The following is a 57,671-nucleotide window of genomic DNA, read 5'->3' as shown; positions in this document are numbered from 1 at the left end:
AGGAGGGCGAACGGGAGCGGATCGTCGCCGAATTCGACGCGGCCCCGCTGGGAAACCCCGACGGGTCGACCGGTGTGACCCTCCACCTGATCGACGGTGGAACAGTGCCGTGGGAATCGTCGACTACGACCGCCGATCTGAACGGATACAGATCGCGGTACTTCGATCGGAGAGGCATGGGATATCACTATCTGGTCATCGTCGAGGACGTCGGCGGGGACACGAGACGAACGAACGTCATCGGGAGAGCCAGACCTGGAACGATGATGGTCGAATCCCTGCCGGGTCGCGACCGAACGGGATCGGTCGCGATGCACGAACTGGGCCACTCGCTCGGGCTCTCGAGCGCCGATTTCGAGGGGATCGACACCGATCGATACTCCTTCGGCAGTTACCCGAGCGTGATGAATTACAACGCACCGGGAGAGTACTACGGATTCTCCGCTGGCGACGGCAGTGACGACTTCGATGACTGGAGCGCCCTCGACGAGCAGCTGTTTACGCCGTCGACGTCGTCCGTCAGCGTCGCCGACTAGATTGCGTAGGGGAGCTCACGGAACACTCTCGTCGGCCCTGATCGTCACGAGACCGCTGGTACTCCCGACTCACTCACGGATTCGTGGTCCCGAGCTCGCGATCCGGGGGAGGGGGTTAAAATCCACAACACGTTTATAGCCGTTTGTTTAAGTAATAACAGCCTGTGATCGGCCGTGGCATCGGACGGCGGTCGCACGGCTGCAGGCTGTCAGAGGCATTCCACCCACCTGTTGGACGGCAGTTCGCCGTCAACACGGAACACCGACGGCTCGAGCGCCCCCGGGCCTCTTTGGAATCCCCACGGACGGAGCCACGGTCCGAAACGATCGGGGATCGAACTAGCGATCGTTCGCGGTATCGTACTACCCTGTTGTAAATAGCACCCGATCGGTCTGCGAATAAATGTTCTATTACTATACACAATAATCAATACACAGGACACTACCGTAGTCACTGATGCGATCACATGTCAGTCCCAGCGCGGTCATATGATTCGGTGTACAGTGTACTCCAGTAACGACTACAGTGAGTCGACGTCGGTACGAACTCGAGTGAGTTGCGTCCCGAATGAGACTGGTGTGACGGAATACCCGAACTGGGGAATCGAAAACGGTCTCGCTCCATCCGGGATCATCGCCACTCGACCCCCAGCGATACACGTGTGAACGCCGTTGTATCCGGTGGCTGCGGCCGGTACCGATCCACCATCACGGCGGAACACTCCCTTCGCGAGCGACCGAATAACCGATAGGTATTACCTAACCTGTTCCCGGATTGATGGCTGTGTTCTCCTTTTATTTACCAGACCATCGATAGCGGTCTCGATGGCTGACGAACCGGATCCCGCCACAGTGGCCGACGCGACAGCGACCTTCTGTGAGGAGTACGAAAGCGGCGAGCGCGCTCTCGAAACCGTTCTCGAGGTGGACGCCGAGCGCGACACCTGGTGCTTCGACGATCTCCCGCTCGATTCGGGAACGTTCGGCGAACTCGTTTCACGAGGGATCGTGACGGCGGTCGGCGACGAATATCGCGTCGCGAGTCGTCGCGGCGTCCGAGCGGGGCTCGACGGCGAGCCCGTGTCCGAGGACCGATCGGCGTCCGGATTCGACCTGTCGGTTCCCATCGCGTTCGATCCGCGTGCCGCCGTCGGCCTCGTCGGAGCGTTGGTACTGGTATTCGTAATGCGATCCCTGAACTATCGGTCGGTTGTTCGCGGTGATCACGTCGTATCGCCGGCCAACGATCCCTATTACTACCGGTACTGGCTGGAGGAACTGCTCGCCGAATCGAGCGATCCGACGGACTGGAGCGTCGTGACGAATCTGCCGGAGGGTGCAGCCGAACTCCGGCCGTTTACCCACGCCGCGAACTGGTTCGCCGCCGCGTTGCTCGGCGGCGATCAGTGGGCGGCGAACACGGTAGCCGTGTGGCTGCCGGTCGTCATGGCGGTCGCCCTCGGCGCCGTCGTCTACTGGCTGACGGTCGTCGTTACGGACGACGTCCGAGTCGGGATCGCAGCAGTGGTGATGCTCGCACTCACCCCGGTTCACGCCGTTTACACGGGGCTCGGATTTCTCGAACACCGCCTCTACCAGTACGTCTTCATGGGAGTGACGCTGCTCGCGCTTGCGTGGCTCGCCGTGGACTTCCAGCGGCGGTTCGATCGGGATGCGACGCCGGAAACGGCCACTCGCGCTCACCGCCGCGAACCGGCGACGTGGGTCGCCGCCGGTGCGTTGGGGATCGCACTCGCCGTCTCGGTGCACGCGTGGGGCGGGTCGATACTATTGCTCGTTCCCGTCGCGGGATACATCGGACTGAAGGTCATCGCCGACATCCGGGCCGGCCTCTCACCCCTCCTGACGAACGGTCCGCTTCTGGCCGGGATCGGACTCGGCGGCGCGCTCATCGTCGCCATGCACGTCCACTGGGGGTGGCACGAACCCCTCACGTCGGCCGTCTCCCTGCTCGTCGTAGCGGGTGCCGTAAACGTCGTCGGTCTGGGGGAGTTGTGGCGACGCCTCGAGTGGCCCGCGATAGGCCTTCTCGGATCCGAAGCGCTCGTCGCCGGCGTTGCGCTCGTCGCCTTCCGCTCCCTCCGTCCGGACACCTGGGCACGACTCGCGCAACGCGCTGGTGAACTCTTCTACAGGGAGGGGATGGCGGAGACGAAATCGATACTCGCGCTGGAAAACGGGGTCGTCTTCGGACCGCTGTCGCAGTTCGGTCTCGGGTTTTATCTCGGGATCCTGGTTCTCGGATGGGCCTGCTGGGCCGCGTACCGGCGATACGAACCCAGATGGCTGTTACTCGCCGTCTACGGCGCGTTCTGGCTCGCGCTGGCGGCGATTCAGGGTCGGTTCGCGGCGCAACTGGCGATACCGCTGTCCGTACTCGGCGGGCTCGGGTTCGTGTGGCTCCTCGCGTGGGCCGACCTCGTCAGGGAACCGGCGCTCTTTCGGGACGGCGACGAGAGCGGGCTCGAGAACCGTGGGGAAGGACGTGGAACCGCCGCAGACGGTGGTGAACGGTCCGTTCCGAGTATCGTCGTCCCGACCGACACCCGGACGCTCGTCGCGTTGCTCTGGATCGGACTGTTAGTCTGTGGCCTGAACCTCTTTTTCGTGCCGTCGATGCTCGCCCAGACGACCCACAGCGACGCGCAGTTCGATGCCGCGATGGCCATCGACGACCACGCGGAAGACGTCGGCCGCGAGAGCCCGGAGACGTACGTCCTGAGTCACTGGGGCGACAACCGCATGTACAACTATTTCGTCAACGGTGGGGCGGAGCGGTACTCGTACGCCCGGCAGAACTTCGGCGAGTTCCGAGCGGGCGACGATCCGGACGGCTGGTACCACCAGTTCAACAACACCGACGTCGGCTACGTCGTCGTAACCGACTCGAACGAGTACGACGCGACGAGCACGTACGCACGGCTTCACGACGAGCTCGGTGCCGGCGGCGAGGACGGACCCCCACTCGAGCACTATCGGGCGGTGTTCGTCGACGACGAGGTGACGGCGTTTGCGGTCGTTCCGGGTGCGACGATTATCGAGAACCAGCCCGACGTGACGGACCCGAACGAGACGGTCGCGATCGAAACCGAGGTCGTCGTCTCGGGTGAGGCGATTCCGTACGAGCGAACCGTCACGCCGGATTCGGACGGTCGAGTAGTCGCGACGGTCCCGTACCCGGGTGAATACACGGTAGGCGAAACCGAGGTCGATGTTTCGAGGGCGGCCGTCGAAAACGGCGATGTCATCCGTCCGGACTGATATCGATGGAAATCGGTATCCGTTCGGACACCCGGTGGTGACGGTATTCCAACCGCCGTTGATAAGTTATCTGTACGATAGAAATAATATTTGGACTCGCTCCCTGACTAGGCGGCCATGAGGGAATCAGTGCGGAAGCTACTACGCGGGATCCGGAGCCCCTCGCTCGTCGCGAGAAAGCTGAATCAACTCTATTATTCGCGCGCGTGGTCCCGACCACACTGCCCCGACGGAATCGACGTCATCGAGGCAGATTGGGATCATCTCCTCATACTGGACGCCTGTCGCTACGATATGTTTCGAGAGGTCGTCGGACCCGACGCCCGCATCGAAAGGCGAACGTCTCGAGGATCCGCCACGTCCGAGTGGCTGAAAGCGAATTTCGACGGGCGAGAGCTCTACGACGTGGTGTACCTCGCTGGAAACCCGCAGTTCGTCAATCACTTCGACGATCTCGACGTCGAATTTCACGCGACGTACGACGTGTGGCGAACCCACTGGGACGACGACCTGGATACGGTGCCGCCCGAGGCGATGGCGTCCGTGACACGGACCGCAGCAGCGGAGTACCCCAACAAGCGAATCCTCGCCCACTTTCTGCAACCCCATCTTCCGTTTCTCGGTCCGAGCGCTCGCGAGCTCCCGGAACCACAGCAAGCGCTGTGGTATCACGTGATGCGGGGGACCGAACGGGTCGACGACGAGCTGCTCTGGCGGTGTTTCATCGAAAACCTCGAGCTCGTCCTGGACGAGGCGATACCGCTCGCCGACGAACTCGACGGGAAGGCGGTCATTTCGTCCGACCACGGCAATATGGCGGGCGAGCGCGTCTTTCCGGCCGCCGTGAAACATTACGGCCATCCGACGCGCGTCTACCATCCGAAACTGGTCGACGTTCCGTGGATGGTCTGTGAGAGCGAGCCGCGGCGGACGATCGTCTCGGAACCGCCGGAACGGACCGACGACGATTACGACTCGGTCGCCGTCGAGACGCGTCTGGAACAGTTAGGATACATGTGACGCCGCGTTCGTTCCGGCATCGACAGGTTGAGTCAGGAAAGACGGTGGTTACTCGGGTCCTCGACGACTCGTCCGGACATTTCTCGAGGACGGGGATGTCGTCCGGACGAGTTACGGGTGGCCTTCACGTCTCTCCCGTGCAACCGTGTGGAAAAGGTAAGTACTCGGCTGTGATGTGGATGGTTATGGCTACCGCCAACGCGATCGATACCATCCGCCGAGACGGAGTGACGGAAGCGCTTTCGAAGGGAGGGGTGCGGTTTCCGACCTCGGTGGCGATCCCGTACGAGATGGTCCTTCACCGACTGAGTCCCGCTCACGATTTCGTTCGTATCACGCCCGCGGGGGAGACGTGGGTGGCGGCGAACGGTTCGACCGGCGACGTGTACCACTTTCCGCGCTGTCCACACGCCGGCCAGTATCGGCAGGTGAGTCAGGGGTACGCGGACAACATGATTTCGAAGTACACGCTCGAGGGGGTCGTCGAAATCGAACCCGACGATACGGTGGTCGACGCGGGGGCGTTCGTCGGCGCGTTCACGCGGGGAGCGGCGAGCACGGCCGCGAGGGTCCTCGCTATCGAACCCAGTCCCGCGACGCTTCACGCGCTGAAGCTCAACACGAGCCGCCTCTCCAACGTCACTGCGATACACGGGGCGCTCTGGAGCGAGTCGAAACCCCTCCAGTTACGCCTCGGAGCCGACGCGAGCGATCACTCGCTGATCGACGTCGACGACGAGGCGACGGGCCGCCGCGTGCCGGTCCCCGCGGATCGTCTCGACGCCCTCGCGTCCGAACGTGGTCTCGACGAGATCGACTTCCTGAAGCTCGATGCCGAGGGCGCGGAACCGGAAGTGTTGGCGGGGACAAGCGGGATCGGGATCCGGAAGCTCGCCGTCGACAGTCGCCCCGAGCGACGCGGGACGTCGACCGTCGAGGACGTCAGAACGATCCTGGAGGATCGCGGATACGCGACCGCCACCGACGACGGTATCGTTTTCGCACGACAGCGGTCGTGAAGCGCGCCGGTCCGACCACAGACCGCTGCCAGGGCTGTACGCCCGTTCAGAGGTCCCTATCGATTGACTCGATCGTCACGTCACGCCCGTGAGGCTCACTCGTCGAAGACGTCAGTCCATGTATCCGAGCTTTTTGAGATGGTCTTCGACGGCCTCGCGTTCGTCGATACTCGCGGTGGACGCTTCCTCGAATCCCGGACAGTGGTCCCGGAGACGGGACTCGACGGCAGCGTCGGAAATCCGATCCCCGTCTCGTTCGAAGTCCGGACCGCCGTCGTACGCGTACAGCGCCGTCTCACCGTCGTCGGCAACGGTGAGCTTGTGCTCCGACGTGAGGACGGCCTGTAAGCGACGATCGTAGTCGCTTCCGGCGAAGTCGAACGCGTCGTCCTGTGCCTCCGGCGTGTACGTCGTCGACAGATATTCCGCGACGACGGGATCGTCGGACGGAATCCTCGTCGGATCCGCCGGCCCCGTCGGGACGGTCACCAGCCAGCGGTGGAGATCGGTGAAATCGACCAGCTCCTCGACGCGCTCCCCGCGTCCGTCGTCCGGGTGTCGAACGACGAGCGGGACGTGCAACAGCGTATCGTGGACGGAAAACCGGTGTGCCATGAGCCCGTGATCGCCGACGTTCTCCCCGTGATCGCCGACAACCACGACGATCGACTCCGACAACAACCCTCGAGCACGCAACGTTTCGAATAGCTGTCCGAGGCGCCGGTCGAGGTACGCGAGTTCGCCGTCGTACAGCGATTCGATGCGCTCGAACGCCGAATCCGAAATCTCCGTTCGCCCGGTGTGGTAGTCGAGGCTGTTCCCGCTGAGGGCGGTGTATCGCGAGGCGTCCTCGAGGTCGTTCGGGAGGAACCGCTCCGAACAGTCGTGCTCGACGAACGGCGCGTGCCCCTCCATGTAATTGACGAACAGGAAGAACGGCTCGGTGCGGTCCTCGAGCAACCTTGCGACGTGGTTCGTCGTCCGTGCCCCGCCGAAGTCGGTGCGCCGATACAGGTACTTTCCGTACAGCCCGTTGAGAACGTTGACGAGCGGGTTTCCTCGAGCGAGCGTTTCGAGTACGTCTCGCTTCGAGGTGTCCGCTCCCTTCAGCGTGTGTCCGATCTCCCGAGACTGTCTGAACAGCTGCCACTCCTTGTAGAACTCGTCGAATCCGGTATCGAACCGGAAGTGATCGCTGATCCAGACGTTGTTGCTGAGCCCGTACGTCCGATACCCGCGTTCCGAGAAGGTCTCCGCGAGCGCCTCGTGGTCGGTGGTGAATCCGAGCGACCCGCCGTGACAGCCGTGTTCCGACGGAATCTTCCCGGTGAACAGCGACGCGTGAGCCGGCATCGTCCACGGGGCGTTCGTGTAGGCCCGGTCGAATACCGTCGCGTCGTCACCGAACCGGGAGAGGGTCGGCATCGGATCGCGCTCGCGGCCGTACAGTCCGAGCTGGCACGCCCGAACCGTGTCCAGAACGACGAGGATCACGTTGTAGCCGTCGCTCGTGGTGCTCATGAGAGATACCCCAAGTCCTCGAGGTGAGTGCGCTGGTCCTCGGAGAGCTCGATCTGACGCCCGCTCGATTCTCCGCGACGCGTCTCCGCGACGAGCGTTCGGGCATCGTCGGCGTCTATCGACGGCCTACCGTAGGTTCGGTGGCCGGCAGCGTACGCGCCGATCGCCTTCGAGAGGTTCGCGCGCAGATAGGACCGCTTCGGGCTCTTCGAGAGCGTCCCCAGCACTGCCGCGAGCCGTTCGTGCGTCGGCGTGCGAGCGAAAACGTGGCCGCCGTCGAGTTCCCACACGCCGTCGTAGGCGAGCGCTCCGCTAAATCCCGCGATCGGTCCGGTCGGCAGTGACGAGCGATAAAAAGAGAGCCCGCGATCGCGTGCCGGTCCGGACGCGATACTCGTGCCGTCCGTCGGACCGCCGCTCTCGTCGAGGCAGTCGAGCACCGTCGGAAGCAGATCGACGTGCCTGACCACGCCGTTGGTCAGCCGACCTGTCGAGAGGTCCGGATGGACGAACACCGCGGGAACCTCGACGAGGGCCGGATGCATCGGGCCGTTGTGGCCGAGCAGCCCGAGTTCGCCGAGCAGCTCGCCGTGGTCGGCGGTGTAGACGACGAGCGTGTCCTCCCGGAGGCCGCGATCGGCCAGGTCCTCGAGGCGCTCGGCGAACAGGGCGGCGTCGCGGTCGACGGACCGGGCGTACTCCTCGCGATACGCACTGGCGGGCTGGGCACCGCGTCGTTCGAAGTAGTCCCAGGCGCTGCCGTCGAAGTCGCCGTAGGGCGCGTGCCCACCAGGGCCGCGTTCCATGAGTACGAACGGTTCCTCGATGTCCCGAAACGGCTCGTCGACGGCCGGCGGCCGGACGTCGAGAACCGAGAAGATCGGATCGGTGTCGGTCCCCGCCGGCGTGTCTCGGACGGAGTTGACGAATCGGGTCTCGTATCCCGGTACGTCGAACAGGCGGTAGGTCTCGTCGGCCAGCCGGTTCGTGAAGTCGTCGACGCCGTGTCGGGGCGGATGGAGACCGGTGACGAGCGACGCGAACGACGTCGGGCTGTGCGTCGACGCGGCGATCGATTTCGACGAGAGTCCGCGATCCAGTACCGATCGAGGAGTGTGATCCCAGCGGACTGCATCGCCGACGTAGACGAAGACGTTGGACACGTCCAGCGATGATAGTGGCTCTCCCATGGTTTCGCTATGGAACTGTCGTCCACGACCCCGCTGTTATACTTTTTTGTGGTTTGAAAATATCATATCCAAAACCGTACTGTTTTACGAGCCGATACGTTCGGTTACTGCCAATGGCTACCGTCCTGTACTACGGCACCTCCACGCAGATCCACAGCGGTGCGGCCCAGTGGATGTACCGGCTGGCCGACCGGATGCGCGAGTACGGTCACGACACTATCGCCGTGGTTCCGGGAACGGACGGGATCGCGGCGTGGTACGCGGAGGCGGGGATTCCGACGTACGTTCTCGAGGGCGACCCGATCAGCCGTCGTCCGGCTATCGATCAGTTACAGTATCCGTTTCGCGTCCTCGAGAACGTCCGTCGGTTGCGCCGACTGATTCGGACCGAGAGCGTCGATCTCGTCCACGTGAACGAGCTCAGGTATCCGTCCGCGTTGCTCGCCGGCACGACGAGCCAGAGCCGAACGATCGGCCACGTTCGGATGTGTTTGAATCCCTATCACTTGCGAAAAGCGTTCGGTGCGATGGGAGCCCATTTGAGCGATCGGGTCGTCTGCGTCTCACATCGAACGGCGGACGTGATGTTTCGAACCGTCGGCTACGAATCGAATATCGAGGTTCTCCACGACGGGCTGCCGTCACCGGACCGGTTCAGTGACCTCCCGGCTGGTACCGCGTTCAGATCCGAGTTCGGTATCGACGAGGACGCGCCCCTCGCGGTATGCGTCTCGAAGCTCATCCGCGACAAGGGGCAGGATCGGCTGCTGGACGCGGCAAGGAGGCTGCGCGATGAGGACCTCGAGTTCGCGGTGGTCGGCGGAACCGTGGAGGGACACGAGGCGTACGCGCGGGCGCTCGAGCGGCGGGTCCGAGAGCTGGAAAACGTGACCCTGACGGGGTTTTACGAGGACCTCCCCGAGGTACTCGGTGCCGCGGACGTGCTGGTTCACCTCCCGAGGCACGAGGACCCGTTCCCGGGCGTCGTACTGGAAGGGATGGCGGCCGGGTTGCCGGTGATCGGCTCGCAAAGCGGCGGAATTCCGGAACAGATCGACGACGGCGAGACCGGCTATCTCGTCGCGAAGACGGGCGATATCGGGACGGTCGTCGAACGACTCCGCGATCTCGCGGGCGATTCAACGCTCCGGGACCGACTCGGGCGCGAGGCGCGACGGCGCTCGGCTGCACGGTTCGATCCGGAGGCCTATTTCGACGAGATCGACGGGTTGTATACCGAACTCGCAGGGGGATGACTGGCTCTTGTCTGCGAACGATCTTCGGCTCTTCCCGGTCAGGCGACTATCCGTTCCGGAACCGTTCGTACCACCGGATCGTCTCCCGGAGGCCCTCCCGAAACGACGTCGAGGCCGTCCAGCCGAACCGCTCCGCCGCGCGGGACGTGTCGAGTCTCCGCCGCGGCTGGCCGTCGGGTTTCGAGGTGTCCCACTCAATATCGCCTTCGAAGCCCGTCTCCGCCGCGATGGTCTCGACCAGCGTCCGGATGCTGATCTCCTCGCCGCTCCCGAGGTTGACCGGGTCCGAAGAGTCGTATCGCTCGGTCGCGTCCAGAATCCCCTCGGCGGCGTCCGTGACGAAGAGGAATTCCCGGGTCGGCTCGCCGGTTCCCCACGCCGTGATCGCGTCGTCGCCGCGCTCGCGGGCCTCGATGCACTTGCGGACGATCGCCGGAATCACGTGGGCGGACTCGAGGTCGAAATCGTCCCGCGGGCCGTACAGGTTCACCGGCAGGAGGTAGATGCTGTCGAACCCCCACTGTTTCCGGTAGGCCCGCGACTGGGTCAGCAGCGCCTTCTTCGCGATGCCGTAGGGAGCGTTCGTCTCTTCGGGGTACCCCTCGAAGAGATCCTCCTCGCTGAACGGAACGGGTGCGTGCTTCGGGTACGCACAGATCGTGCCGAGGATCGTGGCCTTCTCGACGCCGTACTGGCGGGCGGCCTCGATCAGTTCGATCCCCATCACCGCGTTGTCGTAGAAGTAGCGACCGGGGTTGTCCCTGTTGGCACCGATCCCGCCGACGGACGCCGCGAGGTGGATGACGACGTCGGGATCGGCGTCCTCGAGCGCGCGGTCGATCGCGGGTCGCCGCCGGAGATCGTACTCGCTGCTCCGGGGGACGAAGATCGCCACGTCAGCCGATCGCGATCGCAGTTCCTCGACGAGGTGGCTGCCGAGGAACCCCGCGCCACCGGTCACCATAACGGTCGTGTCGTCCCAGTACGTCGTCATCGCCAATCGACCCGTCCGTACCAGCTGCGGCGGTTGTTCGCGTACCAGTCGATCGTCCGACGGATGCCCTCGCGCCAGGAGACGGTGGGTTTCCAGCCGGTCTCTTCGTGGAGCTTCTCGTACCCGACGAGCAGTTCCTCGACGTCGCTGTCCCCGGGTCGGAACCGCTCTTCCGACTGCACGATGTCGGTCGGTTCCCAGTACCCCTCCTCGACGCCGACCTCGAGGATCGTCTCCGTCCACTCCCGCATCGACACGTTCTCGCCGTATCCGTACACGTACTGTTCGCCGGGATTGCCCTCGAGCGCGACGTGCAGGTGACCGCGGACACCGTCGCTGACGTAGCACATGTCGCGTTTGGGAGTTAGATTGCCGAGTTCGACGACGTCCCGCTCGAGCGCCTGCGTGATGATCGTGCCGGTGATGTACCGGGGATTCTGCCTCGGGCCGTAGTTGTTGAACATCCGGGTCGTCACGGTCGGCAGTCCGTAGGCGTCGTGGTAGTTCATCGTCAGGAAGTCACTCGCCAGCTTCGACGTCGCGTAGATGCTCGTCGGATTGACCGGCGATCGTTCGCTGAGGAGAACGCGGTCGTCGCCGTCGAACTCGTATTTCTCGACCATTTCGTCGTTCATGTTCCCGTACTCCTCGCTGGTCCCGGCCATGTCGAACTTCGCGATGTCGAGATCGAGGTCGACGATCGACTGGAGGAGGTTGAGCGTCCCGTTGACGTTCGTATCGACCGTCTCGTACGGCCGTTCCCACGACTCGCCGACGTGAGCCTGCGCACCGAGATGGAATATCAGCGAGTCGCCGTGGTCGGAAAGCGGACGGAGCGCCCGTTCGACGGAGTGTTTGTCGCGGAGATCGCCGCGGTGGACCGTGATGTCGTCGCCGTGGCGGCGGATGTTCTTGAGTTCGCCGCTGGACGTGGCGCGGACGAGCGCGTGGACGTCCGCGTCGAGCTCGACGAGTCGCTCGACGAGGTGTGAACCGACGAATCCGTCCGCACCGGTTACGAACACGGGCCGTTGGGTCAACCGCTTGGAGGGCTCCATGGACGGGGAAACAACACCATAGGTTATAACCGTTGCATAGGTGGCGTCTCGTTACATTCCCGGTCCCGTACGCGTCCCAACGACTTACTCCCCACGTGTGATACCGCATCTGCATGCCGAAATCGGCCACGTCCGAGCCGTCCGTCGTCTTCGTCTCCCAGTACTACCGGCCCGATACGTCAGCCAATGCGACGGTCCTGACCGAGCTCGCAACCGGGCTGGCCGAACGGGGCGTCGACGTCTCCGTCGTGACGACCGATCCGTCGTACACGACGGAAGACCGGCAGGCGACGGTGCCGACGACCGAGACCGTCGACGGCGTCGACATCAGGCGGCTCCCCGCCACCCGATTCGATCGAACCGAGGGAACCGTGAAACGGATGCTCAACGAACTCACGTTCTTCCTGACGGCGCTCGCCTACCTCCTCGTCCGTCGGCGCGGAGACGTCGCCTTCCTCCTGACCACGCCGACGTTCCTCCCCATCGCCGGGTTGCCGCTCCGGTGGCGGGGCTACCGACCCGTTCCGGTCGTGATGGACCTCTATCCGCCCATGGCGGTCGCACTCGAGTACATCGACGCCGACAGCCCCGTTCGTCACGTCTGGGACTGGTTCAACCGCCGCGCCTATCGCCGCGCGTCCGTGACGATCGCGATCGGCGAGACCATGGCGGAACGCCTCCAGTCGGAGTACGGACCGATCCCGGTCCGGGTCATCCACAACTGGGAGGACGGCGAGTTCATCCGGCCGCGGGCGAAGTCGGACAACGAGTTCGCGCGGCGACACGGCTTCGACGAGCAACTCACCGTCCTGTACTCGGGGAACCTCGGTCACCATCACGAACTCGAGAGCGCCGTCGAGGCCGCAGCGGCGCTCGAAGACGCCGACACCGACCCGGTTCGGTTCTCGTTCATCGGCGACGGCGGGAAGAAAGAACGATTGCGAGACCTGGCTCGGGAGTACGACCTCGAGTCGGTCACGTTCCTCCCGTACCAGCCCGAGTCGGTGCTGCCGCGGTCGCTCACGAGCGGCGACGTCGCCCTCGTCACGATGGACCGCTCGGTCGAGGGGCTGTGCGTTCCCAGCAAGTTCTACACCGCACTCGCGAGCGGGCAGGCGATCCTCGCCGTCGCGACCGCGGACTCCGAAATCGGCCGGGTCGTCGAGCGAACCGACTGCGGCGTTCGCGTCGACCCGGGTGACGCGGACGGGATCGAGGACGCCGTTCGCTTCTGGCTCGCCAATCCCGACCGCGTCGACGAGATGGGCGAGGCGGCGCGAGCGGTCTTCGACTCGCGGTACACCAGGGAGATCGCGGTCGAGGCGTATCGCGACGTCGTCCGAGCGCTCGTCCCGGATCGCGGTGCGGAACCGGACCGCGGGCTCGAGACGGAAGCGGATGCGGAGCCGCGGCAGTCCAACCCGTAGCCGAGCGTCACAGCAAGCCGCCCCGTCTCGCGACGACGTACCCGACGCGTTCCCTGCCGTGGGCCGGATCGAACTCGACGCTTCGGTCCTCCACGACGCGGAGCTCGACGCCGTCGTCGGTCAGGTTCCGATATCGGAGTTCGATCGGATCGGCGTCGACGAACGTCTGCACAGTTCCGACGAAGACCGGATTCGAACTGTACCCGCGAGTGAACGAGGTCCGGTGCCAGCGATGCGTGATCTCCCGCTGCGTCCGGCGGACCTCGAACGGAATCCCGCTGTCGGTCTGTCCGACGTACGGCAGGAGCGCGATCCAGCCGACGGCCTCGTTCACGTGCGGCCCGAGGGCCTCCTCTTCTTGCAGGCGAACCTCGAACCCGCTCCGACTCGTCTGCCGCTGGCGCGTGACGATCGGATCCGAGCCGTTGACCGTCTGTGACTGCGTGAAGACGACCGGCGGTGCACTGAATTGCTGGGGGAAATCGACTTGCCGGAACCCGTCATTCACGGCCGTCCGCCCCGCCTGTAGCAGACGGCCGTTCCGGAACGTGTGCGTTCCCGACTCGACGACCAGATAGGAGACCCGTTCGGTGGGATGGCTGTCGTCGAGGTACCGCCATTTCTCGAGCTGGAACTCGAAGCTGTTGCCGGTCACGTTCCGAACGCGCGTGTGGACGGGTGCACCGAGATTCGTCGAGACCGGGCTCATGATTACGACGGGATCGTCGTACCGGCCCTCCAGGGAGACGGTGAACCACGTCTCCCCGTCCGGTTGGTTCGTGGTGACGGAGCCGAGTTCACCGACGCTCGCCGCGTGCACTGCTGCGTCGGCGTTTACCAGTCCGTTGCCCTGCTCCTCGCTCGAGAGACCGATGTCTTCGGCGGTGTTTCGCAGCCGGTTGCGAGCCCGGACGTTGGAGTCGCCGTGCCCCATCAGCAGTGCGCCGGTGCCGGCGACGTGCGGTGTCGCCATCGAGGTTCCCGAGAACGTGTCGTAGCCGCCGGGGATGGTCGATTCGATCTCCGATCCGGGCGCGGCGAGTTCGATCTCCGGGCCGACGTTGGAAAACGAGGAGAGTGAGTCCGACCGCGTCGTCGAACTGACCGCGATCACGGTCTCGTAGGCGGCGGGATAGTTGACGGGCCCGCGGGAATCGTTGCCGGCCGCGGCGACGAGGAGCACCCCTTCCTCGTACGCGTACGAACAGGCATCTGCGAGCACTTCCGCGGACGACGGTGTCCCGAGGCTCAGGTTGGCGACGTCGTATCCCTGATCGGCCGTCCAGGTGATGGCCTCGGCGATCCCAGATATCGTCCCGCCCCCTTGCTCGTCCAGTGCCTTGACGGCGTGGAGCGTCGCTCGCGGGGCGACGCCGACGACGCCGATGTCGTTGTTGAACGCACCCACGGTGCCCGCGACGTGGGTCCCGTGGCCGTTGTCGTCGTCCCAGGGTTCTGCACACGAGCCCGAACACTGGACGATCGCGTTTCCGACGCCGAGATTCTCCCGGAGGTCCGGGTGGTCGGCGTCGATCCCGGTGTCGATCACGGACACGTTCGCACCGTACCCGACTATACTACCGCTGTGAGCGTCTCTCGCGCCTATTCGGGAGATTCCCCAGGGGACGCGTTGTTGAAGCGCACGCACCGTGCCGTCCCGCTCGACGTAGCGAACGCCCGACATCCCCCGTATCTCGTCCAGGTCCTCGGCATCGAATCGGCCGACGACGCCGTCTCCCCGCCGTCCGAAATCGAGGATCCGCCGGACCGATTTCGCTCGTTTCTGAACACGTTTCGCGACCGACGCCGACTTCGTCCCGACGATGTGGCGGTCCGGGTTCAGGTGATCCGCCGATCCTTCGGGAATGGGTACCTTGCTCCGCCGATCCGTGTTCGATTCCGTCTCTCCGTCGTCAGATCTGAGAACGATACCGATCGGTCCGACAGCGGCACCGTTCGCGAGGACTTCTCGTCTCGTCCGGTCGGAATTTCTGAATGGCATCCTCGCGTTACACTCACGAGAGAGGTAATTACTACTGGCACTTTTCGGTTCGGTAGGTCGGTCATACCTCCGTGTTCTCCGGCGGGTTCGTGTCTCCGGCCGACACCGACTCGAGATTCCCGCCGGTATCGTCGCCATCGAAAACGGAGTCCACGCCGTTCCATCTACACCCACAGCGTAACGGCCGAAACTGCTGTTAGCGTTCGATATCGCTCGAATCGGTCTCGATCGCTTCGACGAGCAGCCGGTCGTCGTCCTCGAGTCCGAGCGTGTAGATCGTCACCGCAAACGCGAGGGCGCCGACGAGTCCCGATCCGACCATCGTGACGATCCCGTTCGAGAGCTCCGCGGCCAGTAGGAACCACATACCCGGACCGAGCAACGCGACGGCTCCCTTCCAGTATGCCCTGGAGTAGGGCACGACGCCGACGAAGTACCTGGTCTCGAGAAGCCGAGCGAGATTGAGTGCCGAAAGGGAAACTGCCGTCGCGACGGCGGCGCCGAGGATGCCGTACGACTGGATGAGAACGTAGTTCAGGGAGACGTTCGCGATGACCATGCCGACGGAGTTGTACAGCTCCAGTCGCTCGAAATCGGTCATTTTCAGAACGACACCCGACGGACCCGTGATGGCAATAACCGATTGCCCGAGGACGAGAACGGTGAGCGTTGTCGCGCCTCGGGTAAACTCCGGGCCGAACAGCGCCAGGAGATCCGTCGCGAACGCGATCACGAAGAGGGCGACGAGGAGCGTCAGGTACGCCGTCCACTTCGTGACGGCCGTGTACAACCCGTCGAGATACGTCCGGGCCCCGTCGCTGTACGCTTCCGCGACGAGGCTCGGCACGATCACGTTCGCCGCCTGCAGGAGGACGGTCAGTAACATCGACGTCTGAAACGCGATCTGGTAGACGCCGACGTCTGCGGGCGTCACGAATACGCCGAGGAATACGATGTCGATCCACGACGCGGCATACGTCGAGACGCCCGCGAACAGAAGCGGGAGCGAATACGCGAGGATCGTCCGGGACTGGAACTCGGGGGTTCGGAGCGCCTCGAATCCGCCCAATCGGTAAATGTAGTAGACGGCCAGTCCGGTCCCGAACGCCAGCGAGAGAACGTAACCGTAGATCACGAGCTCGAGGCTCTCGAAGACGACCACCGAGACGACGGCGAGGAGGAGTGCGATCCCCGATTGACCGAAATCGCGCGTATAGACCGAATATTTCGTTTCCTTGAACCCCCTGGTCGCGTGGATGCCGATCATCATGAGCGCGAACAGCGGAACGCCGATCGAGATGCGTCGGACGGTCGGTCGGTAGTCGCCGACCACTCCCTCGAACACCTCGAGCCCGAGGTTGAGCGCGATTACCGTCACCGTTCCGAACACGACCGAAAAGAGAAATGTGGACAGGATCGTCCCGGTCAACTTCGGGTCATCCCCTTCGGACTCGTAGATAGAGACGTACTTCTCCGCGGCCATGTTAAGCCCGGCGCGCGCGAACTGCGCGCCGATTTTGACCGCCACCAGCCCGACCGCGAAGAGCCCGACGGCGCTCGCACCGAGTCCGGTCGCGATGACGAACTGCAACAGATACCGCAGTCCCATTCCGATGACCCGCCCGATCAGCGCGATGCTAACGAGGACGAATACGGAATTGGGTAGCACCGACTGCCCGATAACCGAGTCCCGGGAGATCACAGTTCGTCACGTGGGGACTGTACCGCGTGGCAAAAGTGTCACCCTGTAGCAGGAACGTACCGACCGGACCGATCGCACGAGTCGCGTTCACGACGGCGCTACTGTCGGCATGCTACCGTTCGTTCGCGTCCCTCCTGACTGGGAGTCGAAACGCGCCGGCGAGTATCGACGATCCCCGTCCCGCCAGAAGCCGGATCGGAGTAAGCCCCTCGTACGCGAGAAATCGAAACTAACGCTTATTAGACTTCGCGAGAACCGTAGCTTTCAACGCGGAGAAACCGATGGATGCGCGGTTTCGCGTCCGAATCGGATTCACGTTGACCCATGAGTCTACCCTCGACTCGGTCGCTACCGGACGGACGGATCGATCAGTCCCATCACCGAGCAGTAATCGGCTGCAGCGTGCTGGTCGTTCTCTCCGTCATCGTCGCGCTCCTCCCGATACCGACGGGCCCCACGCTGATGATTCTCGTCGGCCTCGCCGGGATACCGCTCGTCGTCTTGTACCTCGGCTCCGGCGACGTGTTTTCGCCGGCGGCCTTCGTGGGGCTGGCGTATCTCATGGGGTGGTTCGGTCCGGTCGTCGATTTCGTCGCCACCGGGGACACTACCGACGTGTTGTTGGGGCAGGGGCTCGAGTACCTCGTCTCGCCGCTCGTCCTCGCAGTGGCTGGGATCGGATGTCTCGCCGTCGGAATGTGTTGGACACCGGCGGATCGGATCGTCGCACGGATCCCGACGTTTCGCCGCGAGTGGGACGATGATCGAGCGAACCGCGTCGTCGCCCTGTGTACGACGATCGGCGTCGGTTCGCTGTTCCTGTTGTTCTGGACGACGGGAGGCGTTCCGACCGCTCTCTCCGAACTGTCCGCGAAACGACGACCACCGACGGAGTACATCGCCTGGGGGACGAAACTCCTGTTCGTTGCAGCGCTCGTCGATTTGGGGACGGTGGTACGGCGGACGGACCGGTCGCGTAACAGGGTCGCCGTTACGGGCGCACTCGTGGCCATCGCGTGTATTCCGCCGTTTTACAGGAGCATCCGGAGCTCGTTGCTGCTCTTCCTGATCTCGCTGGTAGTGGTGTATCACTACACCGAACGGCGAGTGAAACTCGCCCACCTGCTCGCGCTCGTTCCGCTCGGAGTCGTGACGATAAACGTCATGGGCTCCCTTCGGAAAGCGTCGTGGATGGGGGCGTCCGCACTGGACCCATCGACGACCCTTCGTCCGGGTGCCATCGGTGACTTTTTCGGAGCGAGACGGACCGGCGTCACCGTCCACGCGCACCTGTTTCACGTGGTACCCGATCGAATCGGGTTTCAGTACGGCACAACGCTGCTTTCGTGGGTGACCCGTCCGATCCCTCGACAGCTGTGGCCCGGAAAACCCAGAGACATCGGTCAGGTACTCGGCGAACGAATATTCCATCAGGGCGTCGGAACCGTCGGCGGTGGAACGCCGCCACCGGTTCCCGCGGAACTCTACCTCAATTTCTGGATCCCCGGCGTCCTCGTCGGGATGTTCCTCTTCGGTGCCTGTATCAGAATCGGCTACAACTACTGTGAACCGGGATCCGGCGGTCTCCCCCGCACGCTCATCTATTCGATATTCGCGACCACCTTCGTGTTCGGTATCCTCTACGGGAACGTCTCACAGCTCGTCACGAACCTCCTGCAGCTCGCGCTCCCGCTCCTGCTAGCGCTGGGGTTCATCAGTGGAGACTGGACCGCGATCGGGGACGATCTGGGCCGCTGATCGGCACCCGAGATCTATGGGGCGAACTCGGATCGAACTGCCGAACCGGCCCCACAACTGAAACGATTCACACACCGATCGCACGGCCGCCGCGCGATCGGGTGGCAGTGACCGTCAGTGGCTACTACGGGTGGAGCGCCGACCGACTCACCGAACGGTATACTGATCGCTCCGCCCGCCCGCTGAGAGGTACTCGACCGTCGCCTCGATACCGTCTTCCAGCGAGACCGTCGGCTCGTACCCGAGCATCGACACCGCCTTGGTCACGTCCGCGAGACGGCGTTCGATCACGTACGGTCGCGGATGCGGGACGTGGACCGTCTCCGCCCCACCGACGGCGTCGGCGACCGCTTCCGCGAGGGTTCGGATCTTCGTTTCGGTCCCGGTTCCGATATTGAACGTCTCGTTCGCCCCGTCCGGACCGAGCGCGGCGATCGTACAGTCCACGGCGTCGGAGATGTACGTGAAATCTCGCGTCTGGTGTCCGTCGCCGTGGATCTCGATCGGGTCGCCGGACAGCGCCCGGTCGACGAACTTCGGAATGACGTAGCCGTACGCCGAGGAGTCCTGTCGCGGGCCGTAGACGTTGAAGTACCGGAGGATCGTGTGATCGAGGTCATGGGTCGCCGCATAGGCTCGAGCGAAGCGCTCGCCCGCTCGCTTCGCGACGGCGTAGTTGGTCTCCGGTGCCTGAACGTCGTCCTCGCCGTAGGGGGCCGCCGGCGCGTCGCCATACACTTCCGACGTGGACGCGACGCAGACGCGCTCGACGTCCGCCCGAGCCGCCTCCCGCATCACGTTCCGGACGCCGTCGATGTTGATTTGCAACACCTCGAGCGGCCGCTCCAGGGTTCGGCGCACGCCCATCAGTGCGGCCATGTGAACGACGACGTCCTGACCGGCGACGGCGGACGCGACGGCCTCGCGGTCCCGAACGTCGGCGTCGACGATCCGATCCGCCGGCAGGAACTGGACGTGCGCTTTGCTCCCGGTCGAAAAATCGTCGAGGACGGTTACCGTGTTGTCGGGTGCGAGCGCTTCGGCCACGTGGCTTCCGATGAAGCCACCGCCGCCGGTGACGAGGACTCGCGTCCCGCTACTCATCGTTCCACCCCTGGTTCGCGTCGGCAGCCGACGTCTCTCCGTTATGATCGTCTCGAGGGGAATTCGCGCGGTCGGTCGTCAGGTAGTCGCGCAGCCTCACCAGATCGCTGTCGTCGACGGCGTCGGTGTCCAGCAGCCGCGCCACGTCCACGAGCAGCGGATCGTCCGCCATCAGGTCCCCCAGAGTCGCCGGCTGAAGCCGTTGGAAGTCGTCGTGGCCAGTGCCAACGACGGTGACGTCCGCGTTCCGAACGGTCGAGACCGCGTCGGTCCCGTTTTCGATGCCGATCCCTTCGATCTCCGCGTTCGGTTGGAACTGCGGATCGAACGCGGCCACGTCGATATCGTTCGGACGGAGGTGACGGATCAAGGTCACCGAAGGGCTGTTTCGCGGATCTTCGACGTTCGGTTTGTACGAGAGGCCCAGCACGGCGACGGTCGCCTCCGAGACCGGTTTGTCGACCGACGCGAGATACTCGGCGATTCGATCGCCGTAGTATCCCGGCATCGAGCCGTTGACGTCTCGCGCCGTCATGACGAGCTCGAGGTCTTCGTCGAGGTGGTCGGTCGCCGTGCGAAAGTAATGGGGATCGACCGGCAGGCAGTGACCGCCGACGCCGAGTCTGGGTTCGTACCGGTGGAAGTTCCACTTCGTCTCCGCGCCCTCGATCACGTTCCAGATGTCGATACCGAGTGCGTCCGTTACCGTCGTCAGCTCGTTGAGGACGGCGATATTGACGTCACGCTGGATGTTCTCGACGAGCTTGATCGCCTCGGCGACCTCGAGCGATGACACCGGTACCGTCGACCGGGTGACGTCCCGATACATCGCAGCGGTCACCGCTCGCCAGTCCTCGTCGATCGATCCCACGACGCGAGGGGCTCGCCTGGATCGCTCGTCACTCGGACTGTATCGTTCGGGAACGTGAGAGAGTCCGAAGTCGGCTCCCGCCTCGAGCCCCGATCGCTCGAGGATCGGCCGGAGTTCGTCGCGCGTGCACCCCGGATAGACGGTACTCTGGAGGACCACTAGATCGCCGTCGTCGAGGACCGTCGAGACCTGCTGACAGGCGTCGCGGAGCGCGGAGAGGTCCGGGGAGTCGCGCTCGTCGAGCGGCGTCGGAACGCTGATGACGTAGCAGTCACAGTCAGCGGCGTCGGAGACCCGCGTACTGAGTGTGCAGGTTTCCCGGTCGAGGAACTCTCGAAGCCCGTTCGTTTCGAAGGGATGGGTGCCGTTTCGGACGGTTCTGATGTGGTCGTCGTCGATGTCGATCCCGACGACGGCCTTCCCGGACTCGCAGAACGCGATCGCCGAGTGGTATCCGACGAACCCGAGTCCGATACAGGCGACTTGTGAGAGGGACGGCTCGTTCGTTTCGGTAATTTCCAATTCTTCTCGGTTCTCCATACCCTCCACAGATCGCAATTGCCCAAGAGTGACAGCGACTGTTACGCAGTTTCAGTGCGTATTACGTCCCGTACACGGCTGATAACGTGCTGTTCAAACGGAAAACGATCAGTGCCGAGGAACGGCGACTCGTTGCGTCCCGGTGGAGCGGTGATTGTACCACCAGTATCGGAGATCGGGGGTCCCCTGGTGGCCAGTTCGACAGGAACCTCTCGTAGCGGGTGGTCGGAACGGTACGCACGAGACCGGGCGGTGAGTCGGAGCCGCCGAGAGACGGCGACCGTTCCGTCGCTTGCTCCGTGTAGAACGCGCATGTCGAGCCATTTGGGTCCGGGTACAGCAGCGAGGTCCTGCATCGCTAACCGGTCGAGGGTCACGGTAATGACCGATTCGGGTCGTTCCGGTCGGGTTAGCGGTTTCCGAGACCGATGCGGCCGTCGCGGATCTCGACGACGGAACTGCAACCGAGGACACCGGCGTCTGACCAGTCGTATGTCAGGGACCGAGAGTCGACACTCCGTCCCGATACTGCCGTCCTCGGCTGTCGTCCCGATCGATCACTCGCTCGAAAGGAGGTCGACGACGTCGACGACGACGGTGTGAAGTTGCCTGCCGACGATTCGCAGATCGAACCGGAGCGACCGGCGACGAATGTACTCGAGATCGCACTCGAGCTTCGCTTGCGGTTCCGAACTCGTCGCCCCGTGTATCTGTGCGAGTCCGGTCAGCCCGGGCTTGACGAACCATCGCCGTCGCCATCCGGGCGCTTCGCGTTCGAATTCCGGCTCGAGTTCCGTCTGTGCGGGTCGCGGACCGACGATGCTCATCTCTCCGACGAGGATCGACCAGAGCTGTGGAATTTCGTCGAGGTGAGTCGTTCGAAGGAACCGACCCAGCGTCGTGTAGCGGTCCTCGTCGATTTCGGTTCCGACTTCACCGCCTCGCTTCGGCTTGAGCGTGCGGAATTTCCGTATCGGAAACGTGTTTCCGAAGATCGAGGTCCGCGTCTGACTGAAGAAGACGGGTCCCGCTCCTTCGATCCTGATCGCGAGACCGAGGAGGACGACCGCCGGGAGACAGAGCAACAGCGAACCGCCGGCGACGACGACGTCGAACAGCCGCTTCCAGAGCCGATCGAACCCGCCCCACGGATCGACGTCGACGGTCACCAGATCGCCGGCCGCGTCGTCGGAGACGAGGAGACTCTCCCGATGTCGCTCGTGGGCCATCACGTCGACCCCGACATCGCGACAGATACGCATCGACTCGAAGAACACCTCTCTGTCGGGCTCTTCGACGGCGAGGACGACGGTATCGATATCGCGGTCACGGAGTACGCCGCGAAGTCGGGACGGGGGACCGAGCCGCTCGACGCCGTCGAACGGGACGGAGCGTCGTGTGACGACGGGAGCTCCGTCCCCAGTGACCGTCGATTCCCCGGCTTCCTCGCGGTTCCGTGACCGGTTCTCGGTTCCGGAGCCTCGATCTCTCCGCTCGACGGGCGTCGTATCCGCATCGAGCGGGTCGCGTCCGGCGGTGGAGCGGTCCGCCGATCGTGTCGACGACGGATCGATCGGCGGCGACAGCAGTCCAACCGGTGTCACGGGAAGTGACTCGATGGTCTCCCCGATGAGGGTCGGATCGTCGCCGACGATCAGCGTCCCCCGTGCAGTATCGTCTCGAGGGCGTGATCGCCTCCGTTCCGAGAACGCGGTTCCGAAGACGAGCGGACCGACGAGCGAAATCGCTCCTGTACCCGTTCCGTGGCGACTGCCGAGGAACCACAGGTCCGGTAGTCCGACGCAGCCGCCTGTCATAGGCCTCTGGGTCCTGATAGCCGATCGGAGGCGGTGGGCCTCGGTTTTCGTTCCACTGACGACCGAAAGCACCGCTCCGATGATGGTATAGACAAGTTCCGGGATGCCGCCGATCGTATAATTGCCGACCCGTATTACCATAGCGTGGCGTCTTTTTCCGATCGATCTGATAAACCTTTGTTAGCGGGTCCGTTTATTTCAGGTCTTCCGGACGGTCGTGGAGTGTTCGGATCGAGTTCCGAAGGCAGTCCCGTCTCGAAAATCGATTCGCACTCGAGCGGCCGCTACGGAGTTACCGTCTGAAGCGGGTTCGGAACGGGGGAGTGGCGCGTCTACTGCATCCGCGTTGGCGGTGCAGTCGTAACCGAGACGACAGCGATAGCACGGACGGTATCAGCGCCACCTGCGGACGGCGTCTCACTCCACGGTCACGCTCTTCGCGAGGTTTCTGGGTTTATCGATCGATCGTCCCAGTCGGTTCGCGATCCAGTAGGAGACCAATTGCAACTGCACGGTCGCGAGGATCGGAGTGAATCGGCTGTCGGTCTCCGGTACTTCCAGTACGTGATCGGCGTGGGGTTCGATCGTCTCCGGACAATCGGTCACTGCGATCACCGGTGCCCCGCGTGCGTCGACTTCGTTTAGCGTCCCGATCATCGTCTCGGCTTCCGAATCACCGTCGACTATCGCGAAGACGGGTGTTCGATCGGTGACCAACGCCAGCGGTCCGTGCTTCAACTCGCCGGCCGGAAACCCCTCGGCGTGTTTGTACGTGATCTCTTTGATCTTGAGCGCCCCCTCGAGCGCGGCCGCCGCGTTGGAGCCGCGACCGATCGGAAAGTACGCGTCTGCGTCCGCGTATTCCGCGGCGATCGCCTTCGCGCGCGACTGATCCAGGATCGACTGTATCCGATCGGGAAGCGCACGGATACCCGTGACGAACTCGCGAGTGCACTCCCCACTGAACGCGCTCGAGAGCATCGCCAGTGCGGCCTGCTGCGAGACGAACGTCTTCGTCGCCGCGACACTGATCTCGGGTCCGGCGCGGATGTACATCGCGTGATCCGCCTCGCGGGTGGCCGAGCTGCCGACGACGTTCGTCACGGTGAGCGTCGTCGCACCGACGTCGTTCGCGACCTGGAGCGCGCTCACCGTATCGGCCGTCTCGCCGCTCTGGGTAACGCCGACGACCAGGGTGTCCGTCCCGATCGGGATCGCATCGAGATCGTATTGACTCGCCAGAAACGGGGTCGCACGCATCCCCCGTTCACGAAACAGTCGTGCGGCGTAGAGGGAGGCGTGATACGACGTTCCGCACGCGACGAAGTGGACGTGGTTCGGTTCCGTGATCGCCTCGACCGCGTCGATCGAGACGGACCGGCCGGGCGCGTCCACTCGCCCGCGAAGGCACTTCCGCAGCGCGTGTGGTTGTTCGCGTATCTCCTTGAGCATGTAGTGGTCGTAGCCGTTTTTGGTCGCGTCTTCGGGATCCCAGTCGACCGTTTCGACGTCGGTCTCGACGAGACCGCCGTGTCGGTCGGTCACTTCGACATCGGGCGGGCGTATCGCCGCGAACTGTCCGTCTTCGAGGTATATCACGTCGTCAGTGTACTCGAGGAACGCCGGGACGTCGCTCGCGAGGAAATAACGGCCGCCGTCGACCCCGATCACGAGCGGGGACTGCTGTCGCGTCGCGTATATCGTCCTGTGTCCGGCACAGACCGCGGCGACCGCGTAGCTCCCCTCGAGGCGATCGACCGCCCGGCGAAATGCCGTCTCGACGTCGTCGCCCCGATCGAGCCCTTTCTCGATGAGATGCGGAATGACCTCCGTGTCGGTTTCGCTGGTGAACGTGTGCCCGTCCGCCTCGAGAGCGTCCCGCAACGTGTGGGCGTTCTCGATGATGCCGTTGTGAACGACTGCGATTCGGTCGTCACAGTCGGTATGGGGGTGCGCATTCCTGTCCGACGGCTGTCCGTGCGTGCTCCAGCGCGTGTGGCCGATCCCCGCGTAGCCGTCGGGAGCGCGATCCGGAAGCGCGTCCTCGAGGGTCGACACTTCCCCCTCTCGCTTGTGCACTGCGATCGACGAGTTCGCGACCGCGACACCCGCCGAATCGTATCCGCGATACTCGAGACACGAGAGGCCATCGAGGAGGACGTCGCGAACGTTTCGACCACTCCGCGGCGACGCGTATCCGATGATCCCACACATCACGATCGGACCTCCGTTCGAGTTACCGGCACGTCGAGCGATCCGCTCTCGGCGGAACGGTCGTCGACGTGACCGTCTCGAGACCCGGCGGAAATCGCCGCCTCCGATTCGACTATCGACCCGATTCGGGACGCGTGGGGATGCGCTCTCACGGCTGTTCGGGCGAAACTACCGATTTCCGCGCGTATAAGCCGGTCAAACCGGATCTCGGGGACCGATTTCGGCACGGCCGAGGGAACCGACTCCCGCGGGCGATGTATCAGTTGCCACGAGCCGGTTTCGCCCGCAGCGAATGGTACGACCGTAGTCGACTCCGTCATATCTATGCTCGTCGGAAGTGGGTATCTTATACGCCATTGGAAGTAGCGAATGGAAACGATCAGAATACCGTGTTCGTACTCGAGGTCGGAAACTCGTGGCTGGAAACCAGTCCTTTCAGTCTGGATAAATTACCCGTTCTCCCCGGGTGGCGAACCGCGTCGGTCCGGGGTATTCGGGAGCCGGTCGGTGGAACGCGCTCGCAGTGCCAGTTGACCCTGAGCAGCGGCGTCTCGGGATCGATTCGATGAGCGGCTGCGTGACCGGAGTGGTCATCGCGCGGGTGGGCACTCGCATTTGAGGCCCATTTCTCATTTCATTCGGTGATTACCGATGCAACCATTCTCCGGATATAAGTCGGTACCTGTGATTGGCTTCGACCGGGCAACGCATCACAGTACCAACAGACTGCGTCGGTACGATGCGTGCCTACGCACGGTGATCAACTATGAAACTGCAACGCGCCCTGACAATCACGCTGACGGTAGCGCTGTTCGGCGGCCTCACGTTCATGGGGTTTGCCGGAACAGCTGCGGCACAGGATGTCAATCTCAACGACATCGACTTCGGAGACCAAACGAGCGGCGACGCCAATGCGACGACGAATATCGACGTCGACCAGGACAATAACAACGCCCAGGTAGGAGTGTCTAACGCGGAGGCGACCTCGGAAGCTGCGTCGCTGGGTTCATATTACACCAAGCACGGCGGGGCTGGCGAAGCCTTTAGCGCTTCTGATGCGACCTCCGTGGTGGTTCAGGACCAAGACGTCACTCAGTCTAACTCCGCTGACATAGATGCGGAAACGAACGCCACGACGGGCGACAACGTCCAGGCCATCTTGGCCTCGCTCTGAGACTGACGACAGATCGCGGCCACTCCGATTTCGCTATTTTTACCGCGTATCGCGTGAAGACAGAGACATCCCCTCCGAGAGAGTCTCGGACGCACGGTGCGTCACGTGATCGATACCCGCCCTGCGATACCGCTGTCACAGACCGATAGAATTCGGTCGTCAGTCACTGTTGCCGGTCCCGTGTTTCGAGTAGCGATCGAGCGACCCGTTCGGCGCGTCGTATAACGTCGCGGATCGGGACCCCCGTTTCGGTGGCGATCGCCCGCGCATCATCGTACTCGGTACTGATATCGTACACGTCCCCATCGCTGTCGCTCGCGATTTTGACAGTCACCTCGTGGGACTTTCCCGCGATTTCGACGGTCACCGTCTCGAACTCCCGGTTCGCGATCCAGCGATGAGTCACGCCCGCGTCGCGAACGCCGAGCGTTCCGGTCTCTTCAGCCAGTGCTCGAGCCACCCGTTCCCGATCCGCCGGCTTGCAGATCACCTTCACGAGATGACCGGGGCGGGACTTCTTCATCGTCGCGGGGAGAATCGAGACGTCTCTCGCGCCCGCGTCCGCGAGAGTCTCCTGTAGCCCGCCGAGCACCTCGGGCGTCGCATCGTCGAGGTTCGTCTCGAGGACGGCGATATCGTCTTTCACCAGTTCACTGCCGTCCTCGGCGGTCCCGAAGAGCACCCGAAGCACGTTCGGATGGGGATCGAGGTCGTAGCCGCCCGCACCGTAGCCGGAGTCCTCGAGGTCGAGCGCGGGAAGCGAGTCGACGCCGTCGGCGACGTGGCCCAGGATCGCCGCACCGGTCGGCGTCAACAGTTCCGCGTCGACCGGTCCGCCGCGTAGCGACCAGTCTGCCCGCTGGGCGATCTCGATGACCGCCGGCGTCGGGACCGGATACTCGCCGTGGCTCATCGACACCGTTCCGCCGCCGGTCGCGAGCGGCGTCGTCACGATCCGCTCGGGCTCGAGGTCGTGAAGCAACGCGACCGCACCGACGACGTCCGCGATCGCGTCGTCGGCCCCGACCTCGTGGAAGTGTATCTCGTCGAGGGCCTCGCCGTGAACGCTCGCTTCCGCCTCGCCGAGCAGCTCGAAGATCGCGAGCGCGTCGCGTTCGACCCTCGGCTCGAGGCCCATGTCGGCGACGATCTCGCGGACCTCGAGATAGCTGCGATGGGGGCCGTGGCCTTCGGCGCGAACGCCGTCGTGGTCGTCGTGATCGTGATTCGCGTCGCCGTGCTCGTGGTCGTGGGTTCCGTCGGCGTGGTCGTGATTTCCGTGTTCGTGGTCGTGTCCGCCGTCGGGTTCGTCGCGGCCGTGTGAACGATCACTGTCCGGCTTCTCGTCCGTCAGGAGCACGTCGACCGTCGTCGCGGCGATACCGCTCTTTTCGGCCTCGTCGATCCGATATTCGACGTCGAGGGCGTCGGTAACGGGCTCGAGGGCGTCGGAGTCGGCACCGGCATCGAGGAGGGCCGCGAGGAGCATGTCGCCGCTGGCTCCCATGCGGCCGTCGAAGGCGAGGACTCGCATGGGATCACTCCGGGGCGGCAGACGCAAAAAGCCACCTCTCTGCAGCCCACGGCCACGGTGTCGATAGGGCCAAAACCAACCGAGGCCGGTACATCTTTGTAGCGTCCAGCCGTACCATTGTATGTTAGCCACTAGCACAGGAAATGACTCGACCTAGCAAAAAACCTATCCGGTCACGAATCGGAGTCATTGACATCGCCGTCCCTAAATCATGAACGAAGTCCAACTGGAGGTTGCGAAGGCATACCCGAACGACTCGGGTCGTGGTATCGCCCGGCTCGACCCGGACACGCTGTTGCATCTGAAGCTCAGCCCGGGCGACATCATCGAAATCGAGGGCGCAGATACGACTGCCGCGAAGGTCTGGCGGGCAGACCGGCAGGACTGGAACACGGATACCGTCCGCATCGACGGATTCACCCGGCAGAACGCCGACGTCGGTATCGGCGAACGGGTGACGATCCGCAAGGCGGAAGCGACGAAAGCGGACAAGTTGGTACTCGCCCCGCCGGAGGAGGCGTCGGTCCAGTTCGGCTCGGACGCCGCCGGGATGGTGAAACGGCAGATCCTCAAGCGTCCGGTCGTCGGCCGCGACATCGTTCCCGTGATGAGCTCGACGAACCACCCGTTCATGCGGTCGCCGGGGCAGGCGATCCCGCTGATCGCCGTCGAGACGGAACCCGACGGCGTCGTCCTCATCACCGAAGACACCGACGTCGAACTCCGCGAGGAACCCATCTCGGGCTTCGAGAAGACCGGGGGCGGGATCACCTACGAGGACATCGGCGGCCTGCAAAACGAGATCCAGCGGGTCCGGGAGATGGTCGAACTCCCGATGAAGCACCCGCAGATCTTCAAGAAGCTCGGCATCGAGCCGCCACAGGGCGTCCTCCTGCACGGCCCGCCGGGCACCGGGAAGACCCTGCTCGCCAAGGCAGTCGCCAACGAAACCTCCGCCAGCTTCTTCTCTATCGCTGGCCCGGAGATCATCTCGAAGTACTACGGCGAGTCCGAACAGCAACTCAGGGAGATCTTCGAGGACGCCACCGAGGAGTCGCCGTCGATCATCTTCATCGACGAACTCGACTCCATCGCCCCGAAACGCGAGGACGTCACCGGCGAGGTCGAACGCCGGGTCGTCGCCCAGCTGCTGACGATGATGGACGGCCTCGAGTCCCGGGGCCAGGTCATCGTCATCGCGGCGACCAACCGCGTCGACAGCGTCGATCCGGCGCTGCGCCGCCCGGGCCGCTTCGACCGCGAGATCGAGATCGGCGTCCCCGACGAGACGGGCCGCGAGGAGATCCTGCAGATCCACACCCGCGGCATGCCCCTCTCGGACGACGTCACCCTCGGTAACCTCGCCGACGAGACCCACGGCTTCGTCGGGGCCGACATCGAGAGCCTCACCAAGGAAGCGGCGATGAAGGCGCTCCGCCGATACCTCCCCGAGATCGACCTTGACGAGGAGGACATCCCGCCGAGCCTGATCGATCGGATGATCGTCAAGCGGGAGGACTTCCGCGGCGCGCTGAACGAGGTCGAGCCGTCGGCGATGCGGGAGGTCCTCGTCGAACTCCCGAAGATCTCCTGGGACGACGTTGGCGGCCTCCACGAGGCCAAAGAGCAGGTCCAGGAGTCCGTCGAGTGGCCGCTCTCGAACCCCGAGCGCTTCGACCGGCTCGGCGTCGACCCGCCGGCCGGCGTCCTGCTCTACGGCCCGCCCGGCACCGGGAAGACGCTGATGGCGAAGGCCGTCGCCAACGAGACCAACGCGAACTTCATCTCGGTGCGCGGCCCGCAGCTCCTCTCGAAGTGGGTCGGCGAATCGGAGAAGGCCATCCGCCAGACCTTCCGCAAGGCCCGCCAGGTCTCGCCGACGGTCATCTTCTTCGACGAGCTCGACGCGCTCGCGCCGGGCCGGGGCGGCGAAACCGGCTCGAACGTCTCCGAGCGGGTCGTCAACCAGCTCCTGACCGAACTCGACGGGTTAGAGGAGATGGGCAACGTCATGGTCATCGGCGCGACCAACCGGCCGGACATGATCGACCCCGCACTGCTGCGCTCGGGTCGGTTCGACCGGCTGGTCATGATCGGCGAACCCGACGTCGACGGCCGCGAGAAGATCCTCGAGATCCACACCGAGGACACGCCGCTGGCCGCGGACGTCACGCTGCGCGAGATCGCCGAGATCACGGACGGCTACGTCGGCAGCGACCTCGAGTCGATCGCCCGCGAAGCGGCTATCGAGGCACTCCGCGAGGACGAGGAGGCCGACATCGTCGAGATGCGCCACTTCCGACAGGCCATGGAGAACGTCCGGCCGACGATCACCGACGACATCCTCGACTACTACGAGCAGATCGAAGAGGAGTTCCAGGGCGGCACGAGCGGCCCCGACCCGACGGGTCGTCGCGGCAGCCGCATCGGATTCCAATAGTCGCGGTTTCTCCGTCGGTTCCGTTTCCGGATCGATTCGTCGAATCGCGGTTCCGTTTTCAGCGCTGGTAACTCCTCGAGCGATCGCGATGCCAGTGGCTCGAGCACTGCGACCGCGGGACTCGAGCGTCGGAGCACCGGTGTGAAAAATCGATTACGACGCGTCCGTCTCCTCGCGAGCCGCCTCGAGATGACGGCGCTCGATGCGCACCTCCGATGCCTTCTCGTTGGCCGTCTCGGGACCGTACTCGTCGGCGACCTCGCGGATCGCCCGCATCGAGGCGTCTCTGACCAGCGCCTCGAGGTCGGCACCGGTGTACCCCTCGAGTTCCGCCGCGAGCTCGGCGACGTCGGCGTCGTCGGCGAGGGGTTTCCCATCCGCGTGGACCGCGAGGATCTTTTCGCGAGCCTCGCGGTCGGGTTCGCCGACGAAGACGTGCGTGTCGAGCCGGCCGGGTCGCAACAGCGCGGGATCGATCTGGTCTTTGCGGTTGGTCGCAGCCAGGACGACGAGGTTGGGGTTCTCCCGCATCCCGTCGAGCTCGGTCAGGAGCTGTGAGACGACGCGTTCGGTCACCTCGTGACCCTCGCCGCGGGCGGCGGTGATGGCGTCGATCTCGTCGAAGAAGACGATCGACGGGGCCGACTGGCGGGCGCGCTCGAACACCTCGCGGATCGCCTTCTCGCTCTCGCCGACGTAGCGATCGACGATTTCGGGCCCGTCGACGCGGACGAAGTTGACGTCGGTCTCGCCGGCGAGCGCGCGCGCGAGCAACGTCTTGCCGGTCCCCGGCGGACCGTACAGCAAGACGCCCGACGGCGGATTCGTATTGGTCTCCTCGAAGAGGCGATCGTAGGTCAGCGGCCACTCGACCGACTCGCGAAGGGTCTGTTTCGCCGCCTCGAGGCCGCCGACGTCGGAAAAGTCGGTAGACGGCGATTCCGCGACGTACTCTCGCATCGCGGAGGGCTCGACGGACGCGAGCGCGGAATCGAAGTGCGTCTTTCGAACCGTCGGATTCCGGTTCCACTCGTCGAGGTCGTCCGTCTCTGTCGGCCGATCCCGAATGGCGGCCATCGCGGCCTCGCTCGCGACGGCGTCGAGATCCGCCCCGACGAAGCCGTGCGTTCGCCGCGCGATTGCGTCGACGTCCACGTCGTCGGCGAGCGGCATCCCGCGCGTGTGGACCTCGAGGATCTCCCGGCGGCCTTCCTCGTCGGGGACGCCGATCTGGATCTCGCGGTCGAAGCGGCCGCCCCTGCGGAGCGCGGGATCGATCGTGTCCACGCGGTTGGTCGCGCCGATGACGATCACTTCGCCGCGGGCGTCGAGGCCGTCCATCAGGGTCAACAGTTGGCCGACGATCCGGTTTTCGGCGTCACCCTCGTCGTCGCGCGTGCCGGCAATCGAGTCGATCTCGTCGAAGAAGATTATCGTCGGCGCGTTCGCCTCAGCCGTTTCGAACACCTCGCGGAGTCGCTCCTCGCTCTCGCCTTTGTATTTCGACATGATCTCCGGCCCCGAGATCGTCTCGAAGTTTGCGTCGACCTCGTTGGCCACGGCGCGGGCGATCAGGGTCTTCCCGGTCCCCGGCGGCCCGTAGAGGAGGACCCCCGACGGTGGCTCGACCCCGAGCCGGCGGAACAGCTCCGGTTCCGACAGCGGGAGTTCGATCATCTCCCGGACGAGCTCGAGTTCCTCGTCGAGCCCGCCGATGTCCTCGTAGGTGACGCCGGAGTTCGAGCTGACTCCGTCGATAGTCGCCTCCGTATCTGAGTCGACCGTGGCCGGTGTGTCCGACGAACTGCCGGACGTGCGGTCACGCTCGGTGGCTCCGGAAGCGGCCGGAGTCGCAGTGTTCCCCGATCCCCCGCCGCCGTCGGCGATCCGGATCGACGTCCCGTTCGTGATTCGAACGTCGCCCCTCGGGTCCGTGTCGGTAACGCGGAACGGCTGCTGATCGATCCCCTCGATACGAACCTGCTCGCCGGCTCGTACCGGCCGGTTTCGAAGTTTCTCCGTCGCCTCGCTCTCGGCGGCCCGGCGCTGGCGGTCGGGCAGTCCCGGCGGTGCGATCAGCGTGACTCTCTCGGCGTCGGCGATCGTCGATTTGTCCTTCGCCCGGACGGATACCGTATCGCCGACGTGAACGCCGGCGTTCGCACGCGTGTCGCCGTCGATCTGCACGGCGGTGTCCGGGACCGACTGATCGGCCGGCCACATCTTGGCGACCGTGGTCTCGTCCCCCTCGATCACGACGGTGTCGCCGCTGAGAACCCCGAGCTGTCGCCGCGCCGCTTCGGGGATCCGGGCGACGCCCCGACCCGCGTCTCCTTTCTCCGCGGCGCGAACGGACAGGGTCACGCCGTCCGGTTCCGACGAACTCATACCCGTTCCTTTCGGGCCGGTCGCCTTGAGAATTGTCCCATCGGGCGAGTGACTTCCGTCACAGTCCACCGGTTCGCGACCGGTCGGCTCGGATCACAGCGCGTTCTCGAGCAGCCGATCGATTCCGCGTCGCAGCCGCTCGGAGGCCGACGGTGCCGAAATCCCCAGTCGGTCGCCGATCTCTTCCGTCGAGGCCTCCCGTGGCACCGCGAAGTAGCCCGCCTCTCGAGCCGCGACCAGCGCCTCGTGCTGTTCGTCGGTGAGTCCGAACGGCGGATCGTCCGTCGATGACTCTCGAGTCAATCGCTCGAGTTTGAACGTCCCGCCGCGGTCCGTACAGAACGCGCGGTACTCCGCGAGCGCCTCTCGGTCGGGAAACCGCGCACGTCCCCACCAGCCGTCGACGGTTACGATCCCGCCGAGCGGGGTCGTCCCCAGTTCGACGTACTTCCGATAGATCGGAAGCGGGGGATCCCGCAATCTGAGTCGATACATCGCGCCGCCGTTCGTCCCGTCCAGCATCGTATACGCCTCGACCGTCGGATCGTGCGTAAGCGCCTCCGGAAAGCCGTCGATCGCCCCGACGGCGCGACAGAGGACGACCGGCCGATCGGGATCGACGACGAGGATCCGTTCGATGTAGAGCGTGATATCCGAGACGGCCGCAACTGCGTCCGTCAACGGCAGATCCGGCGAGTCGAGCTGAAATTCCGCGATGAGACCCATACGACCGGCTCAGCCCGGCCATACTTAAATACCCTAATATATGAGATACAGGCTGATCGGACGGCGACGCATATGTTCGGGTACGAATGGCTACCAGCGACCACCCTGAGATGCAACTGAATACGGGGACGCGATCGAACAATTACTACCGAAACGCAGTCGAGAAACACTGGGACCCACACGAGATCGATCTCTCGGCCGACCTCGAGGGAGCCGCCGAACTCCCCGAACCGGCCTTTACCGGTCTCAAGCAGTCGCTCGCGCTGTTCGGCGCGGGCGAGGAGTCGGTGACGGAGGACCTCGCGCCGCTCGCGGTCGTCCTCGAGGACATCGACGACCAGCTGTTCCTCACCACGCAGCTCTACGAGGAGTCCAAACACACCGACTTCTTCGATCGCTACTGGCGCGACGTGATCCACACTGAGGAGGAGCGACGCGGGCAAGAACTCTCGTCGCCGACGGACGAGAAGTGGTTCAACGAGCCCTACGACGAACTGTTCGAGCGCAACGAGCAGGCGATGGCGCGACTGCTCGAGGAGGACACGCCGGAAAATCGAGCCAAAGCCCACTGCCACTACCACCTGACGATCGAGGGCATTCTGGCCCAGACCGGTTACTACGGACTCACGCTCGCGTACGGTGAGAACGAGCCCGAACTGCCGGATCTGCCGGGACTCGTCGAGGGACTCAAACTGGTTCGAAGCGACGAGGGACGCCACGTCGGCTTCGGGATGGCGAAGCTCAAGTCGCTCGTGGCCGACGGCGAGGTCGAACCCGACCTCCTCCGAGAAACGGTCGACGAACTGGTTCCCCTGGTCCAGGATAGTCTGAGCGGCGACGAGGGAGCGAGTTCCGAAGACGGTCCCGGCCCGAGCCCCTCCGATCTGGCCGAGTACGCGTACACGAAACACCAACAGCGAATGCAACAGATCACCTCCGCGAGCGAGAAGATTCCGGACGTCGAAGAGCTGACCCAGCTCGAGGCGTAGCGACGGCGATCCGCGGAACCCCGGTCTTTCGTCGGGTTCGCGGACAGCAACCGGAGAAACGCCTTTTGCCGTTCGTGTTCGATGAGCTACTATGGTCGTCCAGACCGAGCGCGACGACGCCACCTGGTACGAGTGCGAAACCTGCGGCCTCCTCTTCGACGAGCGGTCGGATGCGGCGGAACACGAGAAGCGGTGTGACGGGTCCGGTCCGACCTACATCCAGTAGCGCTACTCGAGTCGCTCGCGGTGGTCGGCTGCGAGTTCGCGCGCCTGATCGAGGGTGTGGGCTTCCGTCCAGCGGACGCGGTCGCCGTCTCCGTACGCCAGTGCGGTCTTGAGTTCGTCCCTGAGAACGCCGTGATCGACCGCTATCACCGTTCCCGACCCGTCGCCGAGTTCGTAGACGCCGGGTCTGTCCGGTGCGCGGGCGACCGTCTCGCGCTCGAGGTCGCGCCAGGGTTTCTGCAGCGGCATCAGTCGGCGTCCTCGACGAGTTCGTAGGCGTGTTCGCTCATTTCGTCCTCCGCGAAGACGAACACCCGGCCGTCGACGAGCGAGAGATCGGCCTCGACGCGGATCGAGTACGCCTCCGTCGCGACGGTCACGCCGGGAAATAGTTCCTCTTCGTCGTCGCGATCGAGCATTACGCGGCCGACGCCGGTCGTCTCGAGGATATCGTCGTGGGTGTTGCGATCGTTGACGTAGGTCATGACGCCCTCGACGCCGTCGGGATCGGTGACGAGGACGTGTACCTCCTTGCCCGGCGGGGTCGTCAGCGGTCCCTCGACCGTCTCGGGGGGACCGTGGTAGAACACCTCTCGACCGTCGTGGTACTCGACGACCACGCCACCGTCGACGAGGTCGACACCGATCGTGCTGGGGGCGACGTCGTTGCGCGCGCTCATTGTCGCGTCTTGGATCGGACGGGGCAAAAGCGGTGTGCTCCGTCGCTCGCGGCGGGGCGATCGGTACCGCCCGGACCGCCGAGCCGCGATTTCCCCGGATCGTCAGCCGTAAGTACGCCCTCTGAGAGTGTCCGTGTATGGATGGCCGTGCTGTCGCACCCGCAGCGGGGACGGTGCTCAACGCGCTCGCGACCGGGACCGGCTCGGCGTTCGCGATCGACCTCGAGACGACGGCGACCGTCGAACTCACGGGCGACAGCGACGTCGTCGGAGAGATCGCCGGCCAACCCGAGGCCGACGCGACGCTCGTCGAACGCTGTGCTGTCCTGACGATCGACGAGTACGCCGAGCAGGCCGGGCTGGACGAGGCCGACGTCGGGGCTCGCGTCCGGACCGAAAGCGAGGTACCGATGGCGTCCGGGCTGAAGAGTTCCAGCGCGGCGGCCAACGCGACGGTGCTCGCGACGCTGGACGCCCTCGAGGTCGCCGGGTCGGTCGACCGGATCGACGCCTGTCGCCTCGGCGTTCGGGCCGCTCGTGACGCCGGCGTAACGGTCACCGGCGCGTTCGACGACGCCAGCGCGAGCATGCTCGGCGGCGTGACGGTCACCGACAACACGGCCGACGCGTTGCTCGCGCGCGAGGAACTCGACTGGCACGCACTGGTCTACACCCCGCCCGAGCAGTCCTACAGCGCCGACGCCGACGTTTCGGCCTGCGAACGAGTCGCCCCGATGGCCCGACTCGTCGAAGAACTCGCGCTCGACGGCCGCTACGGCGAGGCGATGACCGTCAACGGCTTCGCCTTCGCGGCCGCGCTCGAGTTCTCCACCGGACCGATGATCGACGCCTTGCCCAACGTCGCCGGCGTCTCCCTGTCCGGAACGGGCCCGAGTTACGTCGCCGTCGGGGATCGCGACTCGCTCGAGGCGGTCCGGGATCGGTGGGACGAGCGCGACGGAACGACACGATTACTGGGGACGAGAACGGACGGAACACGAACGACATGACTCGAGAGCCAACGGACACGGAGACGGACGGCGGAATTGACGACGAGGATCGCACGCCCGAGGAGATGGACCTCGACGAACTGCGCGAGGAGATTCGGACGATCGATCAGGAGATCGTCGAACTGATCGCACAGCGAACCTACGTCGCGGACACGATCGCGGCGGTCAAAGACGAACGGGGCCTGCCGACGACCGACGAGAAACAGGAACAGCAGGTCATGGAGCGAGCGGGGAACAACGCCGAGCAGTTCGACGTGGACGCGAACCTCGTGAAGGCGATCTTTCGGCTGCTGATCGAACTGAACAAAGTTGAGCAGCGTGAAAATAGGTGACATCTCACGCAATCAAACTCTTAGTAAGATCGTACTTCGAGGCCGTCGATACGCCCGAAGTGCGTGGTATTTCTTGTGATGACCGGTTCGTCGTTGAGAAGCGCAGTCGCGGCGATAATACAGTCTTCTCGCTCAATCCGTTCGCCGCCATTGATCAGCTCACTGGAGAGCTTTCCGGCTTTTCGCATTACGGTGTGGTCGGCACTCACGACGTGCTTCGTTTCTAGTATCCCGAGAATGCGCTCTCGCTTCGTATCCGGTGTTTGAGACCGAGCAACGCCCTCGTAGAGTTCCAAAACCGTCACGGAGGACACTTTTTGTGGTCGTGCTTCCTTCTCAACGATATCGAGAAGTCGCTCTGCATTTTCATCGCCACGTAATAAGTCGATAATGAATGATGTGTCCTGAATCATTCCGATGTCTCGTCGTCTACGGCTTCGTCTAACTCTGCCGTGAGTCGATCACTCCGCTCTCTGGACTTTGTTCGTCCCTCCTCGATAGTGCCCTCGAGGTCTGCCGCCTCGTCCTCAGAGAGGATTCCTATGATCTCGTTCCACGAGCGTTCTCCAGCAAGGCGCTTGATGGTTTCACTGAAGCTTTCTCCCTCTTTTTTTCGGGCTTTTAGCCGCTCATAGGCTTCTTCGTCGAGTGAAATCGTTTTCGTCGCCATCGTAGTACACAGTACTACATGCACGCGTAAAAACTCAATGCAGGTCGTTCGCCCCGTGGAACGACGGCTAATGTAGCAGAAAACCGCTAAAGTACACGAATCAGCGTAACGTGAGGTACAGACCTGAACAAGGTAGAACCACGGAAGAACGGGGAGGCGAACAATCGATTGGCCGAGACAGTCTACTCTCTCCCAGTCAAGGAGCGGGCCGCCGCCCGCCACCGAACGTCGCCGATCGGACCGAACCGCCGCTCGAGGCGATCCCAGACGACGATCGTCGACGGGAGTAGGAGGATCGACGTGAGGTAGGCGTAGAAGACACCGAGCGCGAGCAGGAGTCCGAACTCCATGATCAGCGGGATCAAGGCGAGGTACAACACGCCGAGTCCGCAGACGGTCGTGAGCATACTGCCGGTCAGCGCGCCGCCGGTCCCGCGAACCGTCACCGCCAGCGCCTGATGCACGTCGGCCCCTGCCTCGTACTCGTCGACGAACCGGTGCATGAAGTGCACCGTGTAGTCGACGCCCAGTCCGATCGAGACCGACAGGATGGGAGCGTTGAACGGCGAGAGCGGCACGTCGAAGAGGCGCATCGACGCGGCGAGCATCGCGACCGTGACGAGGACCGGAACGAGGTTGATCACGCCGTAGATCATCCGGCCCTCGAGCCACCAGTAGGAGAGCATCAGGAAGATCGCGGTGAGGACGAACGCGACGATCAGGCTCGTGATCGCGGATTCGCTGATGCGGTCGATGACGGCCTGATTGACGACCAGGCTACCGGTTGCCGTCGCATCCATCCGCATTCCGTCCGCGACCTCCTCGGCTGCGTTCGTCGCCTCGGTCTGATCCGCGTCGACGTCGACCTGATACACGATCCGGGTCGCGCTGCGATCGCTCGTGACGTACTGCCGCGCGTCGTCCTCCTCGAGCAGCTCGTCGTAGACCCGATCGGCGTCTCGATCGGGCAAGCCGTCGTTGTTGGAGTCTGTTCGCGTGACGGTCGCCGCGAACTCGGGATCGGTGTCCTCGCGCTGCTCCATGACGCTGATGATGCTGTCGGCGTCCGCGCGCCGGTCGCTCTGGACGAACGCGTCGGGGGGATTCGTGATCGCGCGGTCGACCTCGCGGAAGGCGGCGTCTGATCGCACGTCGGGATCGTCGACGTAGACTGTCACCGATCCCACGAATCCCTGATCGAAGTCCTCCTCGAGGTACTCGAGCACGGTCATGAACGTGTACTCGCTGGGTGCGAACGGTTCGGGGAGGCGTTCGTACTGAGCGATCCGATCTTCGTCCGGGAAGAACGCCTCCTGGGAGAACTCCGTGTCGACGCCGGTTCCGTAGCCGGCCGCTGCGCCGCCGAAGACGAGCGCGCTCACGAGGACGATCACCGGAGCGACCCGCGCGGCCTTCGTTCCGACGGGCAGGATCCGGCCGAGTATCGAATCCTCGCTTCCGAGCGGGCTCGTTCCGAAGTTCGGGATCCGAGTCCCCGCCCGTAATCGATCCAGTCCGACCTTGCCGGCCGGCAGGAAGACGCCGAAGATGAGGAACGTGAAGATGATGCCGACGGCGGCGACGATGCCGAAGTCCCGGAGTTGCGACAGCGAACTCGTCAGGTTCGCGGCGAACCCGATGACGGTCGTTATCGTGACGATCAGGAACGCCCCCGAGAGCTGTCTCGTCGTGATGCCCATCGCGTCGCCGATCGCCGCTCCCGCGGCTCGTTCTTCGCGATACCGATTGATGATGTGGATGCCGAAGTCGATTCCGACGGCGAGCAACAGCGGGAACACCGTAATCAGCGAATCCGAGAACGGGATCCCGGCATAGCCCATGAACCCGAACGTCCAGATCATCGTCATCACCAGTGCGATCAGGCCCAGCGTGAGATCGATCGGGTCCCGATAGGCGACCAGCAGGAAGAACATGATCAACACGAGCGCGGCCGGGAAGACGACGATCGCAGTGTCACCGAGTAACTGGAGCGTCTCCTGCTCGATGATCGCGTCGCCGAACACCTCGACGTTCTCGCCCGTCTCGTAGCCGTCGATCTCGTCGGCCAGCTCGGCCGTCCCGGTCTGCAATTCGGCTCTGTCGTCGGTATCAGCGTTCGGCGGCGTATCGTAGGTGACCGCGATCTGAGCGACGTCCGCCTGTGCCGATTCTCGGGTGAAATCCGTGCTCACCGGCAGTCCGGCAGTCTCGTCGGCATCCGCGATCGCCGCTTCTAACTGTCCCTGAGAGGTCCGTTCGATGACACGCCGCTGTGCCTCGGGCGTGTCCGCCTCCGGATCGAGTTGCCGGGCGACCAGTGACGCCGGGCTCGTCGACGACGTGACTCTGAGCCCGTCTTCGGTTTCGGCACGCTCCTGAAACTCGAGCATCCGGAGGAGGCTGTCCTTCGACAGGGTGTTTCGCTCGTCGGTGATGAACAGGTTCGCGGTCGAGCCGCCGCCGTCGCGACCCTGCCGCTGGAAGTCGTCCTGCATGTCCTCGAGGGCCTCCTGTTCCTCGAGCCCGTCGGTGAACTGATCGGTGCCGGCCTGCTGTCCACCGCCACCGCCCATGCCGCCGATCATCAACACGGTGATCACGGCGAACGCGAGGACGATCCGCCAGGGATGGTCGGTGATGACGGCATTGAGTCGGCTGTTGAGGGAGGGCTCGGTCTCCGCCGAGGCGTCGCGGTCCCAGATCTCGTCGAGGTCGGGCATCGGTTAGCGTTGTCGCACCCAGAGGCCGATGCCGATTCCGCTCACTGCGAGCGCACCGAGTATCCCGACGATGATCGACGAGAACCCGCCGCCGTCGTCCTCGCCGGCTTCGACCTCGATCGGGTGCTGGTAGACGTCCGAGAGGACCGTCTCTCCCCGTTCGGTGTCGTACTCGAAGTCGAGCTCGACCGGATGCGTCTCGACGCTCGCGTCCGATCCGGCCGTGATCTCGAACGGAATCTCGGCCGATTCACCCGGCTCGAGTTCCTTGACGAACGCCTCGTCGTCGGGAGCGTCGAGCGCCCCCTCGGTGTACAGTCTGGCATCGATGTTCGACAGCGTCTCCGGGCGTTCGTTCGTGATCTCGAGCACGAGGTCGCTGGTTTCGCCCTGGCGGACCGACGCGCCGTCGTCGCTGATCGAGAACTCGTCGGTCCGGTCGTCGACGACGACCCGCTCGGAGATCGGGCCGTCCTGGAGCGTCGCGTCGCCGCTTCCGGTGTATTCGACGGTAAAGCGGAGCTGGCGCGCCCCCGCGTCGGCCTGCCCGCTCACGTCGGTCGGGTACCGGAAGTCGGCGGCCTCGCCCTGCTTCAGTTCGGGGAGGGCGTACCGGGTGTCCTCGACGAACAGCGAATCGCTCATCGGCTCGACGACGAGCACCGCATCGTCGATGGGACCCGGCCCGTCGTTGACGAGTTCCCCCGTCACGTCTCCCTCGTATCCGACGGCGAGGGTTTCCTCGAGGTCTCGAATCGAGAACGACTGGGCCGCCGTCAGTGACATCGTCGTTCGAACGGGGTCGGTCGTCCGATCGATACCGGCTTCGTCCGCGTACGTGAACGATACCTCGAGGGGCTTGTCCGTCGCGCTGGTCGACTCGGCGATCGCCGCCTCGACGGTGGTCGTCGTCGATTCGTTGGGTGCGAGGTCGCCGAGGGCGATCCGACTCGTTCCGCCGTCGATCGTCACGCCGCCGAACCCGGTCGCGGACGCGCGCGTATGATTTGCCGGTTTACCACCCGTGTTCTCGATCTCCATCGTCACGTCGCCGCTCTCGCCGGGAGCGACGTCGGTCGTGACGTCCGAGACGTCGAACCGGGGCTCGTCGGGAACCGTTACACGGAGATCCAGGGTCTTGGTCCTCGTGAGTCGTTGCTGGGAGCTCGAGGCGTCCGAGACGCGATTCGTGTAGGCGTACTCGACGTCGACTTGTATCACGTGGGTTCCGGATTCGACGTCTTCCGGAACCTCGATCGCAAGCGGGGCCGTTCCGATTGCCCCGTCCTGGATCGGGCCGACTGCGACTTCACCAGACGCTGCTTCGAACGGATCGGCGTCAGAAATCTCGGCGGTCACACCGCGAGCCGTGAGCACCCGATCCGCCCGCGCGCCGGTTTGCAGGTCGCCGTCGTTTTTGATACTCACCTCGAGAGTCGTCTCCGTTCCCGGGGTGACATCCGGGTTCGAGTCGACAAGTTCGAGGTCGGGTTCGCCTTTCGTCAACTCGCCGCCTTGCTGTGCCAGCGTCGCCGTCACGGTGAGGGGAGCGAGGATTCCGACGATAGTCACGACGGCGAGTGTGAGGGCGACACCGCGGCGATGATTCACCAACACCACCCCGCGTTCGACTCGACCGTCGCTATCGCCCACGTTTCTCGAAAAATATGTTCGCGAAACTGACCGTCACTCATTGCAATACAAGCGGGACGCCACCGGTATAACTTCTTTGAATGAACGTTCAATCAAATCGATTATACCACCGTAGCGTGATGTATCGCTGAATGATCCCGTACGACTCAATAGTGGCGTTCCCGACCGACTCGCGCCTCCCGCGGTCCGACTCGGTAGCGAAGATGAGGCGGGAGGTGGACGACAGTGCCCAGTGACGTCTTCGACGATCCGACGGACACCCGCGAAAAGATTCTGGCGGCGACCTATCGGAGTCTCAACGAGCACGGCTACGCCGGTCTGACGATGCAGACGATCGGCGACGAACTCGAGCAGAGTCCATCACTCGTCTATCATCACTACGAGAACAAGGACGCGCTGGTACTCGCGTGTCTCGAATACCTCCTTGAGCAGTTCGAATCCGAGTTCGGAAACGACGCAGTCGACGACCCGAAAGGGCAACTCGAGGAGATTCTCGAGTGGTGGTTCGCGACCGACGTCGACGACGAGTGGCACGGATTTCTGACAACGATCCTCGAGCTTCGGGCCCGTGCGGTCCACGACTCGGAGTATCGGGAGCACTTCACCAGAAGCGACCGAATTTTCAAAGAGTCACTGGCAACGGTTCTCCGGGCGGGAATCGATAGCGGTGCGTTCCGCGAGTGCGATCCGGACGCCATCGCCGAGACGCTGCAGACGGTGTTTATCGGGACGGTCCTGCGGCGCTCGAGTACTGACGACGACGAGTGGCTCACGGACGTTCACGCTGAACTCGACTCATATCTCGATTCGCTCGTACACGCGCGAGAGCGCAGCCAGTAGCGCCATTTATATTAAATCTCTGTCCACTTTCTTATTTCCAAGCTTACTGGTTTTAGATATGTAATTTTGGTAATAATCTATTACCGAGAGGTCTGATACCGGACCATGAAAACAGCCCCGGCTAACGGTCACGCCATTAAATGATATAATAGCAACAAGACCAGCAGACCGCCGGCATAGATATTGAGTGATTGATATCTCCCACACCACACTATTAGTGCTGGAAATGGACTTTAGCACGTCGATTAGTAGGTTCTTACCGAGTAATATCAGCGGACTGTGTTTCCAGAAAGCTTATTACTCAAAGCTTAAAAAGAATGGAACACCCCTACCCGGTGTGAGTCCCGAAGTCGGAATCGATGCGGTGCCGACGATGACTCGCACTCCCGATGAATCGATCGCTAACTAACCGAAATACAACGATAATACAACAACATAATGACAGACGACATAACCTATCGCGAGAAGGGTCGTGCAATGATCCTTGCCGCGCTTATGGTACTATCCGTTGTCGCCATGTCCGCAGCGTTCGCGGGCGGAGCGGCGGCGGCCGAAAACGCGGAATTCGAAGACTCAGATGGTAACGTCGCGTCTGGCTTCTACGAAGGCCAGACCGTCACAATCACCGGTCTCAACGACGGAGATCAGTACGATATCCGATACGCTGAGGATTTCGACAATAACGGTGAAGCCGAAAATGACCGGTTCGAAGACGAGTTTACTGCCGATGGCAGTACGCACGAACTGGACACCACCGGCTACGAAACTGGTTACTACTACATCAGCGGCCCCAACGACGCTGGTGAATCTGACGAAAACCGTTCCTTCGAACTCCGCAGCATGGAGTTCCGCACAGCTGGATTCGCGGACGACACGGTTGACAACGACGAGAACGCAACGTTCGAACTCGACACCAACCGTGGGACCTACGATCTGAACGTCAGTGCTGACGGCCTCGACGAAGATAACCTCGACAGCATCTTCGGTGAGGACTTCAACACTGCAATGTATGACGAGGAAGAAGAAGTCCTCACCCTCCAGAACGTTGAAGACGGAGAGTTCAACGCGAACTTCACCGATATCGACACTGGTGAGTACAACTTCAGCATCGAATCGAACGATACGTCCGCCGAGACGAACGCTTCGATCGAAGTGACCGAAGGTCAGGCTGGTGGAATCGAATTCTCCAGCTCGGACGTCATCGAGACGCGCACGAACACGGCTGTGATCGGTGTCGATCTCACGGATACTGACACCGGCTACCTCAAGGTTGGTACGATAGATGAGGCCGGCTACGAGGCCACCCTCAAAGTCACCGACGACGACAGTAACGAAGACGAAACCGGTACTGTCCTCGTCCAGATGAACACCATCGCAGCCGCGATGGATGGTAACGCGGCTACTGTCGACAGCTCAGGTGCGTTCACGACGGCCGACACCGACGACTCTGTCGAGGTCGTAGCTATCGACGGTAACGACGATCTCAACAGCCTCGGTACGGGAGACTACCCGCTCTCCGTCTCGAGCGACTGGGAAGATGGCAGTCCGTCCGTCTACGATGACAACGAACAGGACACCTCATACCTGACGCTCGAACAGCGTGAGGCGCTCGGCTCTGATGCTGTGACGGCGCACACAGCGCCCGCAGACAGCCTCAGTGACATTCAGAACTTCGACCCCGACGATCAGACGATCGCGGGACTGATCGAAGACGAGAACATCTCGGAAACTGACACGGTCGCTCAGAACGACGGCCTCCTGGTCTCGGTTGACAGCGACAGTCTCCACGCCTTCTTCGCTGATGACGATGCAGAGACGTTCGAAGAGGCTGGACTCAATACCTCCGCTTTCAACCTGACCATCTCTGGCGAGGACAGCGGACCGAACGCGAACCCGCCGGAGTGGACTACCACCGGTAACGACACTGTTACTGATAACTACATCGGTGACAACGTCGAGATCGTCGAATCGAACCAGTCTACTGGAACGATGCTGTTCCACATCAACTACGTGGGAATCCAGAGCGACTACGATAACGCTGATCTCAACGTCACCGACAACATCTCGACTGACGAGACCTACGATGTCTCGCTCAACGTCGACCAGGACTGGGAATACGCAAGCGATGAGGCCCAGGACAACGAGGAAGACGAAGTGTCTACGGACACCGTCACCCTCGAGGACCGTGAGTTCGACCTCGACAGCAGCAACGAAGAACTGCCCGCGTCCGCCACGGCGACCGTGAGCGGCGAGACTAACGTTGCGCCCGGCACGGAAGTCACGGATCGACTCCGCTCGTCCGGTAACTTCACGCAGTCCGAAAGCGCGTACGTTGCCGACGACGGAACCTTCGAGATCGCTCACGATCTCAGCGAATACAGCGCTGACATCCCGTACTCCCTCAACGCCGAGGAAGACGGCGGTGCAAGTGACAGTCTCAACGGCAAAACGATCGGCGGCGAAGAACTGCAGTCGCTGACCTACGACGTCACCCCCGACCCAGCAGAACCGGTCGTTGGCGACGACGTCACGGGTACGATCGCTGTTGAGAACCCCAACGATGAGGGAGCCGTCTCCGAAGACGTCGAATTCGTCTTCGACGGTGAGACGCTCTACAACGACACCGTCGAACTCGAGGGCGGCGCAAGCACCTCGGTCGACGCAACCCTTCTCGAAGACGCCGAAGCAGGCGACTACGAGTGGGAACTGATCGTTGACGGCGAAACCGAAGAGTCCGGCACGCTGACCGTTGCTGAGGAGTCCGACGACTCCGGTAGCGACGATTCCGGCTCGGACGACTCCGGTAGCGACGATTCCGGCTCGGACGACTCCGGTAGCGACGATTCCGGCTCGGACGACTCCGGTAGCTCCGACGGAACGCCCGGCTTCGGTGTCGGCGTCGCACTCGTCGCGCTGCTCGGCGCAGCCATGCTGGCACTCCGCCGCCAGAACTAAGCTGTCGAACCACCGGCTCACGCCGGCCCTAACTTCCGCGGTTTCTTTTATTGGACGCTACACCACCCAGCGACAGCGTCGTGTCACTCAGCAACTGGTCGTAACCGATTTACTGACGGCGTATCGGCGACCGAGTTGATACGAACGAGTGACGCGGAATCACTGCCGTACTCGGCGGTCGAAACAGAGAGTACGAGATTCAGCGTCCGATGAGTGCAGAAAAGTACCGTGATTTGAGACTACCCTGATACCGTATCGCGGCCGAATGCGCTCGAGTAACTCACCAAGACCGAACTGCAGTCGTGAGTTGCAGCCACCTATCGAGACCCAGTCGCCGTCTCGACTGGATCTCCACATCTCTCGTCGAGCACGCGTACCTATCCCGGCTGTAGATCCGGTTTGCTCCCCGATCAACTAGTTGCTCTCGATACTGTCGCCAGCACACTCGTGTACTTCGAGCTGCTGAGTCGCCGTTCGACGACGTGATGAACTCACTGGTGACGCGTACTGTGCTGAGTGGTCGTTGAATCACGATCGACTTCTCGAAAACGAGGTCGCACGATGAGACGCAACTACCGGATGCGTTCGGAATGACGGCTCTCGTCTGTTGTCGAGGTCGTCGCCAGTCGTTCGCCGCCGGGTCCGCTTCTTCCGCAAAAGCACGCCGTGGGAGGAGAAAAACTACGGTCCCTACCCCGGAAGCTCGCTCTCGGGCGACGCGCTTTGTCTGGTACCATTTCGGCGTTCTGTGGGTTACCCCAAACTGAAATGAATTCATCGAACTCCCATTCCGCTTCCGACTGTGATTATGTGAGTATCGTGAACAGATCACGAAGGCTTCGCACGCGCGTACAGTGAAAAATAGATTGATGCAATACTATAGTAATAGAACACAAAACTTATTACTTGAGTGGAAAGACCGTTCTATTACCCCTACCCGGAGGCCCGTCGGTGGACGATGAACCGTCGATACCACGCGGACGGTCGCCTTCAGACGAATCGTGTGCTAACCAACCGAAATACAATACTAAAAACATAAATGACAAACGAGATAACCTATCGCGAGAAGGGTCGAGCAGCGATCCTGGCCGCGCTTATGGTACTTTCCGTTGTCGCCATGTCCACTGCATTCGTGGGCGGAGCGGCGGCGGCCGAAAACGCACAGTTCGAAGACTCAGATGGTGACTCCTCGAGCGGCTTCTATGAGGGGCAGACAGTCACTATTACCGGACTCGACGACGGTAGTGACTACGATATCCGTTTCGCCGACGATTTCGACAGCGACGGTGAAGCCGAAGGTGACCGGTTCGAGGACGAATTCACTGCCGATGGCAGTACACACGAGCTGGACACCACCGGCTACGAAACCGGATATTATTACATCAACGGACCTAACAACGGAGATACATCGGACGAAGACCGATCCTTCGAACTCCGAAATATGGATTTCCGTACCGCTGAGTTCGAGGACGACACGGTCGACGATAACGAGAATGCGACTCTCGAGATCGACACCAACCGCGCAGAATACGACCTGAACATCAGTGCTGACGGTCTCGACGACGATGACCTTCACAACATCTTTAACGAGTCCTTCACGACCGCGCAGGAGGACGATGATGGAGAGGTCCTCACTCTCGAGGACGTCAACGACGGGAAGTACGATGCGGACTTCTCCGGCATCGATACCGGTGAGTACAATTTCAGCCTCGAGTCGACCGATACGTCCGCCGAAGCGAACCTTTCGATCGAAGTGGTCGAAGGACAGGCTGGGGGCATCGAGTTCTCCGATTCGGACGTTCTGGAAACGCGCACGAACACGGCTGTGATCGGTGTCGACCTCTCGGAGACTGACACCGGCTATCTCAAGGTCGGTACCATGGATGAGGCCGGCTACGAGGCCACTCTCAAAGTCACCGACGACGACAGTAACGAAGACGAAACCGGGACTGTCCTCGTCCAGATGAACACCGTTGCGGCCGCCAGCGGAGACGCAGCTACTCTCAACGGCGCAGACGCATACACAGCAGCTGGCGACGACTCGGTCGAGGTTGTGGCTGCCGACGCAATTGATGACCTCGACGCTCTCGGTACCGGAGACTATCCGCTTTCGGTCTCGACCGATTTCGACGCGGACAATGAAGAGGTGTACGATGACAACGAAGAGGATACCTCGTACCTGACGCTCGAGAACCGTCAGACGCTCAACTCTGACGCTGTGCAAGCACAGGTCGCGCCCGCAGACAGCATCAGTGACATTCGGGACTTCGACTCCGACGAGCAGACGATCGCGGGACTGATCGAAGACGAGAACATCTCGGACACTGATACGGTCGCTCAAGACGACGGCCTCCTGGTCTCTGTCAGCAGCGACAGTCTCCACGCCTTCTTCGCCGACGATGATGCGGAGACGTTCGAAGACGCTGGACTCACTGGTGAAAACTTCAACCTGACCATCTCTGGCGAGGACAGCGGACCGAACGCGAACCCGCCGGAGTGGACCACTACCGACGGCGATGACAACTACATCGGTGATCACGTCGAGATCATCGAGTCGAACCAGTCCACGGAAACGATGCTGTTCCACGTCGACTACAGCTCGATTCAGGACGACGCTGACGTCGAAGACGACCTCCCGACCGAGGAGACCTACGACGTCTCGCTCAACATCGACCACGAATGGGAATACGCGAGCGAAGAGGCCCAGGAAGACGAAGAAAATGAGGAGTCCACCGACTCCTTCGACCTCGAGGATCGCGAGTTCGATCTCGACGACAGTAACGAAGAACTGCCCGCGTCCGCTACGGCAGCCGTGACCGGCGACACCAACGTTGCGCCCGGCACGGAAGTCAGCGACCGACTCCGTTCGTCCGGTAACTTCACGCAGTCCGAAAGCGCGTACGTTGCCGACGACGGGTCCTTCGAGATCGCTCACGATCTCAGCGAATACAGCGAAGGCATCCCGTACTCCCTCGACGCTGAGGAAGACGGCGGTGCAAGCGACAGTCTCAACGGCAAAACGATTGCCGGCGACGCACTCCAGTCGTTCAACTACGATGTCTCGACCGACCCTGAAGAGCCGATGGTCGGGGACAACGTGACTGGAACGGTCGAAGTCGAGAACCCCAACGACGTCAGCAAATCCGAAGACGTCGAATTCGTCTTCGACGGTGAGACGCTCTACAACGACACCGTCGAACTCGACGGCAACGGTTCCGAGACGATTGTCAACGAAACGCTCCTCGAGACCGCTGAGAAAGGCGATTACGAGTGGGAACTGATCGTTGACGGCGAAAGCGAAGAGTCCGGCACGCTGACAGTCAGCGAAGAATCCGATGACGAATCCGGTAGCGAATCCGGTAGCGGATCCGGTGACGAATCCGGTGGCTCCGACGAAAGCGGGTCCGACGACGGTAGCTCGGACGACGGCGGCTCCGACGGAACGCCCGGCTTCGGTGTCGGCGTCGCACTCGTCGCGCTGCTCGGCGCAGCAATGCTGGCACTCCGCCGCCAGAACTAAGCTGTAGCACTACCGGCTCACGCCGGCCCTAAATTCCGCGATTTCTTTTATTGGACGCTACACCACCCAGCGACGGCGTCGTATCGGCGACCGAGTTAGGATGAACGGGATGAAGTGGATATCTGCCGTACTTGACGGGCGAAACGAAGAATGTGAGACTTAGCGTTCGATAGAATCGAAAAAGTACCTTGTTTTGAAATACGCTGTACACCATAACATGGCCCTGCAAGATCAAGCAGCCTGCCAATGCTGAACTCCAGTCGTGGGTCGCAACCAACCGACGATACCCACCGACCTCTCGTCTGGATCGTCATATCGCTCCTCGAGCGCGCGCCTATTCTCGGCTGTACTAGGTAGTGCTCTCGACCAGCTGGTTACTCACGATATAGACACCGGTGCAATCGTCTACTCCGGAGTACCGAATCACCGCTCGATTCCACAGCGAAATCGCTGGTGACACGCGCTGTACTGGAGAGACGTTGAATCACGATCGACGTCCGGAAAACGAGGTCTCACGACGAGACGCAACTATCGGATACGCTCGCGAAGCCGGCTCTCGTCTGCTGTCGCGATCGTCGTCAGTCGTCCGCCGCCGCCGGCTCCGCTTCCTCCGCACTCGAGTCGGCTCGCTCGAGGTCCTCGAGGTACTCGTCGGCGTCCAGTGCGGCCTTCGAGCCCATTCCGGCGGCGGTCACGGCCTGCTGGTAGTGGTAGTCGACGACGTCGCCGGCGCCGAAGATGCCGGGCACGTCGGTTTCGGTCTGGTCGCCGCCGTCGCCGCCTTTGGTCCGGAGGTAGCCCTCGTCGTCCGTTTCGACGCCGGTGTCCTCGAGGTAATCGGTGTTCGGGGTGTGGCCGATCGCGAAGAAGACGGCCCCGACGTCGAAGTCGAACTCCTCGGTTTCGGGGTCGTCGAGGCGGTCGGTGGGGTGGCCCTGCTCGTTTTCGACGAGGGTGACGTGGTCGACGCCTTCCTCCTGGGAGCCGTGGATCTCGATCAGTTCGGTGTTCTTCATGATCTCGATCTCGCCGTCGTCGACCTTCTCCTGGACGCGGTCGACCCAGTAGTCCTCCGCGCGGAACTCCTCGCGGCGGTGGGCGATGTAGACGGTGTCGGCGAACTTCGTGAGGAAGGTGGCTTCTTCCATGGCGGCGTCACCGCCGCCGACGACCAGCATGTCCTCGCCGCGGAAGAACGCGCCGTCACAGGTCGCACAGGTCGAGAGCCCGTAGCCCATGAGCTCGTCCTCGCCGGGGATGCCGAGGGTTCGGGCGCTGGCACCCGAGGCGGCGATGACGGCGTCGGCGGTGTAGACGTCGCCGTTCGTGAGTTCGACGCGGAACGGACGGCTCGAGTCGTCGACGGACTCGATGATCCCGTTTCTGAGTTCGGCCCCGAACTGTGTGGCCTGCTCTTTCATGTTGTTGACTAGCTCCGGGCCACCGATCCCTTCGGGGAAACCGGGGTAGTTGGCGACGTCGGTGGTCAGGGTGAGCTGGCCGCCGGGCTCGTCGCCCTCGATGACCAGCGGCTCGTTGTTCGAGCGGCCGGCGTAGATCGCGGCCGTCAGGCCGGCGATCCCGGTGCCGGCGATGATGAGTTTCCGGTGTTCGAGGATTTCGTCGGTATCCTCGGTTGCGATCCCGAGCTTCTCGTCGAGTTCGCCCGTTTCGTTCAGTGCGCTGGTATCGTCCCAGCCGCCGATCAGTTCGTCGTCGATGAACACTTCGGGGGCGGTCTGACGGCCGTCCGCGCGCTCGACCATCTCCTCGAAGAGGTCGTCGTCGCCGGTGACGTTGTACGTTTCGTACTCGATTCCCTTGCTGTCGAAGAGGTCCTTGGCCTTCTCACAATAGGGGCAGTCCGTTTTGGTATATATCTCGACGCGTGGCTGATCGGTCATGTATCGGGGTAGGGTAGAGTACCCTAAACCCCTTGCGCTCTCAGCAAGCCCTCCCTGTTGCGACGACGGCCCTGCTCTCCGTTCTGTCCGATAGAGAGGGCTCACTCGAGCGGACAGCAGTGGCGATCCACTCGAACGGGATATCTCCGACTCGAGTACGTGGCAGTTCTCAATGACACGTCGGGACCCGCGGTCAGTGGCACCGATCCAGCTGGCTCTGGACCAGATGAAAAGCGTTCCGTCCGTCGATTGCGGTTATGATTCCTCATACGTGATCATTTAAGACAGTCGAGTGAGTTGCCCCGGGTAATGGAGGCGGCACTGTGGTACGTGCTGACCGGCACTCGCGGCGGCACGAACCGCGTCCGCATCCTCAACGCGCTCGACGAGCAACCGCGAAACGCCAACCAACTCGCGGAGGCGCTCGAGCTCGATTACAAGACGATCCGTCACCATCTCGACGTGCTCCTCGAGAACGACATCGTGACGAAAAGCGGCGACGATTACGGTGCGATTTACCTGCCGACGGATCGCACGCGCCGTCATTGGGACACAGTCGAGCAGATAATCGAGCAGGTGGAGTAAGTATGGACGAATTTGGGAAAGAGTATATCGCATATGGTTGCCAACGGAGGAACAGATGAGCCTCTGGATCGCCGCCGCGAAGATCGCCACTGCCCTCAACGTCGCGCTACTGGTGGGGTTGGGCTACATTTGGGGCCGCAACTACCTGACGTTCAAATCGAAGCACACGCTCGGCCTCCTCGTCTTCGCGGCGTTTCTGTTGCTCGAGAACGCGCTCGTTCTCTACTACTACCTGATCGATCCGGACCTCTCGGCGTGGTGGCACAACGAGTCGCTGGTGCCGATGATCGTCTGGCAGACTCAGATGGCGATCAACGTCGCGCAGACGGTCGGCCTGAGCTTTCTGCTGTGGATCACCCTCGACTGAGGGCGCTCGCGTCTTCCTGCTGGGTCCCTTCTCCGCGATAGTTCGGAATCCGATACCGACGGTTCGGTGCCGGTTCGTGCTCTCACCGACGGCTACGACAATAGTGACCGCACAGGGTTATCCTGCGCCGATGTCTCGCGCTGATGTGTTTTGCGGGAGATAGTCGACTCCGAACGGACGTTTCGGGTCGAATTTGGGTCCGAGTCCGGTCGGAGTCCCACGGGAGTGCGGTCCGAGTTCGGAAAATCCTTTTTTAAGTACTCCGGGCAGTGTGGGTCATGCGCCAATACAGCGCAGTACTGATGGGAGCCGTCGTTTTGGTCAGCGCGATGCTGGCCGGGACGGCGGGTGCAGCCGGCGCGACGGATGCGTCGGCTGCGATAGCACAGGACGACCAGGCGGCAGTGACCTTCGACGCACAGACGTCGGGCGGATCGACCATCGTCGTCGACGAAGTGACGCTCCCCGAGGGCGGCTTCGTGACGATTCACGACAGCTCGCTGGGTGACGGTGAGACGCTCGGCAGCGTCGTCGGCTCGAGCGCGTATCTCGAGGCCGGCACGCACGAGAACATCACCGTCGACCTCGAGAAACCGATCTCGGAGGACGACACGCTGTTCGCAATGGCACACACCGACTCCGACGACGACCGAGTGTACTCGTTCGTCTCGAGCAACGGCGAGGCGGACGGCCCCTACACCGTCGACGGTGACATCGTGATGGCGGACGCCGAGGTGACCGTCTCGGCCGACCTCGAGATGACCGAACAGCCGACGACCGGCGACAGCGTCGTCGTCGATCGCGTCGAACTCGCGGGGGGCGGCTTCGTGACGGTCCACGACAGTTCGATCGCGGACGGCGCGGTCTTCGAGAGCATCCGCGGCACCAGCGAGTACCTCGAGGCCGGCGTGCACGAGAACGTCCGCGTGAGCCTCGACGAGCCCCTCGAGGGCGACGAGACGGTGTACCCGATGGCACACCGCGATTCGAACGGCAACGAGGCGTACGACTTTGCGACGAGCGAGGGAGCCGACGACGGGCCGTACGCGAACGCCAACGGCGACCCGGTGATGGCCCCGACTGACGTGACGGTGAGCGACGACGCGACCGTCTCCTTCGAGAACCAATCCTCCGGCGGCAGCTCCGTGGTCGTGGACGAGGTCTTCGTCCCCGAGGGCGGCTTCGTGACGATGCACGACAGTAGCATCGCGGACGGCGCGGTCTTCGAGAGCATCCGCGGCACGAGCGAGTACCTCGAGGCTGGACTGCACCGCGACGTCGTGATCCGCCTCGACGACGAACTCGAGGAGGACGACGCGCTGTTCGGAATGGCACATCGGGACACGAACGACAACAACAAGTACGACTTCCCCGCCAGCGAGGGCGAGGAGGACGGCCCGTACACGACTGACGGCGACATCGTGATGGACGACGGCGACGTGACGGTTTCGGCCGCCGTGTCCGCCTCGGCGCAGTCGTCGGACGGCACGACGATGACGATCGATCGAGTCGACCTCTCCGAGGGCGGCTTTGTGACGGTTCACGACGCCAGCCTCTTCGAGGGAGACGTCTTCGGGAGCGTCGTCGGCACGAGCGAGTACCTCGAGGCCGGCACGCACGAGGACGTCGAGATCACGTTCGACGAGCGCCTGACGGGCAGCCAGACGGTCGTGCCGATGGCGCATCAGGATACGAACGACAACGAGGCGTACGACTTCGCCGCCAGCGAGGGCGAAGACGACGGACCGTACACCGCGAACGGTGACGCCGTCGTGGACACGGCCAAACTGACCGTTCCGGCGACGGTCGATGCGATGGATCAGGAGGGCGGCGAGACGATCACCGTCGAATCGGTGACGCTCCACGACGGCGGGTTCGTGACGGTTCACGACAGCACGCTCGCCGACGGCGCAGTCTTCGACAGCGTTCGCGGCACGAGCGCCTACCTCGGACCCGGCACGCACGAGGACGTCGAGATCACGCTTGACGACCCGCTGACGTCCGACGACGACGTCTTCGCGATGGCGCACCAGGATACCGACGCCGATGAGACGTACGACTTCCTCGAGAGCGAGGGTTCGTCCGACGGTCCCTACGCGGCTGCTGGGGGACCGATCATGGCGTCCGCAAGCGTCACGGTCGAGGGTGATGAGACGGACAGCACGGACGACGGCGACTCGATGGACGGTGAAGACGGCAGTAACGAGATGAACGAACAGGACGACGATAGCGAGACGGACGAGGAATCGGGCGATAGCGTCCCCGGCTTCGGTATCACCGCAGCGCTCGTCGCCCTGCTCGCGGCGGCAGCGATCGCCCGACGCGTCGACTGAGGCGCGATCGGCCGATCGACATGCCACCGGTGCACGCTCTGAATGACGAATCAGCTGAGACGACGCACTTACGGACTCGAGGGACGAGGAACGACCATGGCCGCCGAGCTCGAGGAGAAGACGAACCGCTACGGCGAACTGCTCACCGAAGCGCTCGAGGCGGCGACCGTCGCACCGCCGGAGGGAACCCCGATGGCCGACGCGGCGGCCGACTGCTACGAGATGGCGGCGTCCTATCTGGCGGACGGCAATCACTTCCGGGAGCAAGACGACCTCGTCAACGCACTCGCGTCGTTTTCATACGGGCACGCGTGGCTCGACGCCGGTGCTCGAGTGGGACTGTTCGACGTCCCGCGGGACGGTCACCTCTTCACCGTCGAGTGATCGCGTCGGCTCGTCGAACCGGCGTCGGTCCGGCCGGTCCAGTCGTAAACGATTAATGAATATATAACCGGAACCTATATAATAGCAATTCCAGTTAGTTTATAAAGTAGGCGAAACCTTTATATGGCTTTCGGCCTTACCCTATGTTAGCTGAGGCGACCGGGTTTCTTCTGGATTACCCCACCCGGGAGCCCCGAGTAACCCACCCGATACACCATGACAGATACGAGCATCCGAACATATACGAACGAGAACGAGACCGAGACGGAAGACGAGAGCACGGCGGTATCCTCCGAGCAGGAGCACTGTCCGGAGTGTGGCGGTCGACTGATCTCGGACGACGAGCACGCCGAAACGGTCTGTACGGACTGTGGACTGGTCGTCGAGGAAGACGAGATCGACCGCGGTCCCGAGTGGCGCGCCTTCGACTCCGCCGAGAAGGACGAGAAGTCCCGCGTCGGTGCACCGACGACGAACATGATGCACGACCAGGGGCTCTCGACCAACATCGGTTGGCAGGACAAGGACGCCTACGGCCGCTCGCTCTCGAGCCGCCAGCGCCAGAAGATGCAGCGCCTGCGAACCTGGAACGAGCGCTTCCGCACCCGCGACTCCAAGGAGCGTAATCTCAAGCAGGCGCTCGGCGAGATCGACCGGATGGCCTCCGCGCTCGGCCTCCCCGAGAACGTCCGCGAGACCGCGTCGGTCATCTACCGCCGCGCGCTCGAGGAGGACCTGCTGCCGGGCCGCTCCATCGAGGGCGTCGCGACGTCCTCGCTGTACGCCGCCGCTCGACAGGCGGGCACGCCGCGAAGCCTCGACGAGATTTCGGCCGTCTCCCGCGTCGAGAAGATGGAACTGACCCGCACGTACCGCTACATCATCCGGGAACTCGGCCTCGAGGTCAAGCCGGCCGACCCCGAACACTACGTCCCCCGGTTCGTCAGCGACCTCGACCTCTCCGACGAGACCGAGCGCATGGCCCGCGAACTGCTCGAGTCGGCCCGTCAGGAGGGCGTCCACAGCGGGAAGTCGCCGGTCGGGCTCGCCGCGGCAGCGGTGTACGCCGCCGCGCTCCTGACCAACGAGAAGGTCACCCAGAACGAAGTCAGCGAAGTCGCCAGCATCTCCGAAGTGACCATCCGAAACCGGTACAAGGAGCTGCTCGAGGCCTCGGATACGGCCGCACCGGCCTGAGCGGGCGGCGTCGACGGCTGTCATCTGTCGCGTCGCGTTGACGCGGGTGGTCTTTTTGCGTCCGTGGAACTGCGACAACGCTTATCAATACTCATGTGAAAGAGTATGGCATGGACAGAACGACCGTCCAACTGCTGTGTCCAGAATGCACGAAAGACTGGCAGAATTCCCCGGACGATCTTCCCGCGTCCGCCGAGATGTTCCACTGTCCGAACTGCCACGCATCCCGTCGGACGGCCGAGTTCATGCGGACGGATCGCGATCTGCAGACGTTGAAACAGCTCGGATAGGGGGCGGCGGCCATAATGTTGCTCAAGTGCCATAACACCGGCCGTACAACTATCCTTCCGGCAGTAGTCACGGTTTAACTCTCCGAACACAACGTATCTGAAACTTGATTGAAACAGGGTATTACCCCAACTAATTCGATACTACCCCGACAGTGGCCTTCGATTTCGATCGCGTAGGGGCCGCATTCGAACCCCCTCATTCCGTGACAATCCGAACGGTCAACACGGGCTGTGTGTTAACGCGACTCAAGATAATAATATAACCCTGCAGTGGGTAGGACCGGATGGTTATGAAGAAGCAGGAGCTCATTCACCTTCACGGTCTTCTCGCGGAGGTATCGAATCAGTGCGCCGAGTGGGACAATTGTCAGATCGACCTCGATGAATACGAATCGCTCGGGATCCGGCCGACATCAATTCACAAGTCGAAAACCGACCACAAGGCCGCTGTTTTTGCGATCGCTGGAGGAATCACGACGAACATGCGGGAAGGGGAGCAGGAAGCAGTCGCCGCAACTGCAGACTGAGAATCTCGTCGCATCCTCAGATCACCCAATCACCGACTGGCGAGACCGTTCGCCGGTAGCTCGAATCGAACGCCGCCGACCCGATTAGTCACACGATCGCAGGCTCGCCGATCGTTGTCTCGCAATAATCGCTCGTTGAGACGGAACCGTACCGTCGCGGTCTGATCTCGCACGGCTACTCGACGTTTCGGACGGAACGATTGCAATCGAACGACCGGTCCGATCACGAGATTTCTCGACTGGTAGCAGTGTCTTATTCGACGAGGTCTTCGAACTCGGGAAGAATCTCTTCGTCCTCTGCGTCGTCAGTTTCGTCGGCCGCCGAAGCGCTGGTCGTCCCGCCCTGATCCGACTGCTCGCTGTCGGACGACTCGCCGTCGGTTTCGGTCGACTCCTCCTCATCCTCATCTTCGAGGACGTCGACCTGGATGACCTCGAGCGGGATGTTCTCGAGGAGCTGTCCGATCTCCTTCCGTGCGATCCGCGAGGCGTGTTCCTCGCGCTCGACGTTGAAGACGGTCATCTCCAGTTCGAGCGCGACGAGCGCTTCGTCGGCCGCGATGAACGCGGGGGGGAGCTCCTCTCCCGATGGGGAGGTGCGCTCGCCCATGTTGATCTCGACGTAATTGAGGTCAGGGTTCAACATCTCGCCCGTCTTCGAGATGGCGATACGGATCGCCTCGTCTTCCGTTTCAACGTCGAATACCGGCACGGCAGCTTCGACGACGACCCTGCAATTCATACGTAGATATTGTATCGCATCCAGTAAGAAGGTTCGCCTCACTGCGGGGGTCGTGTTTAGTTTGTAGCATTGTGCCAGACGGCGAAGGCTTGGAGCCACGATTCGGCTGTTGACGGTTTTGCGTGACTAAAACAGTTTGAGAACGAAGAGGTACGACGTTTAATCTCTCTAAAGA

At 63.0% G+C, this 57,671-nt stretch carries 44 protein-coding genes and 1 pseudogene (1 of these 45 running past the window's edge); 23 read left to right on the top strand and 22 right to left on the bottom strand.

All coding sequences use genetic code 11. The annotated features are described in order from the left end of the window. The 4 genes from NDI89_RS00225 to NDI89_RS00210 form a co-directional block, all read left to right on the top strand. A protein-coding gene (locus tag NDI89_RS00225) for a zinc metalloprotease (protein ID WP_277519447.1) crosses the window boundary here: on the top strand, positions 1–536 show its 3' portion. Its footprint begins 622 nt before the window's first position; only the last 536 of its 1,158 coding nucleotides appear in the window; its start codon lies beyond the left edge, outside the window; it ends in the stop codon at positions 534–536. Between the two features lie 825 nt (positions 537–1,361). After that, positions 1,362–3,818 (top strand): MFS transporter, encoded by a 2,457-nt coding sequence (locus NDI89_RS00220; protein ID WP_277519446.1) that lies wholly within the window; start codon positions 1,362–1,364, stop codon positions 3,816–3,818. A 117-nt stretch (positions 3,819–3,935) separates the two neighbouring features. Beyond that, positions 3,936–4,838, top strand: a complete 903-nt coding sequence (locus NDI89_RS00215) for a hypothetical protein (protein ID WP_277519445.1) — start codon at positions 3,936–3,938, stop codon at positions 4,836–4,838. Between the two features lie 185 nt (positions 4,839–5,023). After that, positions 5,024–5,857, top strand: coding sequence for an FkbM family methyltransferase (locus NDI89_RS00210; RefSeq protein WP_277519444.1), 834 nt, complete (start codon positions 5,024–5,026; stop codon positions 5,855–5,857). Positions 5,858–5,968: 111 nt separating this feature from the next. Here NDI89_RS00210 and NDI89_RS00205 read toward each other — a convergent pair whose 3' ends face one another. Beyond that, entirely contained in the window at positions 5,969–7,378 is a 1,410-nt protein-coding gene (locus NDI89_RS00205) for a sulfatase (protein ID WP_277519442.1), read from the bottom strand. Next, complete coding sequence (locus NDI89_RS00200; protein ID WP_277519441.1) at positions 7,375–8,568, bottom strand: sulfatase-like hydrolase/transferase; 1,194 nt, start codon at positions 8,566–8,568, stop codon at positions 7,375–7,377. The genes NDI89_RS00205 and NDI89_RS00200 overlap by 4 nt, the downstream gene beginning before the upstream one ends. A gap of 113 nt (positions 8,569–8,681) precedes the next feature. Here NDI89_RS00200 and NDI89_RS00195 point away from each other — a divergent pair, with 113 nt between their 5' ends. Beyond that, positions 8,682–9,824: a glycosyltransferase family 4 protein gene (locus NDI89_RS00195; RefSeq protein WP_277519440.1), complete on the top strand. Its 1,143-nt coding sequence runs from the start codon at positions 8,682–8,684 to the stop codon at positions 9,822–9,824. A 46-nt stretch (positions 9,825–9,870) separates the two neighbouring features. Here NDI89_RS00195 and NDI89_RS00190 read toward each other — a convergent pair whose 3' ends face one another. Then, positions 9,871–10,818: a GDP-L-fucose synthase family protein gene (locus NDI89_RS00190; RefSeq protein WP_277519439.1), complete on the bottom strand. Its 948-nt coding sequence runs from the start codon at positions 10,816–10,818 to the stop codon at positions 9,871–9,873. After that, entirely contained in the window at positions 10,815–11,876 is a 1,062-nt protein-coding gene (locus tag NDI89_RS00185; RefSeq protein WP_277519438.1) for a GDP-mannose 4,6-dehydratase, read from the bottom strand. The genes NDI89_RS00190 and NDI89_RS00185 overlap by 4 nt, the downstream gene beginning before the upstream one ends. A gap of 113 nt (positions 11,877–11,989) precedes the next feature. On the opposite strand from NDI89_RS00185, the gene NDI89_RS00180 reads away from it, so the two are divergent. Continuing rightward, positions 11,990–13,303, top strand: a complete 1,314-nt coding sequence (locus NDI89_RS00180; RefSeq protein ID WP_277519437.1) for a glycosyltransferase family 4 protein — start codon at positions 11,990–11,992, stop codon at positions 13,301–13,303. Between the two features lie 7 nt (positions 13,304–13,310). On the opposite strand, the gene NDI89_RS00175 is transcribed toward NDI89_RS00180, so the two are convergent. Together NDI89_RS00175 and NDI89_RS00170 are read right to left on the bottom strand one after the other, a co-directional pair. Then, complete coding sequence (locus tag NDI89_RS00175; protein ID WP_277519435.1) at positions 13,311–15,305, bottom strand: S8 family peptidase; 1,995 nt, start codon at positions 15,303–15,305, stop codon at positions 13,311–13,313. Positions 15,306–15,501: 196 nt separating this feature from the next. Continuing rightward, a complete protein-coding gene (locus NDI89_RS00170; RefSeq protein WP_277519434.1) occupies positions 15,502–16,974 on the bottom strand; it encodes a flippase in 1,473 nt (490 codons plus the stop codon). 357 nt (positions 16,975–17,331) lie between these two features. Here NDI89_RS00170 and NDI89_RS00165 point away from each other — a divergent pair, with 357 nt between their 5' ends. Then, complete coding sequence (locus NDI89_RS00165; protein WP_277519433.1) at positions 17,332–18,765, top strand: oligosaccharide repeat unit polymerase; 1,434 nt, start codon at positions 17,332–17,334, stop codon at positions 18,763–18,765. Positions 18,766–18,912: 147 nt separating this feature from the next. Here the strand turns inward: NDI89_RS00165 and NDI89_RS00160 are convergent, their stop codons facing one another. From NDI89_RS00160 to glmS, 4 genes are all read right to left on the bottom strand, one after another. Beyond that, complete coding sequence (locus NDI89_RS00160; protein ID WP_277519432.1) at positions 18,913–19,869, bottom strand: NAD-dependent epimerase/dehydratase family protein; 957 nt, start codon at positions 19,867–19,869, stop codon at positions 18,913–18,915. Then, entirely contained in the window at positions 19,862–21,280 is a 1,419-nt protein-coding gene (locus NDI89_RS00155; RefSeq protein ID WP_277519431.1) for a nucleotide sugar dehydrogenase, read from the bottom strand. The genes NDI89_RS00160 and NDI89_RS00155 overlap by 8 nt, the downstream gene beginning before the upstream one ends. 557 nt (positions 21,281–21,837) lie before the next feature. Beyond that, positions 21,838–23,097, bottom strand: coding sequence for a sugar transferase (locus NDI89_RS00150; protein WP_277519430.1), 1,260 nt, complete (start codon positions 23,095–23,097; stop codon positions 21,838–21,840). Between the two features lie 417 nt (positions 23,098–23,514). Continuing rightward, positions 23,515–25,311 (bottom strand): glutamine--fructose-6-phosphate transaminase (isomerizing), encoded by a 1,797-nt coding sequence (glmS, locus tag NDI89_RS00145; RefSeq protein ID WP_277519429.1) that lies wholly within the window; start codon positions 25,309–25,311, stop codon positions 23,515–23,517. 766 nt (positions 25,312–26,077) lie between these two features. Between glmS and NDI89_RS00140 the strand changes: the two genes are divergently transcribed. Beyond that, entirely contained in the window at positions 26,078–26,485 is a 408-nt protein-coding gene (locus NDI89_RS00140) for a hypothetical protein (protein ID WP_277519428.1), read from the top strand. A gap of 163 nt (positions 26,486–26,648) precedes the next feature. On the opposite strand, the gene larC is transcribed toward NDI89_RS00140, so the two are convergent. Then, the gene (gene larC / locus NDI89_RS00135; protein WP_277519427.1) at positions 26,649–28,019 is read right to left on the bottom strand and encodes a nickel pincer cofactor biosynthesis protein LarC; all 1,371 of its coding nucleotides are present in this window, start codon (positions 28,017–28,019) and stop codon (positions 26,649–26,651) included. Between the two features lie 211 nt (positions 28,020–28,230). Between larC and NDI89_RS00130 the strand changes: the two genes are divergently transcribed. After that, positions 28,231–30,459: a CDC48 family AAA ATPase gene (locus NDI89_RS00130; protein ID WP_277519426.1), complete on the top strand. Its 2,229-nt coding sequence runs from the start codon at positions 28,231–28,233 to the stop codon at positions 30,457–30,459. A 153-nt stretch (positions 30,460–30,612) separates the two neighbouring features. Here the strand turns inward: NDI89_RS00130 and NDI89_RS00125 are convergent, their stop codons facing one another. Beyond that, positions 30,613–32,847 carry an AAA family ATPase gene (locus tag NDI89_RS00125; protein WP_277519425.1) on the bottom strand — a complete coding sequence of 745 codons (2,235 nt, stop codon included), beginning with the start codon at positions 32,845–32,847 and terminating at the stop codon, positions 30,613–30,615. Between the two features lie 93 nt (positions 32,848–32,940). Continuing rightward, positions 32,941–33,573: a helix-turn-helix domain-containing protein gene (locus tag NDI89_RS00120; RefSeq protein WP_277519424.1), complete on the bottom strand. Its 633-nt coding sequence runs from the start codon at positions 33,571–33,573 to the stop codon at positions 32,941–32,943. 86 nt (positions 33,574–33,659) lie between these two features. On the opposite strand from NDI89_RS00120, the gene NDI89_RS00115 reads away from it, so the two are divergent. Next, positions 33,660–34,562: a ribonucleotide-diphosphate reductase subunit beta gene (locus tag NDI89_RS00115; protein ID WP_277519423.1), complete on the top strand. Its 903-nt coding sequence runs from the start codon at positions 33,660–33,662 to the stop codon at positions 34,560–34,562. Between the two features lie 91 nt (positions 34,563–34,653). Then, positions 34,654–34,788, top strand: a complete 135-nt coding sequence (locus NDI89_RS00110; RefSeq protein ID WP_277519422.1) for a DUF7128 family protein — start codon at positions 34,654–34,656, stop codon at positions 34,786–34,788. 2 nt (positions 34,789–34,790) lie between these two features. Here NDI89_RS00110 and NDI89_RS00105 read toward each other — a convergent pair whose 3' ends face one another. Next, complete coding sequence (locus tag NDI89_RS00105) at positions 34,791–35,036, bottom strand: DUF7508 domain-containing protein (protein WP_277519421.1); 246 nt, start codon at positions 35,034–35,036, stop codon at positions 34,791–34,793. Continuing rightward, positions 35,036–35,467, bottom strand: a complete 432-nt coding sequence (locus NDI89_RS00100) for a DUF5796 family protein (protein WP_277519420.1) — start codon at positions 35,465–35,467, stop codon at positions 35,036–35,038. Before NDI89_RS00100 ends, NDI89_RS00105 begins: the two co-directional genes overlap by 1 nt. Positions 35,468–35,604: 137 nt before the next feature. On the opposite strand from NDI89_RS00100, the gene NDI89_RS00095 reads away from it, so the two are divergent. Both NDI89_RS00095 and NDI89_RS00090 read left to right on the top strand, forming a co-directional pair. Then, positions 35,605–36,477, top strand: coding sequence for a shikimate kinase (locus tag NDI89_RS00095; RefSeq protein ID WP_277519418.1), 873 nt, complete (start codon positions 35,605–35,607; stop codon positions 36,475–36,477). Beyond that, complete coding sequence (locus NDI89_RS00090) at positions 36,474–36,809, top strand: chorismate mutase (RefSeq protein WP_277519416.1); 336 nt, start codon at positions 36,474–36,476, stop codon at positions 36,807–36,809. The genes NDI89_RS00095 and NDI89_RS00090 overlap by 4 nt, the downstream gene beginning before the upstream one ends. A 20-nt stretch (positions 36,810–36,829) precedes the next feature. Here the strand turns inward: NDI89_RS00090 and NDI89_RS00085 are convergent, their stop codons facing one another. The 4 genes from NDI89_RS00085 to NDI89_RS00070 form a co-directional block, all read right to left on the bottom strand. Then, positions 36,830–37,222: a type II toxin-antitoxin system VapC family toxin gene (locus NDI89_RS00085; protein ID WP_277519415.1), complete on the bottom strand. Its 393-nt coding sequence runs from the start codon at positions 37,220–37,222 to the stop codon at positions 36,830–36,832. After that, complete coding sequence (locus NDI89_RS00080) at positions 37,219–37,479, bottom strand: antitoxin VapB family protein (RefSeq protein WP_277519414.1); 261 nt, start codon at positions 37,477–37,479, stop codon at positions 37,219–37,221. Before NDI89_RS00080 ends, NDI89_RS00085 begins: the two co-directional genes overlap by 4 nt. Positions 37,480–37,661: 182 nt before the next feature. Then, on the bottom strand, positions 37,662–40,199 hold the full coding sequence (locus tag NDI89_RS00075; RefSeq protein ID WP_277519413.1) for an efflux RND transporter permease subunit: 2,538 nt from the start codon (positions 40,197–40,199) through the stop codon (positions 37,662–37,664). Between the two features lie 3 nt (positions 40,200–40,202). Next, a complete protein-coding gene (locus tag NDI89_RS00070) occupies positions 40,203–41,819 on the bottom strand; it encodes a COG1361 S-layer family protein (RefSeq protein ID WP_277520485.1) in 1,617 nt (538 codons plus the stop codon). A gap of 258 nt (positions 41,820–42,077) precedes the next feature. Here NDI89_RS00070 and NDI89_RS00065 point away from each other — a divergent pair, with 258 nt between their 5' ends. The 3 genes from NDI89_RS00065 (at position 42,078) to NDI89_RS00055 (ending at position 49,167) form a co-directional block, all read left to right on the top strand. Continuing rightward, positions 42,078–42,692, top strand: coding sequence for a TetR/AcrR family transcriptional regulator (locus NDI89_RS00065; protein ID WP_277519412.1), 615 nt, complete (start codon positions 42,078–42,080; stop codon positions 42,690–42,692). 438 nt (positions 42,693–43,130) lie between these two features. Continuing rightward, positions 43,131–45,647, top strand: a complete 2,517-nt coding sequence (locus NDI89_RS00060) for a BGTF surface domain-containing protein (protein ID WP_307729208.1) — start codon at positions 43,131–43,133, stop codon at positions 45,645–45,647. A 1,039-nt stretch (positions 45,648–46,686) separates the two neighbouring features. Continuing rightward, positions 46,687–49,167 (top strand): BGTF surface domain-containing protein, encoded by a 2,481-nt coding sequence (locus tag NDI89_RS00055; RefSeq protein ID WP_277519411.1) that lies wholly within the window; start codon positions 46,687–46,689, stop codon positions 49,165–49,167. A gap of 578 nt (positions 49,168–49,745) precedes the next feature. Here the strand turns inward: NDI89_RS00055 and NDI89_RS00050 are convergent. Then, on the bottom strand, positions 49,746–51,071 hold the full coding sequence (locus tag NDI89_RS00050) for an FAD-dependent oxidoreductase (protein WP_277519410.1): 1,326 nt from the start codon (positions 51,069–51,071) through the stop codon (positions 49,746–49,748). Between the two features lie 309 nt (positions 51,072–51,380). Between NDI89_RS00050 and NDI89_RS00045 the strand changes: the two genes are divergently transcribed. The 7 genes from NDI89_RS00045 to NDI89_RS00015 all read left to right on the top strand — a co-directional run bounded on the left by NDI89_RS00045 (position 51,381) and on the right by NDI89_RS00015 (position 56,754). Then, positions 51,381–51,656 carry an ArsR/SmtB family transcription factor gene (locus NDI89_RS00045; protein WP_277519408.1) on the top strand — a complete coding sequence of 92 codons (276 nt, stop codon included), beginning with the start codon at positions 51,381–51,383 and terminating at the stop codon, positions 51,654–51,656. Between the two features lie 55 nt (positions 51,657–51,711). Next, the gene (locus NDI89_RS00040; protein WP_277519406.1) at positions 51,712–52,023 is read left to right on the top strand and encodes a DUF8036 family membrane protein; all 312 of its coding nucleotides are present in this window, start codon (positions 51,712–51,714) and stop codon (positions 52,021–52,023) included. Positions 52,024–52,352: 329 nt separating this feature from the next. Beyond that, positions 52,353–54,356, top strand: a complete 2,004-nt coding sequence (locus NDI89_RS00035) for a DUF7282 domain-containing protein (RefSeq protein WP_345781962.1) — start codon at positions 52,353–52,355, stop codon at positions 54,354–54,356. A 96-nt stretch (positions 54,357–54,452) separates the two neighbouring features. Then, a complete protein-coding gene (locus NDI89_RS00030; RefSeq protein ID WP_277519402.1) occupies positions 54,453–54,740 on the top strand; it encodes a DUF357 domain-containing protein in 288 nt (95 codons plus the stop codon). Positions 54,741–54,956: 216 nt separating this feature from the next. Then, on the top strand, positions 54,957–55,937 hold the full coding sequence (locus NDI89_RS00025) for a transcription initiation factor IIB (protein ID WP_277519401.1): 981 nt from the start codon (positions 54,957–54,959) through the stop codon (positions 55,935–55,937). 110 nt (positions 55,938–56,047) lie between these two features. After that, positions 56,048–56,227, top strand: a complete 180-nt coding sequence (locus tag NDI89_RS00020) for a DUF7836 family putative zinc-binding protein (protein ID WP_277519400.1) — start codon at positions 56,048–56,050, stop codon at positions 56,225–56,227. Between the two features lie 290 nt (positions 56,228–56,517). Next, positions 56,518–56,754 carry a UPF0058 family protein gene (locus NDI89_RS00015; RefSeq protein ID WP_277519399.1) on the top strand — a complete coding sequence of 79 codons (237 nt, stop codon included), beginning with the start codon at positions 56,518–56,520 and terminating at the stop codon, positions 56,752–56,754. A gap of 253 nt (positions 56,755–57,007) precedes the next feature. Here the strand turns inward: NDI89_RS00015 and NDI89_RS00010 are convergent, their stop codons facing one another. Together NDI89_RS00010 and NDI89_RS00005 are read right to left on the bottom strand one after the other, a co-directional pair. Next, a complete protein-coding gene (locus NDI89_RS00010; protein WP_277519398.1) occupies positions 57,008–57,496 on the bottom strand; it encodes a DUF555 domain-containing protein in 489 nt (162 codons plus the stop codon). A gap of 56 nt (positions 57,497–57,552) precedes the next feature. Beyond that, a pseudogene (locus tag NDI89_RS00005) lies at positions 57,553–57,671 on the bottom strand (IS6 family transposase); the annotation flags it as partial.

The organism is Natrinema salsiterrestre (assembly GCF_029502005.1).
Classification (GTDB): Archaea; Halobacteriota; Halobacteria; order Halobacteriales; family Natrialbaceae; genus Natrinema; species Natrinema salsiterrestre.
Note: the sequence above shows the minus strand (reverse complement) of the source record. Positions and strands in the feature narration are given on the sequence as shown.

Coding starts and splice junctions, on each gene's coding strand:
- NDI89_RS00220 (WP_277519446.1), top strand. CDS start 1,362: ATGGCTGACGAACCGGATCCCGCCACAGTGGCCGACGCGACAGCGACC.
- NDI89_RS00215 (WP_277519445.1), top strand. CDS start 3,936: ATGAGGGAATCAGTGCGGAAGCTACTACGCGGGATCCGGAGCCCCTCG.
- NDI89_RS00210 (WP_277519444.1), top strand. CDS start 5,024: ATGGCTACCGCCAACGCGATCGATACCATCCGCCGAGACGGAGTGACG.
- NDI89_RS00205 (WP_277519442.1), bottom strand. CDS start 7,378: ATGAGCACCACGAGCGACGGCTACAACGTGATCCTCGTCGTTCTGGAC.
- NDI89_RS00200 (WP_277519441.1), bottom strand. CDS start 8,568: ATGGGAGAGCCACTATCATCGCTGGACGTGTCCAACGTCTTCGTCTAC.
- NDI89_RS00195 (WP_277519440.1), top strand. CDS start 8,682: ATGGCTACCGTCCTGTACTACGGCACCTCCACGCAGATCCACAGCGGT.
- NDI89_RS00190 (WP_277519439.1), bottom strand. CDS start 10,818: ATGACGACGTACTGGGACGACACGACCGTTATGGTGACCGGTGGCGCG.
- NDI89_RS00185 (WP_277519438.1), bottom strand. CDS start 11,876: ATGGAGCCCTCCAAGCGGTTGACCCAACGGCCCGTGTTCGTAACCGGT.
- NDI89_RS00180 (WP_277519437.1), top strand. CDS start 11,990: ATGCCGAAATCGGCCACGTCCGAGCCGTCCGTCGTCTTCGTCTCCCAG.
- NDI89_RS00175 (WP_277519435.1), bottom strand. CDS start 15,305: ATGCCATTCAGAAATTCCGACCGGACGAGACGAGAAGTCCTCGCGAAC.
- NDI89_RS00165 (WP_277519433.1), top strand. CDS start 17,332: ATGAGTCTACCCTCGACTCGGTCGCTACCGGACGGACGGATCGATCAG.
- NDI89_RS00160 (WP_277519432.1), bottom strand. CDS start 19,869: ATGAGTAGCGGGACGCGAGTCCTCGTCACCGGCGGCGGTGGCTTCATC.
- NDI89_RS00155 (WP_277519431.1), bottom strand. CDS start 21,280: ATGGAGAACCGAGAAGAATTGGAAATTACCGAAACGAACGAGCCGTCC.
- NDI89_RS00150 (WP_277519430.1), bottom strand. CDS start 23,097: ATGACAGGCGGCTGCGTCGGACTACCGGACCTGTGGTTCCTCGGCAGT.
- glmS (WP_277519429.1), bottom strand. CDS start 25,311: ATGTGTGGGATCATCGGATACGCGTCGCCGCGGAGTGGTCGAAACGTT.
- NDI89_RS00140 (WP_277519428.1), top strand. CDS start 26,078: ATGAAACTGCAACGCGCCCTGACAATCACGCTGACGGTAGCGCTGTTC.
- larC (WP_277519427.1), bottom strand. CDS start 28,019: ATGCGAGTCCTCGCCTTCGACGGCCGCATGGGAGCCAGCGGCGACATG.
- NDI89_RS00130 (WP_277519426.1), top strand. CDS start 28,231: ATGAACGAAGTCCAACTGGAGGTTGCGAAGGCATACCCGAACGACTCG.
- NDI89_RS00125 (WP_277519425.1), bottom strand. CDS start 32,847: ATGAGTTCGTCGGAACCGGACGGCGTGACCCTGTCCGTTCGCGCCGCG.
- NDI89_RS00120 (WP_277519424.1), bottom strand. CDS start 33,573: ATGGGTCTCATCGCGGAATTTCAGCTCGACTCGCCGGATCTGCCGTTG.
- NDI89_RS00115 (WP_277519423.1), top strand. CDS start 33,660: ATGGCTACCAGCGACCACCCTGAGATGCAACTGAATACGGGGACGCGA.
- NDI89_RS00110 (WP_277519422.1), top strand. CDS start 34,654: ATGGTCGTCCAGACCGAGCGCGACGACGCCACCTGGTACGAGTGCGAA.
- NDI89_RS00105 (WP_277519421.1), bottom strand. CDS start 35,036: ATGCCGCTGCAGAAACCCTGGCGCGACCTCGAGCGCGAGACGGTCGCC.
- NDI89_RS00100 (WP_277519420.1), bottom strand. CDS start 35,467: ATGAGCGCGCGCAACGACGTCGCCCCCAGCACGATCGGTGTCGACCTC.
- NDI89_RS00095 (WP_277519418.1), top strand. CDS start 35,605: ATGGATGGCCGTGCTGTCGCACCCGCAGCGGGGACGGTGCTCAACGCG.
- NDI89_RS00090 (WP_277519416.1), top strand. CDS start 36,474: ATGACTCGAGAGCCAACGGACACGGAGACGGACGGCGGAATTGACGAC.
- NDI89_RS00085 (WP_277519415.1), bottom strand. CDS start 37,222: ATGATTCAGGACACATCATTCATTATCGACTTATTACGTGGCGATGAA.
- NDI89_RS00080 (WP_277519414.1), bottom strand. CDS start 37,479: ATGGCGACGAAAACGATTTCACTCGACGAAGAAGCCTATGAGCGGCTA.
- NDI89_RS00075 (WP_277519413.1), bottom strand. CDS start 40,199: ATGCCCGACCTCGACGAGATCTGGGACCGCGACGCCTCGGCGGAGACC.
- NDI89_RS00060 (WP_307729208.1), top strand. CDS start 43,131: ATGACAGACGACATAACCTATCGCGAGAAGGGTCGTGCAATGATCCTT.
- NDI89_RS00055 (WP_277519411.1), top strand. CDS start 46,687: ATGACAAACGAGATAACCTATCGCGAGAAGGGTCGAGCAGCGATCCTG.
- NDI89_RS00050 (WP_277519410.1), bottom strand. CDS start 51,071: ATGACCGATCAGCCACGCGTCGAGATATATACCAAAACGGACTGCCCC.
- NDI89_RS00045 (WP_277519408.1), top strand. CDS start 51,381: ATGGAGGCGGCACTGTGGTACGTGCTGACCGGCACTCGCGGCGGCACG.
- NDI89_RS00040 (WP_277519406.1), top strand. CDS start 51,712: ATGAGCCTCTGGATCGCCGCCGCGAAGATCGCCACTGCCCTCAACGTC.
- NDI89_RS00035 (WP_345781962.1), top strand. CDS start 52,353: ATGCTGGCCGGGACGGCGGGTGCAGCCGGCGCGACGGATGCGTCGGCT.
- NDI89_RS00030 (WP_277519402.1), top strand. CDS start 54,453: ATGGCCGCCGAGCTCGAGGAGAAGACGAACCGCTACGGCGAACTGCTC.
- NDI89_RS00025 (WP_277519401.1), top strand. CDS start 54,957: ATGACAGATACGAGCATCCGAACATATACGAACGAGAACGAGACCGAG.
- NDI89_RS00020 (WP_277519400.1), top strand. CDS start 56,048: ATGGACAGAACGACCGTCCAACTGCTGTGTCCAGAATGCACGAAAGAC.
- NDI89_RS00015 (WP_277519399.1), top strand. CDS start 56,518: ATGAAGAAGCAGGAGCTCATTCACCTTCACGGTCTTCTCGCGGAGGTA.
- NDI89_RS00010 (WP_277519398.1), bottom strand. CDS start 57,496: ATGAATTGCAGGGTCGTCGTCGAAGCTGCCGTGCCGGTATTCGACGTT.